This window comes from Cellvibrio sp. (assembly GCF_046347455.1).
GTDB lineage: Bacteria > Pseudomonadota > Gammaproteobacteria > Pseudomonadales > Cellvibrionaceae > Cellvibrio.
In genome coordinates this window covers 807402-865072 of the sequence record NZ_JAXMGC010000001.1, presented here as the reverse complement: position 1 = coordinate 865072, position 57671 = coordinate 807402, and the positions used below count along the sequence as shown (strand labels likewise).

The 57671-nt window shown below is 46.5% G+C and carries 46 protein-coding genes and 2 riboswitches (2 of these 48 cut by a window edge); of the genes, 34 read left to right on the top strand and 12 right to left on the bottom strand.

Annotated features, from left to right (window positions below; all coding sequences use genetic code 11):
- The 5 genes from urtB to atzF all read right to left on the bottom strand — a co-directional run.
- Positions 1-390, bottom strand: the start of a protein-coding gene (gene urtB / locus U1F02_RS03935) for an urea ABC transporter permease subunit UrtB (RefSeq protein ID WP_409989043.1). It extends 1239 nt beyond the left edge of the window; 390 of the gene's 1629 nt are visible here — the first part of the coding sequence; its start codon is at positions 388-390; the stop codon falls past the left edge of the window.
- A gap of 107 nt (positions 391-497) precedes the next feature.
- Complete coding sequence (gene urtA / locus U1F02_RS03930) at positions 498-1790, bottom strand: urea ABC transporter substrate-binding protein (RefSeq protein ID WP_409989042.1); 1293 nt, start codon at positions 1788-1790, stop codon at positions 498-500.
- A 173-nt stretch (positions 1791-1963) separates the two neighbouring features.
- On the bottom strand, positions 1964-2677 hold the full coding sequence (locus U1F02_RS03925; protein WP_409989041.1) for a GntR family transcriptional regulator: 714 nt from the start codon (positions 2675-2677) through the stop codon (positions 1964-1966).
- Between the two features lie 101 nt (positions 2678-2778).
- A complete protein-coding gene (gene uca, locus U1F02_RS03920) occupies positions 2779-6405 on the bottom strand; it encodes an urea carboxylase (protein ID WP_409989040.1) in 3627 nt (1208 codons plus the stop codon).
- A gap of 104 nt (positions 6406-6509) precedes the next feature.
- Positions 6510-8297 (bottom strand): allophanate hydrolase, encoded by a 1788-nt coding sequence (gene atzF / locus U1F02_RS03915; protein WP_409989039.1) that lies wholly within the window; start codon positions 8295-8297, stop codon positions 6510-6512.
- Between the two features lie 298 nt (positions 8298-8595).
- On the opposite strand from atzF, the gene U1F02_RS03910 reads away from it, so the two are divergent.
- From U1F02_RS03910 to waaA, 4 genes are all read left to right on the top strand, one after another.
- Positions 8596-9963 carry a deoxyguanosinetriphosphate triphosphohydrolase gene (locus U1F02_RS03910; protein ID WP_409989038.1) on the top strand — a complete coding sequence of 456 codons (1368 nt, stop codon included), beginning with the start codon at positions 8596-8598 and terminating at the stop codon, positions 9961-9963.
- A 1-nt stretch (position 9964) separates the two neighbouring features.
- Complete coding sequence (locus U1F02_RS03905) at positions 9965-10891, top strand: VanZ family protein (RefSeq protein ID WP_409989037.1); 927 nt, start codon at positions 9965-9967, stop codon at positions 10889-10891.
- 71 nt (positions 10892-10962) lie between these two features.
- The gene (locus tag U1F02_RS03900; protein WP_409989036.1) at positions 10963-12063 is read left to right on the top strand and encodes an SGNH/GDSL hydrolase family protein; all 1101 of its coding nucleotides are present in this window, start codon (positions 10963-10965) and stop codon (positions 12061-12063) included.
- 33 nt (positions 12064-12096) lie between these two features.
- A complete protein-coding gene (gene waaA, locus U1F02_RS03895; RefSeq protein ID WP_409989035.1) occupies positions 12097-13362 on the top strand; it encodes a lipid IV(A) 3-deoxy-D-manno-octulosonic acid transferase in 1266 nt (421 codons plus the stop codon).
- 53 nt (positions 13363-13415) lie between these two features.
- On the opposite strand, the gene U1F02_RS03890 is transcribed toward waaA, so the two are convergent.
- On the bottom strand, positions 13416-14786 hold the full coding sequence (locus U1F02_RS03890) for a TolC family outer membrane protein (protein WP_409989034.1): 1371 nt from the start codon (positions 14784-14786) through the stop codon (positions 13416-13418).
- A gap of 402 nt (positions 14787-15188) precedes the next feature.
- A riboswitch (TPP riboswitch) is annotated at positions 15189-15284 on the top strand.
- 51 nt (positions 15285-15335) lie between these two features.
- Between U1F02_RS03890 and thiD the strand changes: the two genes are divergently transcribed.
- The 4 genes from thiD to U1F02_RS03870 all read left to right on the top strand — a co-directional run bounded on the left by thiD (position 15336) and on the right by U1F02_RS03870 (position 19541).
- Positions 15336-16145, top strand: coding sequence for a bifunctional hydroxymethylpyrimidine kinase/phosphomethylpyrimidine kinase (thiD, locus tag U1F02_RS03885; protein WP_409989033.1), 810 nt, complete (start codon positions 15336-15338; stop codon positions 16143-16145).
- Positions 16146-16292: 147 nt separating this feature from the next.
- A complete protein-coding gene (thiC, locus tag U1F02_RS03880) occupies positions 16293-18203 on the top strand; it encodes a phosphomethylpyrimidine synthase ThiC (protein ID WP_409989032.1) in 1911 nt (636 codons plus the stop codon).
- Positions 18204-18275: 72 nt separating this feature from the next.
- Positions 18276-18899: an NUDIX domain-containing protein gene (locus tag U1F02_RS03875; RefSeq protein ID WP_409989031.1), complete on the top strand. Its 624-nt coding sequence runs from the start codon at positions 18276-18278 to the stop codon at positions 18897-18899.
- Between the two features lie 117 nt (positions 18900-19016).
- Entirely contained in the window at positions 19017-19541 is a 525-nt protein-coding gene (locus U1F02_RS03870) for a DUF1249 domain-containing protein (RefSeq protein ID WP_409989030.1), read from the top strand.
- Between the two features lie 82 nt (positions 19542-19623).
- Here the strand turns inward: U1F02_RS03870 and U1F02_RS03865 are convergent, their stop codons facing one another.
- Complete coding sequence (locus U1F02_RS03865; protein ID WP_409989029.1) at positions 19624-21366, bottom strand: hydrogenase maturation protein; 1743 nt, start codon at positions 21364-21366, stop codon at positions 19624-19626.
- Between the two features lie 49 nt (positions 21367-21415).
- On the bottom strand, positions 21416-22174 hold the full coding sequence (locus tag U1F02_RS03860; protein WP_409989028.1) for an MHYT domain-containing protein: 759 nt from the start codon (positions 22172-22174) through the stop codon (positions 21416-21418).
- A 473-nt stretch (positions 22175-22647) separates the two neighbouring features.
- Between U1F02_RS03860 and U1F02_RS03855 the strand changes: the two genes are divergently transcribed.
- The 10 genes from U1F02_RS03855 (at position 22648) to parE (ending at position 34132) form a co-directional block, all read left to right on the top strand.
- Positions 22648-23565 carry a response regulator gene (locus U1F02_RS03855; RefSeq protein ID WP_409989027.1) on the top strand — a complete coding sequence of 306 codons (918 nt, stop codon included), beginning with the start codon at positions 22648-22650 and terminating at the stop codon, positions 23563-23565.
- A complete protein-coding gene (locus tag U1F02_RS03850; RefSeq protein WP_409989026.1) occupies positions 23565-23927 on the top strand; it encodes a PleD family two-component system response regulator in 363 nt (120 codons plus the stop codon). The genes U1F02_RS03855 and U1F02_RS03850 overlap by 1 nt, the downstream gene beginning before the upstream one ends.
- Positions 23927-24562 (top strand): chemotaxis protein CheW, encoded by a 636-nt coding sequence (locus U1F02_RS03845; RefSeq protein WP_409989025.1) that lies wholly within the window; start codon positions 23927-23929, stop codon positions 24560-24562. Before U1F02_RS03850 ends, U1F02_RS03845 begins: the two co-directional genes overlap by 1 nt.
- 47 nt (positions 24563-24609) lie before the next feature.
- On the top strand, positions 24610-26574 hold the full coding sequence (locus tag U1F02_RS03840; protein WP_409989024.1) for a methyl-accepting chemotaxis protein: 1965 nt from the start codon (positions 24610-24612) through the stop codon (positions 26572-26574).
- 68 nt (positions 26575-26642) lie between these two features.
- Entirely contained in the window at positions 26643-29555 is a 2913-nt protein-coding gene (locus U1F02_RS03835) for a response regulator (protein ID WP_409989023.1), read from the top strand.
- Positions 29552-30130 carry a hypothetical protein gene (locus U1F02_RS03830; protein ID WP_409989022.1) on the top strand — a complete coding sequence of 193 codons (579 nt, stop codon included), beginning with the start codon at positions 29552-29554 and terminating at the stop codon, positions 30128-30130. Before U1F02_RS03835 ends, U1F02_RS03830 begins: the two co-directional genes overlap by 4 nt.
- A complete protein-coding gene (locus U1F02_RS03825) occupies positions 30127-30624 on the top strand; it encodes a chemotaxis protein CheW (RefSeq protein WP_409989021.1) in 498 nt (165 codons plus the stop codon). Before U1F02_RS03830 ends, U1F02_RS03825 begins: the two co-directional genes overlap by 4 nt.
- A 191-nt stretch (positions 30625-30815) precedes the next feature.
- Positions 30816-31622 (top strand): 3',5'-cyclic-AMP phosphodiesterase, encoded by an 807-nt coding sequence (gene cpdA / locus U1F02_RS03820; RefSeq protein WP_409989020.1) that lies wholly within the window; start codon positions 30816-30818, stop codon positions 31620-31622.
- A gap of 6 nt (positions 31623-31628) precedes the next feature.
- Positions 31629-32210: a YqiA/YcfP family alpha/beta fold hydrolase gene (locus U1F02_RS03815; RefSeq protein WP_409989019.1), complete on the top strand. Its 582-nt coding sequence runs from the start codon at positions 31629-31631 to the stop codon at positions 32208-32210.
- A gap of 35 nt (positions 32211-32245) precedes the next feature.
- Positions 32246-34132 (top strand): DNA topoisomerase IV subunit B, encoded by a 1887-nt coding sequence (parE, locus tag U1F02_RS03810; RefSeq protein WP_409989018.1) that lies wholly within the window; start codon positions 32246-32248, stop codon positions 34130-34132.
- A gap of 64 nt (positions 34133-34196) precedes the next feature.
- Here the strand turns inward: parE and U1F02_RS03805 are convergent, their stop codons facing one another.
- Positions 34197-36272, bottom strand: coding sequence for a winged helix-turn-helix domain-containing protein (locus U1F02_RS03805; protein ID WP_409989017.1), 2076 nt, complete (start codon positions 36270-36272; stop codon positions 34197-34199).
- Positions 36273-36418: 146 nt separating this feature from the next.
- On the opposite strand from U1F02_RS03805, the gene U1F02_RS03800 reads away from it, so the two are divergent.
- From U1F02_RS03800 to U1F02_RS03780, 5 genes are all read left to right on the top strand, one after another.
- Positions 36419-37621, top strand: a complete 1203-nt coding sequence (locus U1F02_RS03800; RefSeq protein WP_409989016.1) for an alpha/beta hydrolase — start codon at positions 36419-36421, stop codon at positions 37619-37621.
- A 215-nt stretch (positions 37622-37836) separates the two neighbouring features.
- The gene (locus tag U1F02_RS03795) at positions 37837-38883 is read left to right on the top strand and encodes an XdhC family protein (RefSeq protein WP_409989015.1); all 1047 of its coding nucleotides are present in this window, start codon (positions 37837-37839) and stop codon (positions 38881-38883) included.
- Entirely contained in the window at positions 38880-39461 is a 582-nt protein-coding gene (locus U1F02_RS03790; RefSeq protein WP_409989014.1) for an NTP transferase domain-containing protein, read from the top strand. Before U1F02_RS03795 ends, U1F02_RS03790 begins: the two co-directional genes overlap by 4 nt.
- 20 nt (positions 39462-39481) lie before the next feature.
- Positions 39482-40000, top strand: coding sequence for a (2Fe-2S)-binding protein (locus tag U1F02_RS03785; protein ID WP_409989013.1), 519 nt, complete (start codon positions 39482-39484; stop codon positions 39998-40000).
- Positions 40000-42231 (top strand): molybdopterin cofactor-binding domain-containing protein, encoded by a 2232-nt coding sequence (locus tag U1F02_RS03780; protein ID WP_409989012.1) that lies wholly within the window; start codon positions 40000-40002, stop codon positions 42229-42231. The genes U1F02_RS03785 and U1F02_RS03780 overlap by 1 nt, the downstream gene beginning before the upstream one ends.
- Before the next feature lie 105 nt (positions 42232-42336).
- Here U1F02_RS03780 and U1F02_RS03775 read toward each other — a convergent pair whose 3' ends face one another.
- The gene (locus U1F02_RS03775; protein WP_409989011.1) at positions 42337-43473 is read right to left on the bottom strand and encodes an endo-1,4-beta-xylanase; all 1137 of its coding nucleotides are present in this window, start codon (positions 43471-43473) and stop codon (positions 42337-42339) included.
- Positions 43474-43690: 217 nt separating this feature from the next.
- On the opposite strand from U1F02_RS03775, the gene U1F02_RS03770 reads away from it, so the two are divergent.
- The 3 genes from U1F02_RS03770 (at position 43691) to radA (ending at position 48646) form a co-directional block, all read left to right on the top strand.
- Positions 43691-46039: a hypothetical protein gene (locus U1F02_RS03770; RefSeq protein WP_409989010.1), complete on the top strand. Its 2349-nt coding sequence runs from the start codon at positions 43691-43693 to the stop codon at positions 46037-46039.
- 199 nt (positions 46040-46238) lie between these two features.
- The gene (locus tag U1F02_RS03765; RefSeq protein WP_409989009.1) at positions 46239-47156 is read left to right on the top strand and encodes a hypothetical protein; all 918 of its coding nucleotides are present in this window, start codon (positions 46239-46241) and stop codon (positions 47154-47156) included.
- Between the two features lie 119 nt (positions 47157-47275).
- Complete coding sequence (gene radA / locus U1F02_RS03760) at positions 47276-48646, top strand: DNA repair protein RadA (RefSeq protein WP_409989008.1); 1371 nt, start codon at positions 47276-47278, stop codon at positions 48644-48646.
- Positions 48647-48669: 23 nt separating this feature from the next.
- Here radA and U1F02_RS03755 read toward each other — a convergent pair whose 3' ends face one another.
- Positions 48670-49032: a PilZ domain-containing protein gene (locus U1F02_RS03755; RefSeq protein WP_409989007.1), complete on the bottom strand. Its 363-nt coding sequence runs from the start codon at positions 49030-49032 to the stop codon at positions 48670-48672.
- A gap of 37 nt (positions 49033-49069) precedes the next feature.
- Entirely contained in the window at positions 49070-49444 is a 375-nt protein-coding gene (locus U1F02_RS03750) for a PilZ domain-containing protein (protein WP_409989006.1), read from the bottom strand.
- 159 nt (positions 49445-49603) lie between these two features.
- On the opposite strand from U1F02_RS03750, the gene U1F02_RS03745 reads away from it, so the two are divergent.
- The 8 genes from U1F02_RS03745 to U1F02_RS03710 form a co-directional block, all read left to right on the top strand.
- Positions 49604-50512: an ROK family protein gene (locus U1F02_RS03745; protein ID WP_409989005.1), complete on the top strand. Its 909-nt coding sequence runs from the start codon at positions 49604-49606 to the stop codon at positions 50510-50512.
- 63 nt (positions 50513-50575) lie between these two features.
- Positions 50576-51403 carry an ABC transporter substrate-binding protein gene (locus tag U1F02_RS03740; RefSeq protein WP_409989004.1) on the top strand — a complete coding sequence of 276 codons (828 nt, stop codon included), beginning with the start codon at positions 50576-50578 and terminating at the stop codon, positions 51401-51403.
- Positions 51404-51417: 14 nt separating this feature from the next.
- Positions 51418-52416 carry a FecCD family ABC transporter permease gene (locus tag U1F02_RS03735; RefSeq protein WP_409989003.1) on the top strand — a complete coding sequence of 333 codons (999 nt, stop codon included), beginning with the start codon at positions 51418-51420 and terminating at the stop codon, positions 52414-52416.
- Position 52417: 1 nt separating this feature from the next.
- Complete coding sequence (locus tag U1F02_RS03730; protein WP_409989002.1) at positions 52418-53212, top strand: ABC transporter ATP-binding protein; 795 nt, start codon at positions 52418-52420, stop codon at positions 53210-53212.
- A gap of 13 nt (positions 53213-53225) precedes the next feature.
- On the top strand, positions 53226-53675 hold the full coding sequence (locus U1F02_RS03725; protein WP_409989001.1) for a DUF4442 domain-containing protein: 450 nt from the start codon (positions 53226-53228) through the stop codon (positions 53673-53675).
- A gap of 70 nt (positions 53676-53745) precedes the next feature.
- A riboswitch (cobalamin riboswitch) is annotated at positions 53746-53894 on the top strand.
- 116 nt (positions 53895-54010) lie between these two features.
- Positions 54011-55966: a TonB-dependent receptor gene (locus U1F02_RS03720; RefSeq protein ID WP_409989000.1), complete on the top strand. Its 1956-nt coding sequence runs from the start codon at positions 54011-54013 to the stop codon at positions 55964-55966.
- A 76-nt stretch (positions 55967-56042) separates the two neighbouring features.
- Positions 56043-56663, top strand: coding sequence for a cob(I)yrinic acid a,c-diamide adenosyltransferase (gene cobO, locus U1F02_RS03715; RefSeq protein WP_409988999.1), 621 nt, complete (start codon positions 56043-56045; stop codon positions 56661-56663).
- Positions 56664-57671, top strand: the 5' portion of a protein-coding gene (locus U1F02_RS03710; protein WP_409988998.1) for a cobyric acid synthase. It continues 456 nt past the right edge of the window; 1008 of the gene's 1464 nt are visible here — the first part of the coding sequence; the start codon lies at positions 56664-56666; its stop codon lies beyond the right edge, outside the window.

Sequence of the window (57671 nt, the reverse complement as noted above, 5' to 3'; positions counted from 1 at the left end):
ACTGCGCAACTGGTTGCGGAGGCTGTTGTTCACAGGAATTTTTTTAAAGTTGCTGATGTCGTTGCTAACAGCACTTTGTGAAATAGCATCAAAGTAGTTACCGGTATCATTTTTGATGGCAACTTTATTTAAGGTTGAATCAAAATATAAATTGCCTTGCTCGAGTGCGGCAATAATGGTGGTGCTACGTGGATCTTTTAATGCGGCTAATTTTTTAACCGTTTCGGCGCGCTCAGACAAACTGCCGGTTGCCAGGTATTGCACCAAGCCTGCAAAGTCAGTCGGGGCTTGTACTGGTGCTTCTTCAGTTTGTGCGAAGCTTGCTAGGGCTAGGCACATTAGTGCTGCGGCAGTTATGAATTTATAAAAACGTGAAAGAACAATCATCATGGCGTGCCTAAAAATTTGTGCGTAATTGACTAACAGATAAACGGGGTACTAGTTGTGTATCGTCGTATTCAATGGTCCTCCTCACCGAAGTGAGGAGGACATCGGTTTTACTTAGCGGCAGCACCTAAACATTTTTTGGTTTTGGTGTTGTAGTTACCGCACTTCAAGGTTACCCAGTCAGATTCCAAATCTTTACTGCCTTCCAAGTAGTCAGACCATGCATCGCCTGGAACTAATGGAGTTGAAGATACAGTCAGGAATTGGCCATCTTCTTGGATTTCGCCAATTAATACTGGCTTGGTGATGTGGTGGTTTGGCAACATTTTGCTTACGCCACCAGTCAGGTTTGGTTGTTCCATACCAATGATGGCTTCAGTAACTTTGTTGGTGTCAGTGGTGCCAGCTTTTTGTACTGCTTTAACCCACATATTGAAACCAATGTAAGTTGCTTCCATTGGGTCGTTGGTTACGCGTTTTGGATTTTTGATAAAGGCTTTCCATTTAGCGATGAACTCTTTGTTAGCGGCTGATTCACTGCTCATGAAGTAGTTCCATGCAGCCAAGTGACCAACGAGAGGCTTGGTATCCAAACCAGAAAGTTCTTCTTCACCTACAGAGAATGCAACTACTGGGATATCTGTTGCGCTCACTTTTTGGTTGCCTAATTCGCGATAGAAAGGAACGTTAGCATCACCGTTAATGGTAGAAACCACAGCAGTCTTTTTACCGGCAGAACCAAACTTTTTAATATCAGATACAATGTTTTGCCAATCTGAGTGACCGAATGGTGTGTAGTTGATCATGATGTCTTCTTGTTTAACGCCTTTTGCTTTCAAATAGGCTTCAAGAATTTTGTTGGTGGTGCGTGGGTAAACATAGTCAGTACCTGCAAGTACCCAACGTTTTACCTTGCCTTCTTTCATCAAGTAATCAACCGCTGGAATCGCTTGTTGGTTTGGTGCAGCACCGGTGTAGAACACGTTTTTAGAAGATTCTTCACCTTCGTATTGCACTGGGTAGAAGAGAATGCCGTTGAGTTCTTCTACAACTGGCAGAACTGATTTACGTGATACAGAAGTCCAGCAACCGAAAATTGCTGCCACTTTATCTTTTTCCAAAAGCTCACGGGTTTTTTCCGCAAACAATGGCCAGTTTGACGCTGGGTCAACCACAACAGGCTCCAGTTTCTTGCCAAGCAAACCACCTTTTTTGTTTTGCTCGTCAATCAACATTAACACTGTGTCTTTCAGTGTGGTTTCAGAAATCGCCATAGTGCCTGACAGTGAGTGCAACACACCGACTTTAATGGTGTCTGCAGCGTACGCACTGAATGATGCGATGCTTAAGCCGGCGGCGATACCGAGTGCCCCGACATGTTTTGCTATTGATTTTAGCTTCATGGGTCTATCTCCGATTTATTGCTCAGTAGGTTAGGTTTACAACATATTTTGAGTTAAAGAATCACTCGATTGCTTCCGGTACTGCGGGCGTATGTCGCCAACTATTTGTAAACAACAAAACTTTCTTCCCTGACGGCTTGCACCGCTTTGTTGCTATTTGTTTAAAACAAATTCTATTCATCCGCTTGCATATTTTTGGCTTCGTAAAGCATATGCAGTGTTATTTTGCGAACCTCTGCTTTGCTGGCCTCTATATGCGTTTTTAAATAACTGCGAACATCTTCGGTTCTGCGTTCAATAATGGTTCGCAGAATTTTTGCGTGTTCCTCGTAAGTAGCCTCTATGCGTGGTTTTTGCGTGAAATCAATTCTGCGAACGATGCGTAAGCGCTCGGTAATATCATGGTGTATGCGCGCCATTTCCGTATTACCGGTTGCTTCAACCAGTTGTTCGTGAAAACGTTCATCCAAACCCGAAACGGTTGGGCCGTCCTCTAATCTGTCTTCTGGTTTTACTAGCCAAATACGCTTCAAATCTTCCAGGTTTGGTGCCGGTTCCATTTCGCACAATTTCTTAACGGCTGCCAGTTCCAACACAATCCTTACATCGTAGAGTTGTTCAAATTGGTTAAAGTCAAACGGCTTTACTTGCCAACCGCTGCGAAATGAAACATCCACAAAGCCTTCGCGTTGCAAGCGTGTTAAGGCTTCTCTTACTGGAGTACGGCTCGCTTCAACACGCTCGGCAATTTCGTTTTCGCTGAATCTGTCGCCGGGCAATAACCGAAACGTAAAAATATCCTGCTTTATTTGTTGATAAATTCGCTCCGTTAAATTTGGGCGAGGCTCATCTGCCTTTTTCTTTTTGTCATTTTTAATTAATTTCATAACATCTTCCGAGTAGTGGGACGATTTGAACCGCCCCTTTTGTGAGTCTTACTTTCTCGTCTTCTTCGATGTCTGCTTTTAATTTTTTAAGAGCTAATTATTTAGCTTTCTTCAAGCACTACCAGTAAATCGCCCGCGTTAACCTGCTTGCCGGGTGCGCAGTGAATTGAACTCACTTTCGCTGCACGGTCGGCGTAGACTGAAAACTCCATTTTCATTGCTTCAACAATTAACAAAGGCTGATCGGGTTCTACCAATTGGCCTGGCTCTACGAGTAGCTTCCAAATATTTCCGCTGATATCTGCTGTTACCGCGTGGCCGTCTACATCAATTGGCCCGGTATTGGTTTTAACTTGCAGAGCTGCGTCAACTTGCGCTTGCTCGTCTGCTTGCCACAAGGCAACTTCTTGTGTAAACGCGGCTTGTTGTTTGGTTTTAAATTCCGCAATGCTGGCGGCATTGTCTTGCAGGAATTTTTCGTGCTCGGCTAGGCTGAAGAAACTTTCTTCTATACGAAGGTTTAATTTTCCTTCGCGGAAAGCTTCACGCTGTGCGGTGAGTTCTTCTTCGGTGACTTCGTAATAGCGAACGCGGTCAAAGAATTTGAGTAACCAAGGCTCACCATTTTCAAAATCAGAATTTTTCAGGAATTTGTTCCAAATCGGTAAGGTGCGCCCCACCAGTTGATAGCCGCCGGGTGAATCCATGCCGTAAATGCACATGTAAACACCACCAATGCCTACAGTGCCTTCGGCTGTGTAAGTGCGTGCTGGGTTGTACTTGGATGTTAATAAGCGGTGGCGTGGGTCAACCGGAACCGCACAAGGTGCACCGAGATAAACATCACCCAATCCGAGTACCATGTAACTGGTATCGAAAATGATTTGTTTAACTTGCGCAACAGAATCGAGCCCGTTAATACGACGCATAAATTCTGTATTGCTCGGCAACCAAGGTGCGGTGTCGCGAACGGATTGGCGATAGCGTGACACGGCATCCAGTGTTGCCGAATCTTCAAACGCCATGGGCATATAAACAATGCGGCTGGGTACTTTTACATCGCGTGCATCGGTTAAGGTTTCTTCAATAACCAGTAATTTTGCGATCAAATCTTGTTGGTGAATGACACGGCTGTCATAATTAATTTGAAGCGAACGAACGCCAGGTGATAATTCGATCACGCCTTTAATAGGATTAGCTTTTAATGCTTCCATTAATGCGTACACACGTAAGCGCAAGCTAAGCTCTAAAATGTTATCGCCGTACTCCAGCAAAATATATTTGTCGCCCGCTTGGCGGTAGCTGACGAGTGGGCGATTACCCGATGCCGGCAGCGCTGCCACTATGCATTCAGAAATAGTATTTGCAGGTGCAACTACGGCAGGCAAAACTAATTCTGCTGGCGCGGTTAGCGTTTCGATAGATTTATCAGCCGCTAATTCCAGCGCGAGTGCTGCATCGAAACTTAAACGCTTGAAGCGAATTTTGTCGCCGGGTTTTACTTGGCCAACTTTCCACAATTCTGCTTTTACGATGGTGACAGGGCAAACAAACCCGCCGAGACTTGGGCCATCTTTAGTGAGAATAACGGGCATGTCGCCGGTAAAATTGATGGATCCAATTGCGTATTCAGTGTCGTGAATGTTGGATGGATGCAAACCGGCTTCGCCACCATCGCTACGAGTCCAGGTGGGCTTTGGTCCATTCAAACGAATGCCTAGGCGGTTAGAGTTGTAATGCACTTCCCACGCTGTTGAGAAGAACATGTCGATTGCATCTTGTGTGAAAAAATCGGGCGCGCCATGGGGGCCGTAGAGCACACCAATTTCCCATTCGCCATTTGTGGGGTAGCTTGGAATAAGCGCGGTAGGTGCGGCAGCCGGTGTGAAACTCGGTGCTGGTGTGGTGCATGCAGGAATTTCAGGATTGCTAACCGCAAGCATATCGGTTGCGCGCAGAGTGCGGCCTGCGTGACCACCGAATTGACCTAATGCGAAAGTTGAACGGCTGCCTAAGTAAACAGGAACATCAAAACCATTGCGTACGGCGAGATAACTTCTGCAACCAGATTCTGCTTTGCCCACGTCAAGAATTTGTCCGGCTTTTACGGGAACCGGTGCCCAGAATGGAATTAATTCACCATCTAATTTCGCAGGCGATTTCGCGCCGGTAATCGCAATTACGGCATCGCTATGGAAACGTAGCTTTGGCCCAACCAAGGTAATTTCCAACGCAGCAGCACTTTCATGGTTGCCCACAATGCGGTTTGCCAAACGAAATGCGTAATCATCCATAGGGCCTGAAGGTGGAACGCCCACACTCCAAAGACCTACGCGGCCTGGGTAATCTTGAATGCTGGTGTAAGTACCTGGCTGCAATACTTCAACAACCGGTGCATTGTACTCGAAGCTCGCGAGTTTGTTGGTGGCGACATCGCCATTGCCAAAAAAATCAGATGCAATAATTTGGCGTAAATAATCCAAATTGGTTGCAATGCCAGCCATACGCGTTTCGTTGAGTGCTGCTTGCATTTTTTTAATCGCATCAGCACGATCACTGCCATGCACAATAATTTTTGCGATCATGGGGTCGTAGTAGGGCGATACTTCAGTGCCCGTTGAAACCCAAGTGTCGTTGCGCGCGGAATCTGAAAATAGAACGTCGGTTAATACGCCGGGCGATGGTTGGAAATCGCGCACGGGATCTTCCGCGTACAAGCGCACTTCAATGGCTGCGCCTTTGGGTGTGATATCTATATCAAAAGACGGTGGCATGCCGGCCGCGGTTAAAATCATCCATTCAACCAAATCAACGCCAGTGCAGGCTTCGGTGATGGGGTGTTCTACCTGCAGACGAGTGTTTACTTCTAGAAAATAAAACGCATCGCGCGCAGCATCATAAATATATTCCACTGTACCCGCTGAGCGATATTTAACGGCTTCGCCCAAACTTTGCGATGCAGCTAATAATTTCTCGCGTGTTGCGGCGGGTAAATTAGGTGCGGGTGTCTCTTCAACCACTTTTTGGTTGCGGCGTTGCAAAGAACAATCGCGTTCGCCTAATGCCAATACCTTGCCTAAACCATCACCAAAAATTTGAACTTCTACGTGACGCGCGTTATCCACAAAGCGTTCAAGGAATACACCGCTATCGCTAAAAAAGTTTTGCCCGAGGCGTTTTACGCTTTCATAGGCGTTAACTAATTCTTCTTCGCTGTTGCAGCGTGTTAAACCAATGCCACCGCCACCTGCGGTGCTTTTTAGCATAACGGGGTAACCCAACTTAGCGGCTGCCGCTGTTGCTTCTTCCAACGAATTTAATAAGCCAGTACCGGGTGTTAAAGGCACGCCTGCTTTTTCGGCAATTTCACGTGAGGTATGTTTTAAACCGAATTGACGCATTTGATCCGGAGTAGGACCGCAGAATGCAATACCCTCTGCTTCACATTGCTCCGCAAATTTTGCGTTTTCCGAAAGGAAGCCGTAACCGGGAATAATTGCTTGCGCGCCGGTCTCTTTGGCAGCGGCAAGAATACGATCAGCTTGTAAATAACTTTCTGCTGCTGTGTTTCCACCTAAACAAACGGCGACATCGCACGCGGTAACGTGTGCTGAGTTACGGTCGGCATCAGAATAAATCGCTACCGATTTAACGCCCATTTTCTTTAAGGTTTTGGCGATGCGAACGGCGATTTCGCCACGGTTTGCAATCAATACGGTATGAAACATGTTCTTCTCCGATTTTAATTTTTTTAAACCCCCTCCCAACCTCCCCCTTAAAAAGGGGGAGGAGTTAGCCCCCTCCTCTTTTCAAGGGGAGGGCTGGGGTGGGGTTAATTTTTCTGCAGCGATTTGATGTAAGCGCGCCAGCCGCCCATATGTGTAATATCAGTGGCGCCTTCGACAGCGGCACCTTCGCAAATAAAACCTTTTACTTCGCGACCATCTTTCAAGCTGAGTGTGCCTATACCAAGCGGTGCAGGAATAAGCGCAACAAAACTGCCGAAGTGCTGAAGGGGTACATCCCACAACTCCACAATAATTTCTGCACCGGTTTCACCTGCTTTGGTGCGAATTAATCCGGGCTTGGGTGGTGTGGTATTCGGCAATGCAAAAAGACGATAGGAATCTGCAGTGAAAGTGCTTTCAACAAAAAGCGCTTTGCGTTCTTGCAATTGAATATTCAGCGGCATTCCAGTTAGGTGCGCACCCACAACGGCGAGTCGCACATAACCTGTTGGCGCTGTTGTTGGTGCATTAAATTTCGGTGCGGATTTTTGTGTATTGCCGAGCGGTAATTGAATGAAGTTTTGCCATTGTTTACCAAAAGCGGCGAGCGCTGCGTCTTGCCACGCGGGCGCAATTAAGGTGATACCAAATGGCAAGCCATCCGCCCGCATTACTGCGGGGAGGGCGAGCGCTGAGCAATCTGCAAGGTTTACAAAATTCGTGTAAGTGCCGAGTTGGCTGTTGACTTCAACGGGTGCTGCTTCTACTTCTGCAATGGTTGGGTGACGCGGTGAAGTTGGAACCAAAAGCGCGTCAAATCCGCTCATGAGTGTTTGAATTTCGCGCGCTAAATCTGCGCGACGATACTCACCACGGTAAGCATCAGTTGCGGAAAAACCTTCGGCTTTTTCGATAATGCCGCGTACAACAGAATTCATATCGTCCGCGTGTTCGGCCATAAAATCAGCAACAACCGCGTGGCGTTCTGCTACCCACGCGCCACCGTAAAGAAGCTTGGCGAGTGTGAACATGGGTGTGAAATCAATTTCGATGAGTTCTGCACCCACGGCTTCTAATTGTGTAAGCGATGATTCCCACGCGGCTTGCGATTGTTCGTCGCCGAACCACTCAGGTGATTGGGGAATAGCGAAACGGGGTTTGCTCGGAAAGTAAGTGGCTGGTGCTGGCGCAATGCGTGAGTAGCCATCTTTACTGTCAAATGCGTCGAGAACATTTGCAACGGTTTCTGCATCTGCAACGGTGAGCGAAAAAATAGAAACGCAATCAAGACTGCGGCATGCAGGTACAACGCCGCTAGTACTAAAGCGCCCTTTGGTGGGTTTCAATCCAACAATATTGTTAAAGCCAGCGGGAATGCGGCCTGAGCCTGCGGTATCAGTGCCCAAGCTAAAAGGGACAAGTCCGCGTGCAACGGTCACGCCCGAACCCGAACTTGAGCCACCAGAAACGTAATTGGCCTTAAAAGAGTTGGGCACGGCACCGTAAGGTGACCGCGTGCCCACAAGACCAGTAGCAAATTGATCAAGGTTTGTTTTACCTAGCACAATCGCGCCTGCTGCTTTGAGGCGCGCGATAGTGGTGGCATCTTCACCTGGAATGTAGGTAAATGCAGGGCAAGCAGCTGTGGTTGGAATGCCTGCTACATCAATGTTGTCTTTAACTGCAAAAGGAACACCGTAGAGTGGAAGTTCGCTGGAAGGCAGCGCGTTAATTTGTGCGTCGAGCTCATCGGCAGAGAGAATATAAATCCAGGCGGGATCATTGGAATCCAGTTGATTGCGAAGAGAATGCAAAGCGTCGCGCACATTGATGGTTTGTGAGCGGTAAGCGTCTAACCATTCTGATATTGTCCAGCCCAAAGTGCTTGTCATTATTGTTCCTGCGTAAAAATCTTAAATACCATCTTGAATACAAGATTGCTTTTTTTGGATTTTGCAGTAACTATGCCAAGAAAAATCAGGCTCTAATAAAAGCCGTGTTACAATAAATAAACACAAGAAAAAACAATAAGTTAAATGACTTATAAAAATCTTGTTTTTTTAAAAATACAAGATGGATTTGAGTGCGGTGCGCTTATATTGTGCGAGACGAAATTTAAAAAGAGCTAAACTGGTGCGCCAGTTTGAATTTAATTTGATCAATTGAACCGCGAACAAGGTTGTTACACTTATGGCAATGAATTGGAATCAACTTCTCTGCGCAGAGCGCTTGGGGAAGCGTGTCGCTAAGCACGAAGAGGGGCGTTCACCTTTTCACTCTGATCACGACAAAATTATTTTCTCGGGCGCGTTCCGCCGCCTTGCGCGCAAAACCCAAGTTCATCCTCTCGCGACCAATGATCATATTCACAACCGCATGACTCATAGCTTGGAGGTCGCCTGCGTGGGGCGCACTTTGGGAATTCGCGTTGGGCAAGCCTTGAAAGATGCAGGTGATTTGCCGGATCACATTTGGCCCACTGATATTGGCGATATAGTCCAGGCGACGTGCCTTGCTCACGATATAGGCAACCCTCCCTTTGGCCACACAGGCGAAGATGCAATTCGCAGTTGGTTTCAAAAAGACGGCGCAGTGTTTTTGGAGGATTTGTCGCCCGAGGAGCGCGACGATATTCGTGTCTTTGAAGGTAACGCTCAAGGTCTGCGAGTTTTAACTACATCTGAATATCATCAGTATCACGAAGGCATGCGTCTAACCTACGCGACTCTCGCGTCTTCCATGAAGTACCCCTGGTGCTCTACGGCGACAGTGTTAAATCATCGCCCAAAAAATAATAAATATGGTGTATTTCAATCGGAGCTAGGTTATTTCCATGAAATTGCCGCAAAAACCGGTTTGATTGAAAAAGGAAAGAATTGGTATTGCCGTCATCCGCTTGTGTACTTGATGGAAGCCGCGGACGATTTTTGTTACGGCATTATTGATTTGGAAGATGGCCTTGAAATGGGCATTCTGAATTGGAATGAAATTTATGAACTATTGCGGCCAGTGATTGAAGATTCGCCGCAGCTGGCTGATTTGGAGCGCACACTTAAAAAAGTAAACGATGGCCGCAAACCTGCGTTAGTTCGCGGCAAAGTGATTGACGCATTTATTAATGCCGGCACTGATGCGTTTATCAAGCACCAAGATGCATTTTTGAACGGTAGTGTGGACGGCGATTTAATTTCGTTATGTGATCCTAAAGTAATGACTGCCGTACAAGCGGCCAAAGATTTGGCGAAACGAAAAATTTTTAATCATGCGCGTCGTGTTGAATTAGAAATAGGTGCTTACGCGGTCATAGGTACACTATTAAGCACAATTTGCGGTGCGGTTTACGCATCGCTCGGTGATCCAAAACAGATGACCTACAAAGATAATCGTGTCATGGCATTAATTGGCGACAATAATTTTCATCCCAACGTAAGTAAGCGTGAAAAAAATTACAAATACTTGGCGCTTATGGCGGTGATTGATTTTATCAGTGGTATGACCGACAACTACGCCACCAACCTTGCTAAACAATTTAATGGAATGGGCGATTCGCGCTACTAATATGGGAGCAGTCTACTCATTCTTCAGCACAAAAAAGAGTCTAAGTTTTGTTGTTGCCTTATTGGTTGTATTAGCAGCTTTTCCATTCTTTTTTTTAGGCGGCCCAACACCGGGGTCAACCAAACTTTTTTGCGCTCTGTGGGATTCAGGCCACATTATCTTTTTTGTGGTTTTAGCCTTTGTTTTTAGCAGGATATTTGATGTAAGCCGTTGGCGTATCTGTTTAGCAATGCTGGCCTGTGTATTTATCGGCGGCGGATTAATTGAGATTATCCAGGCGCAGGTTGGCCGGGATGGTAATTGGCAAGATTTGCTCAACGATTTGGCCGGTACCTCTATAGGTTTGTCTTGGTTTCGGCGCGCAAATAAATGGGTGTGGCGCGCACGTATAGTGTCGCTTTCTGCTTGCTTGCCGTTACTGATGTCTATTTCGGGCGAGTTGGCTGTACGAATCAACTCGTTCAATCAGTTTCCGCTGTTAGAGGGATTTGAATCTTCAATTGCAATGTACGGATTAAAAAATGCTCAGAGGTCTAGCGATTACCATAGTCAAGGTAGTTACTCGGCCAAAGTTCGGTTGGGTACAGGTGCTTATGGGGGTATTTCCTTTACTCGCTTGACCCGCGATTGGAGTTCCTACAAAAAATTTAATATTGATATCTATAACCCGGATTCGCTGCAGCTCAACATGATGTTGCGCGTAAATGATGTGCAACATGATACCAGTGGCTGGGTAGATTCAGATCGTTTTAACAAACAGATAAGTCTTGCGTCGGGGTGGAACCACTTACAATTTTCGTTGGATGAAATTAAACAGGGGCCTGCCACTCGATCTATGGATTTAACGCAGGTTTCTGAAGTTATTTTGTACGCAAAACAGTTGCCGCAAGCGCGCGTTATTTATATAGATAATATTCGGTTAGAATAAGGTTCAAAGATATTCAGCTATCTACAAAAATAATGGCTCTCCAAAATATAACAACTGTTAAGGAACATCTTATGAATAACTCCAATCTAATTAAGCAGTGCTTATTAGCGGTTTGCTTTTGTTTATGCGTTACACCAGCGGTTGCTACTACGAAAATATCAGGTGGTGATAAACACTTGCAATACACTGGTCGCGTTGATTTTACATCTCCACAACAACCACAAATATCTTGGCCCGGTACTTCGATTGCCGGAAATTTTACCGGCCAATCTTTGGCTTTTACGCTTGATGATCAGCTTGGCAAAAACTTTTTTAATGTCTTTATTGATGGCGATCTTCAACACCCTATTATCATTCAGGCGGAAAAGGGTGAAAAAACCTATGTGGTAGCGGATAAGTTGGCTGAAGGTAAGCATAGTTTTCTTTTTACCAAGCGCACCGAGGGAGAGGAGGGGGGCACTACAATTAAAGGTATTGAGCTGGCAGATCACGCGAAGTTATTAGCACCGCCGCCACGCTTAAAGCGTAAGATCGAATTTTTTGGCGATTCGATTACAAGCGGTATGGCGAACGAGTCTCCTGATGACGGCCCGGATCATTTGCCGAAAGATAAAAATAATTTTATGGCATACGATGCGATTGCTGCACGCGATCTCAATGCTGAGTTGCACGTAACATCACAAAGCGGCATTGGTGTTATGGTTAGCTGGTTTCCGTTTATTATGCCCCAGTTTTACGATCAGCTCAGCGCGGTGGGGAATAACGATACGCAATGGAATTTCTCCAGTTGGATACCTGATGTGGTCGTTATTAATCTATTTCAAAATGATGCTTGGTTGACAGATCGCGAACATCGTCTGAATCCTAATCCAAACGATGAACAGCGCATTCAAGCCTATATAGATTTTGTAAAAACGATTCGTGGTAAATATCCCAAGGCTTACATTGTTTGCGCACTAGGAAGTATGGATGCAACCAAAGCAGGATCAAAATGGCCGGGGTATGTCACGACAGCCGTCGAGCGCATGAAGCAAGAAAATCCGAGTGAAAATAAAAAAATGGATACGCTGTTTTTTGAATTCACTGGCTATGAAGCTCATCCACGCGTGAAGCAGCACCAGGCTAACGCAGCCAAATTGACAGCTTTGATTAAACAAAAAATGAATTGGTAAGTCACCGCAGTGGCCAGCTAACAAGGTATAGCGATGCGTTTTATTTACACCCTGATTTTTTACTGCTCAATTCCGTTCGTTATGTTGCGCTTATTGTGGCGTGCTATGGCAGCACCTGCGTATGCTAAACGGTGGAGTGAACGCTTCGCTTTTATCAAGCCCCTCGTTACGAACAAAAAAGTAGTTTGGTTTCACACGGTTTCTGTGGGTGAGTTTATCGCCGCTCTGCCACTGATTCGTCAGTTACAAGCGAAGGATGATTTGCAGCTGGTCATCACCACTACAACACCTACGGGTTCTGAACGTGTTCGCGCAAGTTTGGGTGATAGCGTTTATCACGTTTATGCGCCATATGATTTGCCAGATGTGCTTGTGCGTTTTATTCGCCGCATCAAGCCTTCATTGTTACTGATTATGGAAACAGAACTTTGGCCAAATACTATTGCAGCCTGCGCCAAACGCAAGATTCCAACGTTATTGGTAAACGGGCGCATGTCTGAAAAGTCCGCTCGTGGATACGAAAAGTTTTCAGGCCTGACTGCCCCTATGCTGCACGAATTAACTAAAGGTTTGGTTCAGAATAAAACCGATGCGGCACGTTTTCATCGAATTGGATTGCCTACCGGAAATACCGAAGTCACGGGTAACATCAAGTTCGATTTAACCTTGAGCGACGAGTTGCGTCTCAATGCCCAACGGTTAAAAGAAGAATGGTCAGAGCATGGAAAATATGTGGTCTGGATCGCCGCCAGCACCCATCAGGGCGAAGATGAAATTATTTTGGATGCCTTCGGTCGGCTGAAAAAAAATCTCACGGATCAATATGTGCGGTTGGTGCTGGTTCCTCGTCACCCAGAGCGATTCAACACTGTTGCGAGTTTGTGCGGTAACCGTGGTTATATGGTTTCTCGTCGCAGCGAAAAATCCGTTGCTCCCGGAACAGATATCATCCTCGGCGATACCATGGGCGAATTGTTGCTAATGTTTGGCGCTAGCGATATTGCGTTTGTAGGCGGAAGTTTAGTCCCTAACGGCGGCCACAATTTTATTGAACCTGCCGCTTGGGCCTTACCTTTGTTGAGTGGCGCGCATGTGTTTAATTTTGCGGAAGTCGCCGGTTTGTTAGAAACCGCAAATGCGCTGCAATTAGTGCCTGATTCAGAGCTGGCTGCTGCTGTTGAAGTTTTGGTGAAAGATAGTCACGCACGAGCGAACCGAGGTGCAGCTGCTTTACAGGTCGCCAATGAAAATCGCGGTGCTTTGGAAAAAACCTTAAAGATAATTGAACAGTTTTTATAAATGTCGATACGAAAAAAAACCGCGCTTAGCGCGGTTTTTTTATTTCCGAGAGATTACTTCTCGTATTTGGAGCGGAGAACAGGGGCGCCTTCTTGCAACCACTTATCCACTTCTTGTACGTCTGCTGGGGTCAGCATACCGGCAACTTCGCGCAACTTAATGGTATCAATCACGTAGTCGTAAAGCGCGTTCGAGTAATCGCGACGAGCTTGGTACAGCTTGCTTTGCGCTTGCAATACTTCAACTAAGTTGCGGGTACCCACTTCGTAACCCGCTTGGGTCGCTTCCAGCGCACTTTGGTTTGAAATCGTGGCTTGTTTACGTGCGGTTACGCGCGCCACATCTGTTTCCACGGACAAGTGTAATGCGCGGGCATTTTGAATAGTGTTGCGTTGTGTGCTGTTGTATTGCTCTTGCGCTTGCAGGCCCAAAGATACTGCTTGGCGAGCGAGGCTGGACGTACGCAATCCACTGAAAATCGGAATATTTACACCCACGCTAACAGATGAACCTTTGTTCTCGTTTTCGAAAGGATTGTTTTCAAAATCACCGTCAGTATTTCTCTTCGTACGACCCAAGCTGGCGGTAACAGTTGGTAAGAAATCAGCCCGTGCGGAATCTGCGCTGTTTGCAGCGGCTTCAGCGTTAAATTTAGATGCCTTCAGGTTGTAGTTATTTTTCAGCGCAAAATTAACCCACTCGGCGCGGTCAGCAGGAACCGGCGCGACAACTGGGAATTTTTCTGACAAGGGAGCGATTTGATCTTCGGGTTTGCCTGTTAACACTTCCAGAGCTTCGTAGCTAATACTCAAGCTGCCGCGAGCTTCTAGTGTTGCTGCCAGAGCACTGTCATAAGCCGCTTGTGCTTCGTGAACATCAGTAATTGCAACAAGGCCTACATCAAAACGTTGTTTCACTTGATCAAGTTGATGTGCGAACGCATTTTGTTCCGCAATGCTTGTTTCCAATTTATCCACAGAACGCAAAACATTAAAGTAAGCGCTGGCCACGCGAACAATCAGGCTTTGTTGATCGGCGCCAAACAGGGCTTCTGCCTGCTCGCTCAGTTTTTGACCGCGTTTGTAGTCATACCATGCGGACATGTTAAACAGCGGTTGGTCTAAGGTAATACCCCAGTCTTTAGCTTTGGTGTTGGTTTCGCCATTACGGCCCAGGTTGGTGGGTATATCTTTGTAATCACTTTTACCATCGGAGTAGTTGTAGCGAGCATTCACTTGTGGAAGCAGGCCAGCGCGAGCAATAGCTGCGTATTCTTTGCCTGCTTCATAGCTAGCGGTATTGGCTTTCATTTGTGCATCGTTTTTGAGTGCAAGCTCATAAATGTCCAGAAGGGTGTTCGCACTGGCTCCAAAAGGCGCTAACGCAAGTAAACCAATAGCCAGGCAAAGCTTTGACTTTTTCATAGAGAACGACTCTTTCATAAAAAATCCTGAGGGTAAAAGATTCCGAGATAACTTGATAAAAAGTAAGGTAAAAAAATGTACAGCCGTGGCTGCAAAATGTCCGTAAGCCCTAGCTTAGACGCGGCTTCACAGCCTTTGGATTCACCCTTAAATGAGAAAGGCCGAGTTTAGCGGGTTGGCTGTGACCGGTCGAGCTTTGGAACTGAAATCAACAAGTTAAAAAGGGTAAACACTTGTGCCCAACGGGTGTAGTTACAAATGTAAGCGGCTTGCAAGACTAAATTCACAAGGTGGCAGTTTGAAGGCGGCAGCGGTTGAGCATAAGTTTGGGTTGGTCTAAATGACTAGGCTATAAGACGTTGCAATTGCTTTACACCCCCCGCCCAGTTCAATAGACTGCGAGGCTTCTTGTCGGGGTGCTTTTGTCAAATTAAGCTGAGATATACCCGCAGACCTGATCCGGTTAGTACCGGCGTAGGGAACGAGAGCTCCTTTGGCAATGTGCCGCCCTCTCTTTTCCGCGCCATAGATCTTCAAAGCGGAAACCCCATGAATTCGATCCAACCCACGCCCATTGCAATGACTATCGCCGGTAGCGACAGCGGTGGTGGTGCGGGTATTCAGGCGGATCTCAAAACCTTTGCGGCCTTGGGTGTTTACGGTTGTAGCGCAATCAGCTCGCTCACGGCGCAAAATACGCAAGGCGTGCAGGGTGTGTTCCCTGTTCCGCCTGAATTTGTGCAGGCACAGATCAAATCGGTGCTGAGCGATATTAAGGTCGGTGCCATTAAAACCGGCATGTTGGCGACGGCGGATATTATTCAGGCTGTTGCGGAATCCTTGGCAGAGAATCAGATTCCCTTGGTGCTTGATCCTGTGATGGTCGCCACCAGCGGTGACAGACTCTTGGCCGAAGACGCTATTAGCACGCTCATCAATCGATTGATTCCGCGTGCGACAATTCTGACCCCAAATTTATTGGAGGCAGCGGCGCTTTTAGCTGCACCTGTAGCCAGTTCAATCGCTGAAATGGAGCTGCAAGCCCGAAGTCTGTTAGCGATGGGAGCACAAGCCGTTCTAGTCAAAGGTGGGCACGGCAGTGGCTACGATGCAACGGATTTGTTGCTAACCAGTACGGGGGTAGAGCTTTTTAGCGCGCAGCGCATAGACACTAAAAACACCCACGGTACAGGTTGTACCTTGGCCTCAGCCATTGCGGCGGGGTTGGCTAAAAATTTGAGCTCGCGCGATGCAGTCGCGCAAGCTAAAGACTATTTACACAATGCGTTATTGCATTCAAACGAATTAACAATTGGGCAGGGCTCTGGTCCTGTTCATCATTTTTATAAGTTTTATTAGCACCCTCTCCCCAGCCCCTCTCCCGTCAAGGGAGAGGGGAGTTAGTGCATCGCGCGCGAGTTCAAGGCTTGCGAGCCTCTGTTTCCCTCTCCCCTTGCGGGAGAGGGGTAGGGAGAGGGGTAAAATTTTCAACAAAGAGAAACAACCATGAACAGCAGCGTAGAAAAAATTCTGAGCGAAAGTGCACAAGTAGACCAAGCTTCCGTGCAGCCCTTCACCGGCTCACAAAAAATGTATGTGGAAGGCTCTCGCCCAGACATTCGTGTGCCCATGCGTGAAATTACGCTGGCCGACACTCCCACCGATTTTGGCGGCGAAAAAAATCCACCGGTGCGTGTATACGACACCTCTGGTCCATACACCGATCCCAACGTAAAAATCGATTTGCGCACCGGTTTGCCGGATGTTCGCACTGCCTGGATTGAAGAGCGCAATGACACTGAAATATTGGATGAAAGCCATTCCGCATTTACCAACGAACGCTTGAATGATCCGAAACTCGCAGCCTTGCGTTTTAACCTTACGCGCAAGCCACGCCGCGCAAAACTTGGTATGAACGTATCGCAAATGCACTACGCGAAACGCGGCATCATTACTCCCGAAATGGAATACATCGCTATCCGTGAAAACATGGCGCTGGCGCAAGCTCGTGAGCTTGGCATTTTGGATGAACAACACAAAGGCATGAGTTTTGGTGCAAGTATTCCCGACGAAATTACGCCGGAATTTGTGCGCAGTGAAGTAGCGCGCGGTCGTGCGATTATTCCCGCGAATATTAACCACCCCGAAGTTGAGCCGATGATTATTGGCCGTAATTTCCTCGTGAAAATTAACGGCAATATTGGCAATTCCGCGCTCGGTTCTTCCATTGAAGAAGAAGTTGAAAAACTCACGTGGGGCGCGCGTTGGGGTGCAGATACGGTAATGGATTTGTCTACCGGTAAAAACATTCACGAAACCCGCGAGTGGATCATTCGCAATTCACACGTACCTATTGGTACTGTACCTATTTATCAAGCACTCGAAAAAGTTAACGGCATTGCCGAAGATTTAACTTGGGAAATTTTCCGCGATACTTTGATTGAACAAGCAGAGCAGGGCGTTGACTACTTCACTATCCACGCTGGCGTTTTATTGCGTTATGTTCCACTCACAGCCAAACGTGTAACCGGTATTGTTTCGCGCGGTGGTTCGATTATGGCTAAGTGGTGTCTTGCGCATCACAAAGAAAATTTCCTCTACACCCACTTCGAAGAAATTTGTGAAATCATGAAAGCTTACGATGTGAGTTTTTCATTGGGCGATGGTTTGCGTCCGGGTTCAATTGCCGATGCAAACGACGAAGCACAATTCGGTGAATTGGAAACCCTTGGCGAGTTAACAAAAATTGCGTGGAAGCATGATGTACAAGTCATGATTGAAGGCCCCGGCCACGTGCCCATGCATATGATTAAAGAGAACATGGAAAAGCAATTGGAAGTGTGTGATGAAGCACCTTTCTACACGCTTGGCCCATTGACGACCGACATCGCTCCCGGTTACGACCACATTACCTCCGGTATTGGCGCCGCTATGATTGGTTGGTATGGTTGCGCAATGCTCTGCTACGTAACCCCAAAAGAGCATTTAGGTTTGCCAAATAAAGATGATGTGAAAGAAGGCATCATCACCTACAAAATTGCAGCACACGCCGCAGATTTGGCGAAAGGTCACCCAGGTGCGCAGTTGCGTGACAACGCTTTGTCGAAAGCGCGTTTTGAATTCCGTTGGGAAGATCAATTTAATTTGGGGCTCGATCCTGACACGGCGCGTTCATATCACGACGAAACCCTGCCGAAAGAATCCGCCAAGGTTGCGCACTTCTGCTCTATGTGCGGCCCAAAATTCTGCTCCATGAAAATCACCCAAGAGGTGCGCGACTACGCTGCAAAAAATGGTACGGATATTTCTGTTATTGGCGAAAAAGACATTATCAAAATGATAGATGTTGAAGCCGAGATGCAGCAAAAATCTAAAGAATTTTTGGCCAAGGGCTCAGAAATTTATCATAAGGTTTAATCCTAACAACAACCAGTAGCCCGCTATTGAAAGCTACTGGTTGTTGCGAATGTGTAAAGTTGTCGAATAATTATGATTAAAAAACCACAGTTCAATTGCAACGACGTTGAAGTCCTTGGGCGTGAAACGCTCTACGAACGTTTTTTTCGCGTTGAAAAAATTAGCCTTCGCCATAAACTTTTTAAAGGTGGGTGGAGTAAAAACATGAACCGCGAGATTTTTTTGCGCGGTAATGCGGTTGCCGTTGTTCTTTATGACCCTGTTCATGATTTGATTGGGTTGATTGAGCAATTCCGTGTGGGTGCAATGGACGAAGCGAACGGCCCATGGTTGTATGAAGTTGTTGCCGGAATGGTAGAAGAAGGTGAAGAACCCGAAGCGGTTGCACGACGCGAACTTATAGAAGAAGCTAATGTAACTCCCTACCACTTGGAGTTTATTTGCGATTTCCTATCCAGCCCTGGTGGCAGTGATGAAAAGCTTTTCCTTTATTGTGCCTTAAGCGATTTAACCAGCGCTGGCGGTATTCACGGTTTAGCAGATGAAAATGAAGATATTAACTTGCATTGTTTCGCGGCTGACGACGTGTTTGCCGAATTATTAGGTGGAAGCTTCAATAACGCAGCCGCACTTATTTGTTTGCAATGGTTACAAATGAATCGTGAGCGCCTACGTAAAATTCACGGCCAAGAATAAATCCATTTTCTGATTGACTTAACCGCGAGTCTGGCTAACACTTCAGTAAACAACCGATACAGGCGAGTCGATCCGAATTTGCCTGTACGCACTTCTTAACATCAGTTGCCAGAACCTATGTATAGATTGGGCTTTGCTAAATCCTCACCTGCGCCGGTCGCTTATCGTGAGCGCTACAAAGTTGACTTGCCATCGCAAATGGCAGAGTGCGAAGCTAACTACTTTCGTTTGCAAAAACTTCTGGTGCAACATTTTCAAAAGCCTGTTGCGCAACAGCAGGGCGATCAAAACCGTTTTATGGTCAGTAAGGGTGCCCAACAATGGCTGGTTGATTTGAATATTGTTGAACGTTCGCCTTACACCACAACCTTACAAATGGCTCACACGGCTGGTACGACAGCTGTATCAAACTGGCTACACTTGCCGAAACTTACGGTACGCATGTATCACGATGCAAAACTTGCCGAAGTGCTGGCGTGGGAGGGACACAAGCGTCTGCGTCCGCGTTACGACTATCCGAATCAAGCCATGTACCAAAGAGACGAAAAATTGCAAATCAACCATTTTTTAGGAGAACTGCTGACTCGCTGTTTGAGTCATGGTTATGAAATGGATGAGATTATCAATTTCACAAAAATCTAAAGAGCAAAGTAAATAGCCATACCCTTATTCTACGGCTTTAGGGTTAACTTCTTTTAATCAGGCGTAATTAATCAGAGCGCCATCAGGCGCTCTCAGCAACTTTATCCGATTCCATTTTCTCCATTTCCATATCCCTATACACCAGCCGGGCTGGGGTTTGATTACAGCTGATTTTGTAAACAAAATTGTAACGCAAATGGTGATAAGTACTTTGTGGGTTGTCGAAAATGGCCTTCATTTTTTGCAATTCATTATGGCGATAAGATTCCAGAGGCCGTTCGGATTCATCTTGCAAGCGGGTCTGTTGTTTGCGTTCAACCAAGCGGAAAAAATTTTCGTTTGCCGCGAGCGATTCGCATTCTTGTTGCAAGAGTGTGTGATAAACGTTCCATTCTTCACACAATACTTTGTCCACCATGCCGAACTTGTGGGCCTTTACGGCGAGCAACGGCAAGCCACTTTCTGTGAGCTCTTTAGCTTTGGTTGTACCCACTCGTCGCGGAAGTAAATAAGTCCAATATTCAGAGCCAAACAGCCCCATGGTGATGTAATGCGGGTTAAGAACTACCCTATCGCGGGCAAAAACTTTATCGCATGCCAGCGGCATAATGGCGCCACCAGCGCCCGCGTTGTTGCGCAATGCCGCCACCGTTAGTTTGTTGGTCATGTTGATGAGTTCCTGAACCACATCATCAATGGCGTTAATATTTCGCCAAGATTCACGTGCGGGATCTGCAGCGGCTTGAATACAATTCAAATGAATTCCGTTACTCCAAAATTCATCACCGCCCATAAGCGTTATAACCCGAACTTCGGGATTTTCGCGCAGCTCGCGAAGATGTGCGAGTAACTCGTGGCATTGTTCAGTGTTCATTGCGCCGTTGTAAAAATCAAAGGTGATATAGGCCACTCCCCCAAGGATTTGTACCTTTATATCGTTTTGAACAGCTGACGGAATTGCTTTAAGTTCGGAGAATGAGTCGGCATTGTCAAATTGTTGTTTAATGACCTGCATGCTTGCCAGTTTAAAAAAACGTTGTTCTCCTTTTTGAGCCATTTTTAATTGCCGTATCCACACACTACCATCAATTGTTGCACGGCAAATTGCTCCGTCGCGATGCCCAAGGATCTTGCCGGGGGGTGCGTTATGAAATCGAGGCTCAGCCTTGGCTCCGAAAAGATGCACCGCGTTTCCCGCAATGGTGTCCAGTACACCAGGGAAACTATCGGCGGCATTTATTTTTCGCACGATAATTTCTGTTGTGTCCTGCGCCCAATTAATTTGGCGCGAATCCTGCCGCATCAAGGGTAAAAATTGTCCTTTAACGTAAGGGTTATCATAGTCAAGCGGGCGCGGTTTAAAGTGTGAATCCAACAGCGAATGATGAAGTAGGTTTTTAACCATTGAAACAGCCGTTGAAATAACTTCGCGCCTGTATAGGCTAGCTTTGGATGCTTCGCGTAGGTCAAATTGCTGTGTATCCCAAATATCGCCCGCATCCATTTCTGCATCCGCTTGCAGTAGTGTAACCCCCCAAGTCGTCACCTTGCTTTGGATTGCCCAATCAAGTGATGATGGACCGCGGTCGCCTTCAATGCCCGGGTGGATTATTAAACACAGGTGATGCCGCCAGATTCTTTCTGGTACAGCATGTTTTAAAAATGGGCAAAGAATTAACTCCGGTTGAAATTCCTCCACGGCGCGAAGCATTTGATTTTCATTGGAGGAAAGTTCAATGGAAACGCGGTGATTTTCTTCTTCCAGTTCTTTATGCATACGTTGGCACATACCGTTGTATGCGGAAGCAAACAATAAAATTTTCAAAATAATTTCCGCCTGCAGCTAGTGATAAACATTACATTGCCCGCAAGAATCAGGCGGGCTCATCCAGGAGTTCATCTACATTTTTATTGCTGAGCTGGTTGAGAGACATAATCAAACAAATAACCAGTAGCAACATGCTGGCGCAAAAAATAAATAGACCCATCGTCATGGGGCTTAGAGAGTTTTCAATGACTCGTTGGTCGGCGTCGTGGTTGTGAACCATACTCATGGCTGCCATTCCGGTGTAATGCATGCCACACACGGCAATCGCCATAACCACCGCGCTACCTAACATAATGGATGTTCCCTTGAGGTTAACTGCAAGCCAGAGTGCGACGGTTGCGGCAACGATTGCAATTACCAATGAAACACCTACTAGAGTTTTGTCATACACCATATCTGTTCCCGGCATCACCATTGCCTCCATTCCTAAATAATGCATGCCGGCAACTGCGAGCCCGGTAAATAAACCGGCGCCCAATAAGCGAACGGGTGATAAGCGTCCGCTCACCGCGATAAAAACCCCAATGCCCACGGCGACAACGGCAAGTGCAAGCGATGCAAAAGTTGGCCCCGGTAAATAGCCAATGTCCATAGGCGTTTGGTACGCCAGCATGCCAATAAAATGCATGGTCCAAATAGCGCCGCCACCGAGTGATGCGGCCGCTGCAATAATCCAGGTAAGTGAAGGGCCGTTACTTGAAGATTTCATACCGTTAGTAATTTGCAGCCCTGTAAAGGAGCCAAATACGGCAACGAGAAAGGAGAGAGAAACCAGAAACCAGTTGTAGCTTACGTCCATTTCCATAGGAATTACCTCTTTATAGAGCCAAAAAACAGAATTGTCTTGGAAGCACATATAACAACATTTCCATGCTGCTGATGACGATTCTAGATATTTCAGAGGCGCATCAATAGATTAAATTTTCATAAGTTTTTTTTTAACTGCGTTTTAAGTAGTTAAGATTTATGCCTAAAAAGTTTTACAAAAAAATGTGAAATGGATGCGAGAAATCGCCTAAATATCTGTTGTTACAACGATTAAATTTTTTTAAAAAACAAAATATTTTCATCATAAGGCGCTGAACTTTTCTTTTTGGCGTATTAATCATTTTTGTTCGCAAGTTGCTTAAAAAAATTTTTTCTTCCAAAAAAAATCCATTCCCATCTGGTTGATTGCTCACTCCATAAGCTGTTCTACACTCTGTTTGAGCAAGCCGCTGGAAAGGGACGCTGATTCCATAGCGTGCCTTCATTATTATTTATAGGGGAATTGAAATAATGGCAGTTCAGGCATCATCTGCAAAGCAAGTAGGAAAGGTTTTTCAAGTCGCCGTCTTGGGAGTAGGAACCAACGATTTGGAAATATTCTCGCGCATTTTTGCCGTTACGCGTTATAGACCGCGTACCTATCATTTAAAAGTAGTCAGTGAGAATAGTTCGTTAAGTGAGTTGGGTAGTGCGGCCAATGCCGATATTTATGTTGTTAACTTACACAACACTCACGCTGTTCATTGCTGGCACCGCTTGTCGGCGATGATTGCGAAAGACCGCCGTAAGCCCGTTTTGAAAATCTCAAAAATTACGCCCGCAACTGAAGCGGGATCGGAATTTACCATCTCCTGGCCCATTAATCCTGCAAAGCTTTTGCAATCGCTGGATAACTATACGATCAGGCATTTGCATTATTACCCTGAGTTTGAAATCGGTTCTGAAGTAGAACCTTCGGTTGCCATTGTAAAAAATTTCAAGGCGATCAATCTCACCACTCATGCGCAACAAACAACACCGCAGGAAAATAAACTCAGAGTACTGGTTGCCGATGATAGCTTGGCGGTGCGCCGTCAATTAAAAATGGAGTTTGATGCGATGGATGCCAAGCTTAATGTGGTAGCTGATGGCGAGGCTGCAGTGAACGCTGCGGAAAAGGATCAGTACGACGTGATTTTTCTCGACGTGGTCATGCCGGGTATAGATGGTTACGCGGCGTGCAAAAATATAAAACGCAGCAAACTGAATAAACACACGCCAGTAATTATGCTCACGAGTCGATCGTCCAAATTCGACAAGCTTAAAGGCGTACTTGCCGGCTGTGACACCTATCTTACCAAACCAATTAATCACAACGAATTCAAGGAAATAACTCAAAAGCATCTTGATGCATTGAACCTTCGTACTCAAAAACTGGAGAACAAATAATGAAACCTAATCGCATTATGATTGTGGACGATTCACCCGTTGAACTTCAGCACCTCAAAGAAATTGTGTCGGATGCAGGCTACCAGGTCATTACCGCCGTAAATGGACAGGAAGCCTACGATAAAGCAAAAACCTATAAACCGGATGTAATTCTCATGGATGTGGTTATGGAAGGTGTAGATGGATTTGAAGCCTGTCGCAACATTACCGGAGACAAAGATTTGTCATCAATTCCAGTGGTGTTTGTCACTAGCAAAAATCAACGCGCTGATCGCGTATGGGGAGAGCTGCAAGGCGGTAAAGCCATGATTAGTAAACCCTACACCCAAGATCAAATTCTGGACACTATAGCTGCGCTTTAATGGATATGATGAATCAACACGCCGGTAATTCAGAAGATTTGGCACAACAAAACAGCGAGATTTTGCAGCGAAATTTAGTTGCAGCCTTGACGCGTTTAAAGCACGTCGCGAATCAGCAGGATTTTACTGTTGATGCGCACGAGAGTGAAAAAGTTTCAGAATCCTTTTTTAGTTTTGTTATAGGTCAGTATCAGTTCCTGATTGAAGCTACCTGTTTGTGCGAAGTTTTTGCGGACGCCGCTGTAGCTGTCATTCCGAACGCACCTCAATGCGTGCTGGGATTATTTAACTTACGCGGTGCCCTCATTCCGGTGTATCAACTGCATCAAAGTCTGGATGCGCCTTTGCCGAAAAAGAAATGTATTTTTGTTGTAGGAAAGGCAGAGCAGGCTATTGGTCTTCTTATTGATGGCTTGCCAGTCTCTCTATCGCTGCCCCTTGCATCAAGATCTGAATTGCCAGATGGGTCACCCGTTCTTTTTCGGCAGTTGGCTCAAGCTCATTATCTTCATGCCAATAAATCCTGTTGGTTTCTCGAAGGTAAAACCTTGCCCGCTAATTTGTTGGGGCTGGCGCAACAATCTCTTGCTTCAAAACATATTTCGGCGGCGGCGCCTGATTGTGTACCTGTGTAGTTCCGTTTTTGTCTATCCCGTTTATTGCCTGTTCATGGAGTTAGCTGATGAAAAAATTATCCGGCATAAAAATATCCCACAAAATTACGAGTCTGATGATTGGTTTGGTGGTCGGATTTCTGCTGATGGCGGTAGCCTACTACGCACAATATGTTTCGGAAAAAACGATTAGTGAAGCTAACGCAAACTTCAAAACCATTGACCAGTTAATTTCGTCAACGCTGAACTCAGCGGCGGAAATTCGCACGGCAACTCCTGTTTATATTGACACGGGGAATGAAGAATCCCTTAGTTATTATCGTGGAGGTAAAATGCAAATCAATGAATCTTTAAATCTGTTAGGTTCCTTGAATGCACGTTTTGTGAACAAAAATGCGCTCGCCACCGCTAAAGACTCAGTAAAAAAATTGGACGTTGCGTTTAACAGCCTTATTGAGCAACAAACAGCGGCTTTAAAGGATGCGGAAAAAAAAGAAGCTTTGAAAGATTCGCTGAATAGCGCAGTAGTGGCGATGACGAGTAGTTTGCAAGATTACCGCCGCATCATAGATGTGAACGTAAAACGTCGCGTAAGTCAGGCTGAAGCAGAATTAAATATTGCGCGCACTATGTTCGCGGCTGTGTTGTTCCTAACTGCAGTGGGAACTACCTTGGGATTGTTTTTAATCTATCGCAGTATTGTTTTACCGCTGTGGCACATGCAGCGAGTAATTGCACAACAAAACAGCGGGAACGATAAAACACGTGTACGTGTTAGTGCGAATGATGAGTTGGGTGACTTAGGGCGAGCATTTAACCGCTTGCTCGATGAGCGTATTAAAGTGTTAGCAGAGCAATCACAGGAAAACGAAACGCTTAACACATCCATCATTGGTCTTATTCGCAGCTTGGGTGCGATTGCGAAAAAGGACTTGTCCATCAAAGTGCCCGTATCAACTGACGTTACCGGCACCATTTCAGACGCGGTTAATTTACTGACATCTGAAACTGCTCGCACCTTGCATCAGGTAAAAGGTGTTTCTGAGCAAATCAATTTTATTTCTGACCAACTGCAAGCCCAATCAGCGGTGGTATTACAGGTGGCGGAAGAAGAACGTACGCAGGTGTCAGATACTGTTAGTGCGCTCGATCAATCCGCAAAAACCATGACGGATATTGCCAAGGAAGCGCGCACGGCAAACAGCATTGCTACTTCCGCCATTGATTACACGCAGAAGGCACAGTTGTCGGTAATTCAAACGGTAGAAGGTATTCAAACTATTCGCGGCACCATTTCTGAAACAGAAAAACGTATCAAGCGTTTGGGCGATCGCTCTCAGGAAATTACATCTATCGTTAACCTGATTAACACTATCGCAGAACGGACACATATTCTTGCACTGAATGCCAGTATGCATGCTGCATCGGCGGGTGAAGCGGGTAAAGGTTTTGCGGTGGTGGCAGAAGAGGTTCAGCGTCTGGCAGAAAACGCGCGCGGTGCAACATCCGAAATTTCTGCAATGGTGAACAACATTCGTGTTGAAACCTCTGACACAGTAAATATTATGAACAAACTTATTACCCAAGTGGCAGAGGGTACCAAACTTGCTGAAGATTCTGGCCGCCGTATGCACGAAACAGAAGCTGCAACGCGTCAATTGGTAAACCACGTAAAATCCATTGCTGTAAACTCCATGAATCAGGCCAATATGGCGAACCGCGTACGCGATCGCGCACTGTTAATTACAGAATCTACGGAGAAAACACACAGCAAACTGGAAGAGCAGCGTGTGCAAACGGATGAATTAAAAAATTACGCGCACTCTTTGGTGGAGCGTGTGAATGTATTCACCTTGCCAGAGTTCCGCACCGAACAACGCGCCGCGAATGTAATAGCCGCTGCGGTTGTTCAGCCTGCGTCTGCATCGAACCAATCACCCCTCGCTCAGCCTACCGCCAACCAGTTGCATCTGGAGCAAATCGCTATGGCGCAAATCCCGCCTGAACATATTCAGCAGGCGAAGCTGGCTTAGGTATAGGAGCATGCCCGACTCTTGTTCTTAAGTAGCCGGGCTTCTGTTGGGTTGAATGGGTAAGACCTATGGCAACAACTACGTTTACCTCGGAGCAACATGAACTGCTTTCCATGCTGGTGGATGAGCTGCAGTCACTGTTGGAAGCTTCCTTATCGACGGATGATCCGGTCGAACGACTTCAGGACTTGGTAGATTTTTTAGAAAATTTTGCCGGAGCAGCAGAATTAATTGGGCTGAATGGATTAGCATTTGCGTGGCGACATTTACGTGAAAATTTTTTAGCGCTCGCTAAATCAGACCAGCAGATGACAAGCGCGCAGCGCGTTTTGGTTGATTCCTGGATTATTTATTTTCTGGAATTTTTGCACGCAATGATTGCGGGCAATGTCACCGAAGAATCTGTTCTGCCGATAAAAAATTTTCTTGCGCAACCCGATTGGCCGCGCCCCCTTGAACCAGAGCAACAGGCTCATTTATCGCAAAGTTTGCAAACAGCTCAAGTGGTTTTGCACGAGCAGGATGTGGTGCGTTTGCCCGATAGGGCTACACCGGACATGTTATCCATGGTTGTGGGTGAGGATATCAACCCGGATTTATTTGAAGGCTTAATGATTGAACTGCCTGCACAGGTTGCACAATTTACGGATCAGCTCAACGAGTTTGCACAGGCACACCAAATGCAATCGCTCGCCAGCGCACAGCGCATTGCACATACGCTCAAGGGGTCGGCCAACGTAGTGGGTATTAGCGGCCTGGCCAACTTCATGCATTTCAGCGAAGACCTTCTTGAAGAAATCTCCCGTCATCAAGAACCGCTCACGCCCGCGTTAAAAAATTTATTGCTTGATATGAGCGATACGCTTGCCACCATGTTGGATAGCCTCACCTCCGGTGAGCGCGGTGGCGCCGATATGGGTGACCATGAATTAAATATTATGCAGCAAGTGCTCGATGCCTATCACGCCATTCGCGCAGAGGGTTTCGCTGGTTTTAATCCTCAGTCGTTCAACGCCGAAATGTCATCGGCGAGTTCTGCTGATGTACAGAATGCGGATTCGTTAGCGAGTGAGCATGCGGATAATGCGGCGCAGCAGGATGTTCAACCAGATGCTCAGGCACAAGCCTCGGCTCAAACGCCAGATAGTTTTGCGACTTATTTGCGCATCAAAGAAGAAACTGCACAGGATTTGTTGCGCCTTGCCGGTGAGAGCGCAATTGCAACCAACCGTTTACAAACGCAGGTGACGGATTTAAAAAATCAGGTTCATCAAATCAGCGCACTGCACAATAAGTTAACGCAACTGACAGAGGAGTTCGGTCAATTAATTGAAGTGCGCGAACTTTTTAACACACGCAACAAACACAGCGCGAGCAGTGAGCTTGATCCCCTTGAATTGGATAATTACAACGAGCTGCATAGCTTTTTTCATCAGTTACAGGAATTTGCGATTGACACGCGCGACGCAATTTACCAAACGCAGGGGCAGCTTCGCGGTTTGGAAGATCTCACCTTTGATCAGCAGCTCACAAACCGTTCAAGTCAGAATCATTTGCTTGAAATGCGAATGATCCCCGCGAGTCACTTTGAAGCGCGTTTTCAGCGCTGTGTTCGCCAGGCTTGCCGTTTAACGGGCAAGCAAGCGCGCTTTCAATTGCACGGTGGCGAAACCATGATTGATAGCCACATCTTGCACGAACTGGTGGATCCCCTCATGCATTTGTTGCGCAACGCTGTGGATCACGGCATTGAATTTTCCAGCGCACGTACGCAGGCCGGCAAACCGGGTGAAGGTAAAATTGATTTGTATTTTGGCGTGCAAGGCCAATCAATTCTTGTTCGTGTGGTGGATGATGGCGTGGGTTTACAATTAGAACGCATCGCCCAAAAAGCACGTGAACTGGCGATAGAACCGCCCGCAAGTTCCAGTGCAGACGTCTCTGAATTGTGGTTAAAGCAAATTATTTTTGCGGCGGGATTTTCCACGCGCGAGCAGGTGAGTCAAACCTCGGGACGCGGTATAGGTTTAGACATGGTCGCCGATCGCGTTAATGCCTTAAAAGGGCGCGTCACTGTGAATAGCTTTCCTGATCAGGGCTGTGAGTTCTCAATCCGTTTACCCATGCCGATGATTGCCGAACAAGGTTTGTTAGTTACCAGCGGTATTCACAACTTAGCCATATCTTCACGTGGTGTGGAGCAATTGCTTTTTTTGGATCCTAGCGATATTAAAAATCGCGGCCCGCGTTTGACTTATTTATTTAATCAACAAGAGATCGATGTTTTTCATTTGTCGCAGTTGGCGCAGTTGCCAGATCTTCACATGGTTAATGTCACCGACGCGCGCGCATTACTAATTGTTGAAGCGCTTCCCGGGCAACACATTGGCGTATTGATTGAACGTGTACTCGCGAGCCGTGAAATGGTTATCAAACCCTTAACGCCCTTCACGCCGGTCATTTCTGGTGTTGTAGGTGCAACTGTTTTAGGTGATGGTGCAATTGCGCCGGTATTGGATATTCAGCAATTAGTGGTCAACCAATTGCAGGCGGGTGTTGCCTCTGCTGAGTGGATAATGCAAAACCTATCGGGCACGCAACAGCTCGTTGCCAATCGACCTATGGCATTGATTGTGGACGATTCATTGAGCACACGCCGCTCGTTAGCGCAATTTGTTGGTGATATGGGAATGGATGTGCGTACCGCAAAAGATGGTTTTGAGGCGATTGAAATTCTGCAACAGGAAAGCCCCCACATTTTGTTGGTGGACATGGAGATGCCGAGAATGAACGGGTTGGAATTAACGGCTCATGTTCGCGCCAATGAATCCACCAAAGATATACCGGTCATCATGATTACCTCGCGCAACACGGAAAAGCATAGGAATCTCGCGGTTGCCGCGGGTGTGGACACCTACCTCAACAAACCCTTTTCTGAAGAAGAATTGTTGCACCACATACAGGAAAATATGCACGCATGAGTGAGATCCCTAGTGAAACTGTTTTGTTGGATTCTGCCGGTGAGGCTTTCGGGCATGGTGCACAACCGAGAGGTTTGCGTGGATTAGAGCCGCCGGTTACGACGGATGAGTCTCTCGTGTTCTTGAATGTTGGTGATTTTGGTTTGCTCACACCCGGCACTGAAATATACACCCTAATGCCAGCTCAAAAAATCCAGGTTCTGGACTCCGGTGTTGGAAGTGTATTGGTTGACGAGTACCAGGTTCCAGTATTTGGCCTTAATAAAGGGCTGCAAATATTGCCTCAGCTTCCTGCGACGCATATGACTGTCGTTGTATTTCGCCACGACATGCGATTGTTTGCGTTTGGCTGCGCACGCATTCAAAAGCTCGATCGGCGGGACGTTTGTATTTATCCCGTGCCTATCAGCATGAGCAGTCGCAAGCAGCCATTTTCGAATTTCGCGATTATCGATCAATGTGCTGCCGGTTTAATAAATGCGAAAAGTCTTTGGCAACTTTTGGTGGAACGAAAATTCAATCACTTGGTGGGGCTCGCAGTTGAGCCGGTATTAGTTCAAGGAGGTCGGAAATGAATACACAAGGTCAGGTAGAAGAAACTCCCGAGGCTCAATTATCCGCATGGATACTTCCTATCAGTTCATCGGAAGTTGTTGCCGTAGGCCAATATGAGCTGAAGCACATTGAATCGGTGAGCTCATTAGTTAGTCTGCCGGGCTTGCCAGCATTTTGTGAGCAGGGCTTTGTATGGCGAGACCGTTTTATTCCAGCGCTCGACTTGTGGAGTTTGGTGACACGTAAGCGACCTGTATCGGCGAAGGAAGGCTTGGCCGCTATCATTGCCTACGAAAGCACCGAAGGTGAGCTCGCGATGGGTGCCATATTGCTTAGCGGTGTGCCTAAGTTGTTGCCTGTCTCGGCCAGCCAAAGCGTTGCTATTACGGAATTGGCATCGCATTGGCAAATGTTGGTGCAGGCGGCTTTCAAAACCGATGCGAATGTGTTTCCGGTACTGGATTTAGGTCGTTTGTTTGGTAAAACCCCGGCAGATCTTTTGTCACTACATTGAGTTTTTAATAATCCACAACTCTCTCACACTTCTATCATCAACCTTTATTAAAAAACAATTAAAGCTGGCCTCAGGGTGGAATAAATCGCATTTAACGTATATCGTTGCAGCTGATCGAACACTTTTTCTCTTAAGTCTTCTTTCTTAATAACCAGAATTAAGAAAGTGCAAACCGCGAGATAGATGCAACAGTGGCTAAACCCGGCGCAAATTCCAAGCGATTCATTCAGATCAGTGATTGCCATTTAGGGCCGCTGACCAGCGAGGCATTGCTCGGTTTAAACACGGACGAAAGCTTGCACGATGTTCTCGCCCTTATCGCCGAAAAAGAACCGGATTTTGACTACATGGTATGCACGGGCGATATCGCCAGCGCAGGCCATGATGCTTGCTACAAGCGCTTTGTCTCTATCGTTCGCCAATACTTTTCCCAACCTTTAGCCTGGTTGCCGGGCAACCATGATTCTGCAGAACTTATGGCTGAGGTTGACTTACCGCAGATACCAGAAGCGCGATCTGTGGAGCTTGGGAATTGGTTGATCTTGCTTCTTAATTCCGTGGTACCGTTCAAGGTACATGGCAACTTTGAGCAAGCTGAGTTGGATTACCTCGAGCGCATGTTGAGTGAACATCCAGAAAAGCATGTCATGGTTATGCTTCATCATCAGCCCGTACCTGTGGGTAGCAAGTGGATTGATCAGTACATTCTGCGCAATTCCGATGCGTTCTTTGCGGTTACGGATCGCTATTCCAATGTAAAAGCTATCGTTTGGGGGCATGTTCACCAAGACTTCGCCTCGGCACGCCAAGGCGTTCATTTGATCGCAACACCCTCAACATGTGTGCAGTTCAAACCTCAATGCGATGACTTCACTGTTGATACGCAAATGCCCGGTTACCGCTGGTTTAACCTTTATGATGACGGAAGCTTGGAGACGGGCGTTGATCGTGTCACCGGCAAGGAATATGTTATTGATTACAAATCTGCCGGCTACTAATTCCCTATGGCCGCATTGTTGTACATCCACGGTTTTCTGAGTTCTCCCTTATCTTTCAAAGCGCAACAAACCCAAGCCTGGCTTGCGGCCAATCACCCCGAAATAGACTATCATTGCCCCCAACTCTCACCTTACCCAAATGAAACCCAAAAAGGTTTGGAGGAGTTGGTAGAATCCCTGTTGCCGCAACCGATTTATCTGATGGGAAGCTCCCTCGGTGGTTTTTGGGCGACTTGGCTGGCAGAAAAATATAACTTGCGCGCGTTGTTGGTGAACCCTGCGGTGAATCCACAGAGTTTTATGCCCAAATACTTGGGGATGGAACTAAAGAGCTACCATACGGATGACACTTATCTGTTACAGCCGCACCACATCGACGAGATTGTTGAGGTAGATATTCAACCCAAGCGCTTAGCCAACTATTGGCTATTGGTTCAAACCGGCGATGAAACTCTGGATTATCGCAACGCCGTCGAAAAATACGCGGGTTGTAAACAAACAATTGAAGAGGGTGGCGATCACGCGTTCCAAGGCTTTGAACGCTACCTCGAAAGTGGGCTGGCTTTTTTAAGCGCTGCCACAAAGTAACTCTAGTTAACCGAAAAGAAGAACATTAAACGACTATGGCAAATTATTCCGCAGAAGATATTGAAGTACTCACGGGATTAGACCCCGTTAAAAAGCGCCCCGGTATGTATACCGAAACCACGCGCCCCAATCACCTTGCACAAGAAATTATTGATAACTCGGTCGATGAAGCGCTGGCAGGTCACGCGAAAACGATCGACGTGATTCTGCATAAAGATCAATCGCTCAGTGTTGTAGACGATGGTCGCGGTATGCCGGTGGATATTCACCCCGAGCAAGGCAAACCCGGTGTGGAAGTTATTCTCTGTACGCTTCACGCGGGCGGAAAATTCTCCAATAAAAATTACCAATTTTCGGGCGGCTTGCACGGTGTGGGCGTTTCTGTTGTAAACGCGCTTTCCGATAAATTGGAAGTTACTGTTAAGCGCGACGGCAATGTCTACCGTATGGGTTTTTCCAACGGCGATAAAGCAACTGATTTAGAAATTATCGATACCTGCCCAAAACGCCAAACGGGCACAACCGTTAAGTTTTTGCCCAATCCAATTTATTTCGATTCGCCAAAATTTTCTGTGAGCCGCTTACGCCACGTGCTGCGTGCAAAAGCAGTTTTGTGCCCCGGTTTAACTGTAACTTTTTTAGATGAGCAAACCGGCGAAAAAGATGTTTGGTATTACGAAGACGGTTTGAAAGATTATTTAACAGGCGCAACCCAAGGCTGGGAAACCTTACCCGCCTCACCATTTGTAGGCGATTTCGCGGCAACTAACGATGCAGTGAGCTGGGCAGTGCAATGGTTGCCTGAAGGTGGCGAATTAATTCAAGAAAGTTACGTTAACCTAATTCCCACTGCGCAAGGCGGAACTCATACAAACGGCTTGCGTACCGGCTTGTTAGATGCGATTCGCGATTACTGCGAATTCCGCAATTTAATTCCGCGCGGTATCAAACTCGCTCCCGAAGATATTTGGGCGAATTGCTGCTTTGTGTTGAGTTACAAAAATCACGATCCACAATTTTCTGGCCAAACCAAAGAGCGCTTAACCTCGCGTGAAGCGGCGGCCTTTGTGTCCGGTATCGCAAAAGATGCCTTCGCTATTTGGTTAAACCAACACACAGAAGAGGGCGATAAACTCGCCGATTTTTGTATTAACAACGCGCAGAAGCGTGTGCGTTCCAGCAAAAAAGTGGCGCGTAAAAAAGTTACTCAAGGCCCTGCCTTGCCCGGCAAACTGGCCGACTGCTCAAGTGGCGAACCTGCATTGAGTGAATTGTTTTTAGTGGAAGGTGATTCGGCGGGCGGCTCGGCAAAACAAGCGCGCGACCGTGAATATCAAGCCATCATGCCGCTGCGTGGAAAAATCTTAAATACTTGGGAAGTGGATTCATCTGAAATTTTGGCGAGTCAGGAAGTTCACGATATTTCAGTTGCCATTGGAATGGACCCGGGCAGTGAAGATCTTTCCGAATTGCGCTACCACAAAATTTGTATTCTCGCGGATGCGGACTCAGACGGTCTTCACATCGCCACTCTGCTTTGTGCGTTATTTATAAAACATTTCCCTGTGTTAGTGCGCAACGGTTTTGTTTACGTTGCAATGCCACCACTCTACCGTATCGATTTAGGTAAAGAGGTTTATTACGCGTTAGACGAAAGCGAGAAGAATGGCATCCTCAATCGCTTATCTGCGGAAAATAAAAAAGGCAAACCCAACGTGCAACGTTTTAAAGGCTTGGGTGAAATGAACCCCATGCAGTTGCGCGAAACAACCATGGCCCGCGACACCCGCCGTTTGGTGCAGTTAACCATCGAGGAAGGCGATGGCACAGATCAAGTTATGGATATGATGCTCGCCAAAAAACGCGCAGGCGATAGAAAGAATTGGCTGGAAGAAAAAGGCAATTTGGCGGAAGTTGTCTGAGCAGCAATCAACTAACTTAGTTCGCGAAGCAACGTTGCCTTGCGAACTAAGTGATGCAAAATATTCATCGCGCAAGTTCAATCTTCAGCATATCACCGTCTACAGAAACTACTTTGCTCGTAAATAGTTTGCTTCCTGAATTATTTATATAGGTGGGCGAGCCAGCATCTAGAGGTAGCTTAAACAGAGTTGATGGAGTTTTATCTTTAGTAGCATTAAAAGGATATTCCATAAGTTGATAAGATGATGAGTCCCGGTGAGTGGCGAAAAGCGAATTTTCAGTGGGACTAACACGTAGCATATGGTAGTCCAGTTGATCGATTGCCACATCGCTGGAAAGAAAGTTGTCCTCTCCATTTTTAAGATTTCTCTTAACAAAGCCTTTTTTGTCCAAGTCGAAAAAGATCAGTGATTCGCCATTGTTAATATCCTCGGCATGTAGGCCTGCATTATGTTGTATTTTGCTGGCGACCATGGTGCGGCTATCCAGTCGCAGCAATATTTGCTCTTTATTTTTTATTTCTGAAACATAAATGCTTTGATCGTCATAACTCCAGCTTAATGGGATAAATTTTGAGTTGCTTTTGCTTAATAGTTCACCTGTAAATGTTGAAAAAATGCCTGTGACAAGTTGGTTTTTCTCCATGTAGACAGCCGCAATGCGCTGGCCATTGTGCGAGACAGAAAGATGTTCGATTAATGCTGATTTAATTTGAGTAAGTGGTCTATCTTGTTTATTGATCAAATCGTATCGCCAGATTTCAGTGAATCCACTTCGATTGGAAATAAAATAAACAAATTGGTCATCCTGCGAGAGTACAGCACCCAAATCTAGCCCAGTAGAATTGAAATTCGGCAGATCCTTGGTGATATCTATACCATTATCGAAAATAAGATTATCAAAATTTAAACGTACTGTTTGGCAATATATCGTGGGTTCATTTGGGTCAGCCAGAGCCCTAACATAAAGCTCACCATTTGTCGCGCGAAGAAAAAGTTTTGGTTCTCCACCATCGGGATTGAGAAACCACAAACCTGACGTGGAGTTGATATTGCCAGCAACCATAAGTTCCTGCTTGTGATTGAAGGAAATACTGTGCAGCTCATCGAATTGTTCGGAAATAGTGTTAATTGCCCCACTTGTCAAATCCAAAGACATCAACTTAATTTGTTCTGCTTTGTAAACAAAATATAGCGTTTTACCATTCTTGGAAAATTGAGGGTGGGAAATATGGTAGGGTAGATTGGCGTAGCGATTTCGCAAAGGCTCATATTTACCTGTGCGAGTATCAAAGATTCCAAAATCCTCTTTGCTGGACTCATTAAAAAACAGCTCATTCTGGAAATCTGGTCTGACTAATACTTCGACAATTCCTGTATCTGACTCATAAAGAACACTCGGTGGTTCACGTAATTTCTGCCTAACAATTTGGCATTGGCTGCTGAATTTGCAACGCGAATACAGCAAGGTGTCGTCACTTAACCACACAGGCTGAGGTGCGATAAACCAGTCATTCTGAGTGATGGCTTCTTGAATCCCGGTCTTCAAGTCCTTCAAATAAAGAATGTTGCCCTTAATGCTAGAACTAATAAAAACCATCTGATGTTTGTTGTTAATTGCCATATCACCTTCCACACCTTCCATTTTAGTAGCCGGCAATATATTAATGATTTTGTTATCGGAAGTTTTTTGAAGTGCTATCCAGCCAATTATTGCAAGGCTAACAAGTCCCGCGATTGTTGAAATCGCTAGAGAAAAAAGCTTTCGTTTTGATAATGCCTTAAGCGTGGTTTCCGCTACTGCTTCTGGTGAAAAAGGTTTGGCTTCGAGTAAAAATCTGTACCCCTTTTTCGGGATGGTCTCAATAAACTTTGGCTGTTTCGCGTTATCACCGAGCAAATTGCGCAATGCAAAAATTGCTTGTGTAACGGATTCGTCTCCCACAATGACGTTGGGCCAAACTGCCTCTGTAATTTGCTGACGAGTAATTACTCTATTTGAGTGTTGAGCTAAATAAACCAATAAGGTGATAAGTTTAGGTTCGGCCCGCTTTTCTTTGCCAGCTACCACTAATAGGTTTGCGGTGGAATCGACAATTACATCGCCAATGTAAAATTTTTGATCTGCCAAGCCGCTCATGCAATTCCCTAACTTATTGATATAGAAGCCAATAATAAATTAATTTTTTCTTGATGGATACCTGATGGTTATTGCATGCCTTAATCCGCTCAATGGAGCGGCTAACCTAACGGCCATAAAATTAATCAGATTAAGGATTCAAAACTATGACTAAAAAGTGCCACATTAAGCGAGGGTTACTTCCATATGCGTTTACCATGCTGCCATTATTGTCCGGTTGCGGAGGGGGTGGAGGCGGTTCATCCATTGCAAATGAACCCCCGGTTATGAGTTCCGCGAGCTCTGCTGCAAGTAGTCAATCGAGCTCTTCTTCAATTAGTAGTTCATCAACATCGAGCGCGCTCGCACAATCCACCTACAAAGTGATAAAGATTCCAGCCCCGTCGCTATCATCCAACATAATTAATGAAACAGCTCAGCGAGATATTGCGGTTTATCTTCCAAAAGAATATTCCACTTCAGATGCGCTTCTACCGGTTGTTTATTATTTACCCGGGTTCGGCGATTCAACTATGATCAACATGGCTTTACCGAATGATTTGGATTTAGCTGTATCGTCCTCAGCTCCGATGATCATTGTTATTATTTCTGGTGTGAACCGATTCGGCGGAAGCTTTTTCGTTAATTCAAGTGTGACGGGTAATTGGTCTGACTTTGTTGCTAAGGATGTTGTGAATTATGTGGATACCCATTATCGCACCATACCTAAAAGCTCGGGGAGAGGGATAAGCGGACATTCTATGGGTGGGTTTGGCGCATTAAACATCGCAATGCGTAACCCGGATGTTTTCGGAGCTGTTTTCTCAATTTCACCTGGTTTGGTTGGTGCTAAAGGAATAGAAGATACACAAATATTTGATTCAACTTCACATATTAAATCGTTTATTACCATTATTGATCCATTCAAGAATGTGAATGACTCTGCGGCGTTAAACGCACTAGATTCTTATAGTCAATCGTTTGATATAGGTTTTGATATCGCCTATGGAATGGCTTTTGCGCCGGCTAAGACGCCACCTTATTTTGAATACCCCTACAAACTTGTTAATAGCTCGCTTGTTCGTGATGACGTCATCATGGCGAAATGGGAGGCAGGTTTCGGTAATATCCACAACGAAGTTGCGGAGTTCAGCGCTAATTTAGGTTCGCTTAAAGCAATTGGGCTTGATTGCGGATTGAACGACGAGTATCAATGGATACTTCGCGGATGCGACTATTACAACACTGAACTAAAAGCTGCTGGAATCAACCTTGCTTATACTACGCACTCCGGTATGCATCAGGACAAAATTCGGCAGCGTATTATTGATGTCATGCTGCCGTTTTTTTCAAAAAATCTAAATAATTAATGAATCTAAATATTTATTAAAAGGGAGCTTTGCTCCCTTTTTTTATTTTTTCTTACTTTAATCGCACAGGTTGTTCAAAAATCGTAGGGAATAAGGGGGCTTCGCAAAGAATTGCTAAGCCCATCGTTTTTCGGGAATTGCGGCTGGTTCTATGAAAGTTAAATGTTTATGCTAAGTTAAAATTTGTAACCGCTTTTTCTGGAAGATAGGTTTCAATGGCACAACATTTACAGCACATCTTATCGCAATGGCACCCGGCTAGAGATCAATGCCGTTGGGTGCTTGGCACGGTTATTGATGTCCAGGGATCAAATTACCGTAAAGCGGGAGCGATGATATTGGTCAATGAATTTGGGCAATATCATGGGTTAATCAGTGGCGGCTGTTTAGAAAAAAACCTGCTCAATGAAGTTAAAAAGGTGCTGAGTTATGACCGGCCCTCGCAAGTTGTTTACGACTCGAGTGAGCAGGGTGATGCGCCTTGGGCAATGGCTCTAGGTTGCGGTGGGCGAGTAACCATTTTGTTGCAGCCTGTTACTTCGGCCAATCATTATCACCAGCTTGATCTTCTTTTTCTCGCTTTACAGAAACGCGAACCTGTTAGTTACGCTATTCATGTGGGTGAGTCCTTCGCAGTTGCGAAAAATATACTTTTATCTATTCGGGATGTTCAATCTTTAGGTGCGGATATTACCCAGACCGGCATTCATACTAATTGTCAAGGTGAGGCATTATTAGTCGTTGCTGTTAAGGCGCAAGTTCATCTGTTAGTTTTTGGTGGCGGTCTTGATGCTATTCCACTGGTAAATATGGCCAATATTTTGGGTTGGAAAATCACGGTGGTTGACTCCCGTTATGGTTATGCGCTTGCAGATAATTTTCCGCATGCGCAAATTTTTCGGTTTGCGGCTGACTCAATCGAGTTGCGTGAAATCTTGCATTGCATTGATGCAGCAATCCTAATGACCCACAACCTGGATACGGATGCAGCCGCGCTAAAATCCCTTCAACATTCAAGTGCCCGCTATATTGGATTGCTCGGGCCTGTGCATCGAAAACAAAAAGTGTTTAAAAAGGCGAATTTGGACCAGGTGAGTGCGCCAGTGTTTGGGCCCATGGGGCTTGATATTGGCGGTGATTTACCGGAGTCGATTGCATTGGCTACTCTCGCAGAATGTCATCAAGTGTTGAACGCGCGTGCGCTAAATACGAATGCGTATATTACGTTTAATTCCAACGCGAATTTGAGAGTTGCCACGTGAGTTTACATGCATTGATCTTGGCTGCTGGCGGTAGCAGTCGTTTTGGTGCAGAGCCAAAACAGTTGGCGAAGATTAATGGCCAAACAATGTTGGAGCGTGCTGTTGAATCGGCCTTATCGATAAGTGATACCAGTGTTGTTTTGGGGTGTGAGCACCAGCGATTAATGCCTGTTGTGCAAATGGCAGGAGTGATTATTCATTCAGAGTGGCAAGAAGGTATTGGAAGCTCAATTGCTTGTGGCGTTGCATCCTTACCGAATAATGTCTCCGCGGTGATGGTATTACTTTGCGATCAAGTAGCAGTTACTGCGGAAGATTTAAAGTTACTGGTTAAGTGTTATAACAATTCGCTGCGCAATGAATCAGCTGGGCAAATTACTTGTGCAACTTATGCGGGGCGTTTGGGGGTGCCTGCGATTTTCCCTCGGCGCTATTTCCCGCAATTAATATCCTTAAAGGGTGATGTTGGCGCAAAAAAAATACTGGAAGCCAATGCAGTTTTAACGGTGCCTTTGGAGCGCGCCGCTATAGATATAGATACACCGGAAAATCTGAATCATTTTATTCAACGAAGTTAACTCCCACGGAGGAAATATTCATGAGTCGTATAAAAATTAACGGTGTTGAGCACCAAATTGAAGCTGACGCCGATATGCCTTTGTTGTGGGTGCTACGTGATTTGTTGAGTATGACCGGTACAAAATTCGGTTGCGGTAAGGGTCTATGTGGTGCTTGTACGATTCATTTAAATGGCGCGCCCGTGCGTTCATGCTTAACTCCTTTTTCTGCGGCAGTTGGTGCGGAGATTACGACTATTGAAGGATTATCAAAAGATGGTGATCATCCTTTGCAAAAAGCCTGGGTCGCGCACAATGTACCGCAATGCGGCTACTGCCAATCGGGGCAATTGATGAGTGCCGCTGCTTTATTAAAAAGCAATCCAAAACCGAGCGATGCACAAATTCGAGCGGCCATGTCGGGCAATATCTGTCGTTGCGGAACCTATCCTCGTATTGAAGCGGCCATTAAATCGGTTGCGGGTGTGCAAGTTTATCAACCGGCAAATGCGTCGTCAGAACATCTGGGTTCAGCTACAACTGAACAAGGAGTTGCATAATGACTCACTTAACAAAATTGGATCGTCGCTCTTTCTTAAAATTAACTGGAGTAGGTACAGCTGGATTGGCTCTACACGCAACGCTTAATACGGCGTCTGCTGCATCTGGAAACCCAATGGGTAAAGCTTTATTGCTTAATGTATTCGTACAGATTGGAACAAACAATCGCGTGACTATTGTTGCGCACAGATCTGAAATGGGGCAGGGGATTCGCACAAGTTTGCCGCAAGTGGTTGCAGATGAATTGGATGCAGACTGGGATAAGGTTGATGTGCTGCAAGCGGAAGGCGATAAAAAATACGGTGACCAGGAAACTGACGGTTCACACAGTGTTCGCGATTTTTACCAAATCATGCGAGAGATGGGTGCATCAGCAAAATTAATGTTGGTTCAAGCAGCGGCTGCGCAATGGAAGGTGCCGGTTGAAACTTGTGTAGCAAAAGATCATCGCGTAACCCATGCTGCAAGTGGAAAGTCCCTGAGCTATGGTGAATTGGCCGAGGCCGCCGCCAAGCAACCTGTTCCCGATGTAAAAACATTAAGCTTTAAATCACCCAGTGAATTTAAATATATCGGCAAGCCGGTCGCGTCAGTTGATTTGAACGATATTGTTCGCGGTTCTACAACTTACGGCATTGATACACAAATTGACGGTATGGTTTACGCCAGTATTGAACGCTGCCCGGTATTGGGTGGAAAGGTGAAATCCTTCGATGCGACGAAAGCAAAGCAGGTTAAAGGCGTTTTAGATGTTATAAAAATTGATGGTGGCATTGAGCCACCAGCCTTCAATGCCTTGGCTGGCGTAGCGGTCATTGCCACAAATACTTGGGCGGCGTTGCAAGGGCGCAAGCAGTTGCAAATCGTGTGGGAATCGAGCGCACATGAAAGCTACGATTCCCGCAAAGATATTACAGCGCATGCAGCAGCTATTGCATCTGATGCGCAGGTCGTGAGAAAGCGCGGTGATGTTGATGCTGCATTTGCAGACGCCGCAAAAAACCATGAAGCCGTTTATACCTTGCCGCATTTAGAACACGCTACCATGGAGCCGCTTGCGGCGACTGCAAAAATTACCGGAGATACTTGTGAAATTTGGGCGTGTACCCAAAGCCCACAAGGTGTACGCGAACATATTGCGGGCTTACTGGGTTTTAAACTGGAAAACGTAAAGGTTAACGTCACCTTGTTGGGCAGTGCTTTTGGTCGTAAAGCAAAATCCGATTTTGTGGCAGAAGCCGCTTTGCTCGCTAAGGCTACCGGCAAGCCTGTAAAAGTCACGTGGACGCGAGAAGATACAACTCGCTCCGGTTATTACCACGCCTATAGCGTTCAACATTTCAAAGGGGCGCTAGATAAAAATCATAAGATTACGGCATTGGATGCGACCGTTGCTTCACCTTCTATCAGTTCGACTTTTCAGCCTAATGTAAAAACCTTGCAAGGCTTTGAATTAGGGCAAGGCTTTGCAACAGCACCTTTGAATGCACCTAATTTGCGTTTTCGATGCGCTCCCGCTGTAGCGCACACGCGTATTGGGTGGATGCGTTCTGTATACAACATTAACCATGCATTTACTTACAATAGTTTTATTGATGAGCTGGCTAGAATCAGTAAGCGCGATTCCCTTGAGTTTCAATTAGAAGCGATTGGCGAAGATCGGGAAATTAAAACTGAGTCGGAAGGTTTTAAAAATGGAACTCCACCGGGACATCCATTTAACACGGCGCGATTGAAAAATGCGCTGAAAGTTGTGCAAAAATCCTGTGGTTGGCCTGCATCGGTTAAATCGGGCGAAGGTTGGGGCATTGCAGCGCATTTTAGTTTTTTGAGTTATGTGGCTGTGGCAACCAAAGTTAGCATCGTGAAAAAAGAATTGCGCGTACTTGAAGTACATATTGCGCTTGATTGCGGGCTGATCGTTAATCCAGACCGTGTCCGTTCGCAATTGGAGGGGTCGGTAATATTTGGTTTGTCCGCTGCGCTCCTTGGCGAAATTACGTTTAAAAATGGCGCGGTCGAACAGAGCAGCTTTGACGATTATCCGCTGTTGCGAATAAATCAGACGCCCAAAATAGTGGTTACCCTAATTAATAGTAACGAGCCGCACGCGGGTGTTGGTGAGCCCGGTGTTCCTCCAATTGCGGCGAGCGTCACTAACGCAATCGCTGCGGCAGGTGGACCACGTATTCGCGATTTGCCTGTTAAAAAACATTTGACGGTGTCGTGATCGATCTCTGATTGTTAAAAACACTATCAAATTCTTTTGGTGTTTTTCAAAAAATAAAAAAGGCGCAGCATATTTAGTGCTGCGCCTTTTTTTACAACAGAAATGTTACTTCTTCAAATCCAACAAGCGGAAGTAAGCGGCTTTTGGTTTTGATTCGCGGTCAAATAACAGCGGATAATTAGTGCGGCCTTTGATAGGGAAACCGTTTAACCATGATTCTTTGTCAGTGGTGCCCCAGAAGGTTACGCGGTCAATATTGTCGCGGTGTTTCAAATAGACTTTGAAAATATCTTCGTAACGTTTGGCGAGTTTTTCTTCAATTTCTTTCGGCAAACCCTTGGTGTAGGGGTCGCGTGCTGGTGTGTAATCAAAACGGGTTGATACTTCAGCGGTTGGTAAATTCCACACTGACGGCAACACATCAATATCCAATTCGGTGATATGTGCGCGCACGCCAATTTCTTTGAGCATGGTTAATGTCTTATCAATTTCTGCAACGTCGGGGCCATCAATGCTCACGTGCTCTTGCATGCCTACGCCTTGAATGGGCACGCCTTTTTTCTTGAAGTTTTTAACCATGTTAACAATGAAATCGCGCTTCACTGGAGTTTCAGTGTTGTAGTCGTTGTAAATGAGGTGTGCTTTTGGGTCGACTTCGTGAGCGAAGTGGAATGCTTTGGCAATAAAATCTTCACCCATGATGTTGTACCAAGGTGATTTGCGCCATGAACCGTCGTCTTCTACAGCTTCGTTAACAACGTCCCACGCTTGCAAACGGCCTTTGTAACGGCCGGCTTTGGTGGCAATGTGATCTTGCATTTTTTTGGTGAGGCCTTCTTTGCTAATCACACCGCCAGTTTCATTTTGGAAAACTTCTTTCGGACACTGGCTGTGCCATACCAAGTTGTGACCAACGATGTACATTTTGTTCTTTTCACCGAACTCTACGAACTTATCAGCAGCGGTCCAATCCCATTCTTTATCGTTGGGGCGAATTGGTTCCCACTTCATGCAGTTTTCCGCAGTGATTGCATTGAATTCGCGTGCAACCAATGAAAGTAGTGGGGTGTCATTGTTTAGGAGTGCTTCAGTGCTGAGGATGGTGCCAATATGAAAATCGTCTTTGTAGAAATCTTTGATGCCAGTGCGCTCTACGGCTTTGGCTAAGGCATTACTTTTGATGTTGAGAAGCGCGGTAGCAACGGCGGCGTTGCGCAGAAACACGCGGCGTGAAATGGACATTTTCTAACTCCGTTAATTATGGTTAAGGTGACTTTAAGCCTAGCAATTCGCGGTTACGAGTCAACTAAACAGACACTAATTTACAAAGTAGTCGAACAGTCAATGATTGGCCAATTCTTGACTATACTTAAACCACCGAGTGTCCGCTGGGGCTGTCGCGATTCCAGACTAGCCTTCGGGTGCTGCTTTTGAGCCTTTCGCAAATCAGGAAATTACTATGAAGAATAAGATGAATACCGCGCTTCCCATCTTGGCTCTTTCAATTGTAGCTGCGTTTTTAAGCAGTTGCGGCGGCGGTGGCAAAGATGCCAAAGCACCGGAACCTACACCGGCAGAGGCCTTTGTCGCGGGGACTCATCCACGTTTTGACCCGGTAATTTCTGATCTGCCGTTTAATACGGATTTAATCTTCGCCAAGGCTGCCACCACCGATGGCACCGCCGACGTGGGCACTCCCTCAGACACAGTGCGAGCAACATTGAATGGTTTGGATGGATTTTCCACCTCAGCGTTTTTTGACGTGATGATTGAGGGCAGTGTGGATGCTGCGACAGTGCAGCCTATGAAAACAGTATTCTTGCTTGAGTTGAATACGGGCGGAAAAGACGCGCTCAACCCCGCCAACGTTACTGGAATTACTGGGCCCGCCAGTTTCGATACAAAAGTGGTGTCGCTGGATGGAGGCACTAACAACGTGATTCGTATTCGCCCTGTTTTGCCGCTTAAAGCCAAGTCCAAATACCTGGTGTTTATGACCAACGACATTAAAGATTCCAGTGGTAAACCATTAACTCGTTCGTGGACCTACAACGCGCTGCATGATTCGAGCTACTCGATTTTGGACAGTCTTGTGCCTGTGCGTACCGCTATTACTGGTTGGGAAACCTTGGCGTCAGGATTTTTAGCAGCGACCACTGGCGCGGCTCCTGCGGCGGCGGTTGATAAACTTGTTATCACCTACACCTTCACTACAACAGATCCACAAGCTCCGCTCATGGCGATGGCTGCACCGCGCGCTGCTTTGGCCTCCAGCCAAATTGCCGCTGGTGTTGCACCAGCAACGGCTGTTGCCAGCGTATCCGCATTGGAGGCGGGTGGCCTGTTGTCTACACCCAAACAACGTCCGCTCAAGGTGTCGGCTCTTACTGGAGTGGATATGGGGGTGCTTAGCAAAGGCGCGCTTGCGGGAAATGTGGGTAAGCTTTACACCGGCTATATCAAGCTACCTTATTACCAGACTGCCCCGGGTACTTTGCCGTTCGGTGCATTCCTGACGCGCGCTTGGACTCCAGATTTGACCTTAGCGGCGGCAATCAAAGCCACCGTACCGGCAGATGTGGATAAATCCTACAACCTGACCTATCGCTTCCCCTTCGCGGCAAAAACCACCGATGAGTCTGTGCCATTGCAAGTTACCTTGCCAGAGAAAACTTGGGTGCCCGGCTATGCGGCTTCCTTAAACTGTGGGCAAATTTACGCGGCGAGTGGCTATCCGGTGGTCATCTATGTGCACGGGATTACGAGTGACCGTACGTCCGGTTTGGCTTTAGCGCACACCTTAGCGAGCCGTTGTATTGCAACTGTCGCTATAGATTTACCTTTGCACGGCGTAGCGGCGAACAGTGCTTTTGTTAGTGTGCTGAATGTTGAGAAGAGCCAAATGATTCCTTTTGCAACGCTTTACGGGGCTGATGCCCCACACGAGCGCCACTTCAATGTAGCGGGCCCTGGCGGCGCGCCCGCGCCTATGAATTTTGCAGCACCTACCGCCAACGATGGTTCAGGAGCGCAATTCACTAACTTGGGTTACTTGCTCAACACGCGCGATAACAACCGCGAAGGTGTGGTCGATTTGCTTAACCTCAACGCGAGCTTGAAAGGCTTGGATACTGATTTTGTTCAAGCGCAAGGCGCCAAGTTAAACTTGAGCAATGTTAACGTGGTAGGGCATTCGCTAGGCGGTATCCTCGGTACTGTGTTTACGGCGGTTAACCAAGCTGCAATCGCTAACGAAGCCAAACTGGGGCTCGCCTCCAACCTCAACCCTGTTCGCAGTTTGGTGGCGTCGGTAGCGGGTACTCAGGTCGCGCAAGTGTTGGTTAACTCAGCCACCTTCTCCTCTGTAATCAATGCAGGCTTAGCCAAGGCGGGCGTGAACCCTGGAACAAGCAATTACGAGAAGTTTATGTACGCGGCCCAAAGTGCGGTTGATTCGGGTGACCCGGTTAACTTCTCGCAATTGGTGGCGACCTTGGGCGTGCCTGTGCTCTTACAACAAGTGAAAGATGACCAAGTGATTCCCAACGGTGCCGATAGCGCTCCGCTTACAGGCACCAGTGCAATGGCGCGTTTGTTGGGCACCAGTGTGCTGGGATTGGGCGAAACCCAATTGGGTAGAGGCTATGTGAAACTCACCGCAGGTGACCATGCATCCTTGTTGCGCCCATCTGCCGCCGCGCCGCAAATCACGGCGGAGATGCAAGCCCAAGTTGTTAGTTTTGTTTTGGGTGCGGGCAAAGTCGCCGTGGGATCCTATGCGCCGCAGAATATAGACTCGGCAAATTAAGTGTTAATGGATAAAAAGCCCGCTAAGTACAGCGGGCTTTTTTTTGAGCAGTTGAAAATGGCACGCACTTTGACGGTTTTTTGTGGAGAGTTTTTTGCAGAAAGTTTTAGGAAGTTGCACTCATCGCAAATCAGCTTGTGTATTATTGCGACCAGTTAAAAATTCAAATGGACACTACTGTAATTTTTGAGAACGTCTTATGACACCACGCAACTACCTGTACCTCTTACGCAAATACGAAGATTACCAGCCGCAGATCGATCGTCTGCTGGATTCAATTGTCACCGCGCTGATGCCGCGCAAATTAGAATCTGACGAAGCCGCCCTTCAAAAAACCGTAGAGCGTTTGCACAAATCTTATCCATTTGTGGAGCTGCTGTATTGTCTTGATGAACACGGCATGCAAACAACCATTTCTGCCGCCGCGCCCGATATTGATGATTCAAAGCGCAGCGAACCCGGCATGTGTTCAGATCGTAGTAATCGCGCCTACTACACCAAAGCGGTTAAGAACGAAAAAGTTTCTACCGTAACCTCTCCTTATTTATCTAACGCGACCCATCAGCTCGCTATTTCTGCAGTGCAGCGTTACACCACTGCCGAAAATAAAACGGGTTATTTGGTCATTAATTTTAATTTGGAAAAATTAATTACCTTTTTAAACGGTGACGAAATTCGCCGCCGTGTTCATCCGTTTTTCCAAACCGTATATGCGATTATTGGTGTGATGCTGGTAATTATTGCAAGCTTGCTGTTGTACTACGGCGGTAAGGATATGTACGGCGTTGTGCATAATCATATCGACGAACCTATTAAAATATTCGGTGCAGTTATTCTCGTCACTTTGGGTTTAGCGATCTTCGATTTGGGTAAAACCATTTTGGAAGAAGAAGTGTTTCTCCATAAGGATATTCACCATGAAGGTTCCATGCGCCGTACCATCAGCCGTTTTATGGCGGCAATTGTCATTGCGGTTTCTATCGAATCTTTATTGTTGATGTTTAAATCCTTATTGGGTGGTGAAGATCATTTGAATTCCGCGGTGCTTATGTTGTTTGCGGCTGTGGCCATGCTGATTGGTTTAGGGATTTACTTGAAGCTTACAGACGAAAAGTAATTGTTGTATCGCGCTTATAATATTGTTTGATTGAAAAGGCTTGATGCACATCAGGCCTTTTTTGTTTTAAAGCCTGATGTTAACTTAGGCTCATCTTGAATGTGGCAAAAGAGAATCCTGTGAGTACAAAACAAAAAAGTGCGTTTGTCTGCAACGAATGCGGTGCGGATTTTAAAAAATGGCAAGGCCAATGCCCCGAGTGCGGCGCGTGGAATTCTATTGTTGAAGTGCGCTTAGGGCCAACGCCTAGCAATCGCTCCGCAAAATTTGAAGGTTATGCGGGCGGCGCTACCGGTAATAATGTGCAAACACTCGCTGAAATTTCCTTAGGTGATCTGCCACGCTTTTCCAGCGGCACCAGCGAATTTGACCGCGTCTTAGGCGGCGGTTTTGTTCCCGGTTCTGTCGTACTGATTGGCGGCAACCCCGGCGCCGGTAAAAGTACCTTGTTGCTTCAAACCTTGTGTTTTTTAGCGCGCAATATGTCTGCACTTTACGTAACGGGCGAGGAATCACTTCAACAAGTTGCCATGCGCGCACAACGCTTAGGTTTGCCGACGGACAAGTTGCAAATGCTGAGCGAGACCAACGTAGAAACTATTTGCGCTACAGCGCAACACGTTGCACCTAAAGTGATGGTGGTGGACTCCATTCAAGTGGTGCACATGGAAGATATTTCATCTGCACCGGGTTCCGTTTCACAAGTGCGCGAGAGCGCTGCCTACCTCACGCGCTTTGCAAAACAAACAGGCACTGTTGTTATCTTGGTTGGCCATGTAACAAAAGATGGTTCGCTTGCCGGCCCCAAGGTTTTAGAGCACATGATCGACTGTTCCATTTTATTAGAGGGCGATAACGATTCACGCTTTCGCACTTTGCGCGGTAACAAAAACCGTTTCGGTGCAGTAAACGAATTGGGTGTGTTTGCCATGACCGAGCAGGGCATGCGCGAAGTAAATAATCCTTCAGCGATTTTTTTGCAGCGCGCGGAAGACCCCGCGCCCGGTTCTGTGGTGATGGTGATGTGGGAAGGAACCCGCCCGCTGTTGATAGAAATTCAAGCCTTGGTGGACGATAGTCACCTGGGGAATCCGCGTCGCGTTGCGGTGGGCATGGATCAAAATCGTTTGTCCATGTTGCTCGCGGTTTTGCATCGCCACGGCGGAATTATGGTGGGCGACCAAGATGTTTTTGTAAACGTAGTGGGCGGTGTGCGCGTGATGGAAACCAGCGCAGACTTGGCGGTGTTATTAGCGATTGTCTCCAGCTTCCGCGATAAAATTTTGCCGCAAGATTTAATGGTGTTTGGTGAAGTGGGTTTGTCGGGTGAGATTCGCCCCGTACCCAGTGGGCAGGAGCGTTTGCGAGAAGCGGCAAAGCACGGTTTCAAAAAAGCCATAGTGCCAATCGGTAATGCACCGCGTGAAAAGAACTTGGGTATTGAAGTTGTTGCCGTTAAAAACTTACAAGAGGCGTTAAACGCTCTGTAAAAACGTTTATTCGCAAACTTGATTTAAGAATGACCTGAATCAGAATGAGTTTGGTTAAGATTGGTGAGAATTTGCTTTAACAATTTCTCGTCCGTTTCACTAACGGGTTCATATTGAATACCCAGCATGTGCTCCTGTTGGTGAACCAGTGTTCCCTGCAGGTGAAGATAGGGCAGCATACCTTCAGGAACCTGCATTTCCGGAATTTCTAAACGCAAGCGCACAGGGTCACCCGCACACAGGTTGTACTCGTCCAGCAAGGCAATACGCGCACCGTAGTAGGAAATATCCAACACATGGGCGGCCCACTCTTTATCGGAGCTACCCAGTTCAGCGAAAGCGCGTAGCGGGTAACGCGGTGTCGCCCTGCGGTCATCATGGTTCATGGGATTCTCACCTCAAGCAAATAATTGGCATCGGGTATCAGCGTTGCTCCTCAGCGCTGGCGATTAATTCGGTTAGCTCACGTTCCGCAGCCGCCGCATCACCCATATTAAGTTCAATCAGTCTTCGTAAATGGCTAATGCTGTCGATATCAATAGTGATACATGCCAAATGCAGTTGATCAACCCGTTGGTGCACAACCTGTGCTGACATAGCGATACTGGTTTGGTCAGACAAAATAATTTTTACGAGCAGCGGTGCGTCTGGCTCTAATTGATAAGGGCCGAGCTTGGCAAGTAAAACACCTTTGAGAGAGATGTCCAATAATTGGGCTTGCCAATTTTTATCTCCCTGAGCGATCTCCACACGGGCGTCAAAATCAATTCGGCTAAAACGGCGGCGTTCCTGAGTCATAGATCTACATCTTGTCGTTATCTGGGCTTCCTATGAGTGTAGACCACTTGAACTAAATGGCCATATCACTGCAAAAGCGGCGTAGTGAAAAGAGGTTATTTGCCATCTTTGATAGCCTCCACCTATAATCGCGACACTCAATGTAACGGGTTTCACAAGATGACAGAGTTTCGAATTGGCATAGACCTCGGCGGCACAAAGACTGAGGTGGTTTTATTAAATGGCGATAGCCAAGAGCTGTTCCGCACGCGCATTCCCACGGTGCGCGACGATTACTCAGCAACCCTGCGCGATATCGCGAGCCTTGTCGCTCAAGCCGAGTCTGTAGCGGGGCAGGGGAATATTCCCGTCGGCATCGGTATTCCCGGTACTATTTCGCGCAAAACGGGCTTTGTGAAAAATGCGAACTCCACCTGGTTGAACGGTAGGCCTTTTCAAAAGGATCTCTCTGCACAGCTTGGGCGCAATGTAAAAGTTACTAACGATGCCAATTGCCTGGCCGTTTCTGAGGCGACGGACGGCGCTGGTCGCGGCTATGATTTGGTATTTGCCGGCATTTTAGGAACGGGTTGCGGTGCAGGCGTCGCCTACAAAGGCTTGCCTATTGTTGGGCCAAACGGTGTGGCGGGCGAGTGGGGTCATAACCCATTGCCTTGGACCCGTGACGCAGAATTGGAAGCTCGCCCCTGCTATTGCGGAAAATCGGGCTGCCAGGAAACCTTCTTGTCGGGCACAGGCTTATGCAGATCTTACGAAATGCTGACTGGCTTGGCATTGAAGGGCCATGAAATTGCCGAGCGCGCGGGTAACGGAGAGTTTCACGCGCGGCAGGTGTTGGATGCCTACTTCGACCAAATCGCCCGTGGTTTGGCGGCGGTCATCAATATCATGGACCCCGACATTATTGTGCTGGGTGGTGGTGCTTCTAACATTTCAGAAATCTACACGGCGGTGCCGCAGCTGCTCAGCCACTATGTATTCGGCTTTGAGTGCGATACGCCCATTGTGCAAGCCGTACACGGTGACTCCAGCGGTGTGCGCGGCGCAGCCTGGTTGAATCCGCTATAATCTGCGCTCCGTGAGTGAGGGCTGACCAAGCCTTCACTGTTCCAACAATCTCAAAGTCTTTTTATGCGCAGATTATTATTCGTTCTTTTTATAGCTGCGTGTTCGTCTATCAGTGTTGCGGGCGAATCGATTAAGCCGCAACGCATTGCCTCGCTCAATTTATGTTTGGACGCGCTCTTACTCAAGTTAGTTGAACCTGCGCGCATTAATTCTTTAACTTATCTTTCCGGCAATCCACAATTTTCGCCCTTTGCTCAACAAGCGCAGCACTATTATTTGAATCGCGGTCTTGCCGAAGATTTGGTGCCGCGTAATCCAGATTTGGTTTTGGCGGGTGATTTCGGCGCAGGTGACACTAAAGTCTTGTTAAGTCAGTTAGGTTTTAGCGTTGAAACTCTGTCCTTGCCGCGCACCTTGGCTGATATTAGCGAGCATCTTCATCGCTTCGGCGAGCTAACGGGCAGTGAAATCGCTGCTGAAAAAATGGTGCGCGAATTGGAAATGCAGCTCACGCGTTTGGATGCAGATTCAAGCAAACCCATTCCCGCATTTTGGTACGCCTCAAACAGTTACGTGGTGGGTGCGGATACCTTGGAGAACGAGCTGATGACACGTGCTGGGTTCCACAATTTAGCTCTGGATAAACACCTCAGTGGTTTTGCGCGATTGGATTTGGAAGACTTAATACTGGCGCAACCTCAAGTCATTATCGTAGAGTCGTCTGACGTGCAGGCTTTTTCGCTTGCGCAAGAATATGTTCAGCATCCCGCCTTACGTAAAAATAATATGCGGATTATAAAATTACCGGCGACGCTTTCAGTCTGTATTGCACCCATTGCAGCTGAAGTTATCGAAAATCTTATTCAGCAAAAAAAATCGCTTGTTAATTAGCGTCAAGGATTCTTGTGCAAAAAATTTCATTCTCTTTATTGATTTCTATTTTAGGTGTCGGCGTGCTGATCGCATTTTTATGTTCGCTCAGTATGGGAAACTCCTCCATTTCCATTATTCAAGCCGTCAAAGATTTAATGAGTCACAACTCATCTCTGCATCAAACTGTGGTTTGGGAGATTCGCTTACCCCGCGTTTTGCTCGCAGTTTTGGTTGGCGCAACGCTAGGCCTTGCGGGTGCAACCATGCAGGGTTTTTTACGTAACCCCTTAGCAGAGCCGGGTATTTTAGGTGTTTCCAGTGGAGCTGCTTTAGGCGCGGTTATCGTTTTGTATTTTGGTTTTGCAGCGGTGGCTTGGTATTGGTTGCCGGTGGCCGCTATTGCTGGCGCTTTCATTGCGTTATTGCTCGTGTATTTATTGGCGGGTTTTCGCAGTAGCGTTCTCTCCTTAATTTTGGCGGGCGTGGCCATAAATGCTATCGCGGGCGCATTGATTTCAGTCGCGCTTAATTTTGCCCCGAGTTATTTTGCGCTTCAGGAAATTGTATTTTGGTTAATGGGTTCATTGGCCAACCGCAATATGCATCATGTTTATATAGCGGCACCTTTTATTGGTTTGGGCTGGGTTTTGCTATTAAGCAGATTCCGATTTTTGAATGCCTTGAGTTTGGGTGAAGAGACGGCTACATCTTTAGGCTTTAACCCGGTACGTGAACGCAATTTTATACTCATAGGTTTAGCCTTGTGTGTTGGCTCTGCCGTTGCGGTAAGTGGCAGCATAGGTTTTGTTGGTTTGGTGGTGCCACACCTTTTGCGTCCTCTGGTAGGGCACCAACCCGGTAGACTATTAGTTGCTAGCGCTTTAGGTGGCGCACTGCTTGTGTTAGGGGCAGATATTCTAGTGAGATTATTGGATGTGGCGCGGGAGCTAAAACTGGGGGTGGTTACATCGCTCTTGGGCGGGCCGTTCTTTTTAATGCTGATTTTAAAAACGCGTTCGCGCTGGATTTAATATGACTCTCTTAAAAGCAGAAAACTTATCTCTAAGCCTTGGCAATACAATCGTTGTCGATGGCGTGAGCATTCATATTCATGAAGGGGAGTTCGTGGGCTTAATTGGTCCAAATGGCGCAGGCAAAAGTTCTTTGTTACGAATGCTTGCGGCGCTAAGTCTACCGAATAAGGGTGAGATTGATATTGCTGCTGAAAATTCACTGGCTTCCATTAAAAAAATATCTGCACCCATGCGTGCGCGTTTTATGGCATATCTTGCACAGCATGAATCACCGGCCTGGCCGCTCAGTGTAAAAAATTTGGTGGCATTGGGGCGTTCACCGTGGAATTCGACGGTTAACACATCCGCTGATGACGAAGTCGCAATTGCGGCGGCATTGGAGATGACAGACGTAAAATCTTTGGCTGAACGTCCTGTCACGGAATTATCCGGTGGTGAGTTACAGCGGGTTTTATTGGCTCGGGTGTTCGCGGGAAAACCGCAGTTAATCATTGCTGACGAACCTATAGCTGCGCTCGATGTTTACCATCAATTGCATATCATGGAGTTGCTGCAAGCACATTCGCAACAAGGCGGTGCCGTTATAGCCGCATTACATGATTTAAGTTTGGCTGCACGTTTTTGTTCGCGTTTGGTGCTTATGCATCACGGAAAACTGGTGGCAGTGGGAGAGCCAGTGCAAGTGCTAACTCCAGAAAATCTTGCGCAAGTTTACGGTGTTAAGGCCTATGTTGATTGTCGTGATGACGGCGTGGTGATCATCCCCACACATAGAATGGTACAAACTCTATGAGAACGAAAATTCTATGAGAGCGAAAATCCTAAGACGCGTTATAAACCTCTGGCCACCTTTATTTTTTAATGCCATTAAAGTTACGCATATTAGCGATGATTTTCGCGAAATTGATGTCACCCTAAAATTGCGTTGGTACAACCGCAACAACGTGCGCGTACAATTTGGCGGAAACCTGTTTGCCATGACTGACCCATGGTACATGCTGATGCTCATGGAAAATCTGGGGCGCGATTATTATGTATGGGATAAAAAGGCGACTATTGATTTTGTCTCGCCCGGTCGTAGCCACGTAAGTGCACGATTTATTCTTACCCAGGAAAAGCTCGATGAAATTCGAGCGGCTACTGCCCAAGGTGAAAAGTATTTACCTGATTTTGAAATTGATATTGTCGATACGGATAATAAACTCGTCGCTCGTATTCATCGCACTGTTTATGTAAAGCGAAAGCCTCAGAAGTAACATTTTCGCTTGACTCTCTTTTCTCAACCCCATACCCTGCGCGCCGAGGTGTTTGACGTGCCCTAATGCTGTAAACAGCAAGTGCAAGGGTCAAATTAAATGGGAAGTTTGGTGCGCCTGCTTTTTTATTAAAAGTGCAAAGCCAACACTGCCCCCGCAACGGTAAGTAGTCTGCATAAGACTATAAGTCCGATACCAGCCTCAAAACCTATATTCACGATGTCGCGGAGGGCAACATCGGTGGAAATTCTGTGTTTTACGAGGCCGATTTTTTCGGCCGCGCGCATTATTCCCGCTTCCCCTCCCTCATCCCATATTTTTGGATTGAGGAATTTATGTCTATTAAATCTTTCGCGTTAACTCCCCTCAGCGTGGCAGTTCTGTCAGCTGGTTTAGCGTCATCTGCATTTGCAGCAGAAGACAAAATAGAAACACTCATTATCAGCGCCACACGCAGCGAAGGCCCAGCAATGCCTGTTGCAACACAAATTAAAGTGGTGGATGCCGAACAAATTCGCATTAGCGGAGCAACCACAATTACCGAAGTCTTACGCACGCAAGCAGGTATTCAAATTCAAGATACCGATGGCAGTGGTGGGCGCAACGTCACCGCATCTATGCGTGGTTTTTCTGGCAACGCCGCTAACAATACCTTGGTGTTGGTTGATGGACGTAAACTCAATAACCCGACCCTCGCAGGTCCCGCACTTAATACAGTGGCCATCAAAGACGTAGAGCGTATTGAAATTGTGCAAGGTAGTGCGGGTGTTCTTTATGGAGATCAAGCTGTTGGTGGTGTGATTAACATTATTACGCGCGCAGCAAAGTCAGGTGAATTTAAAGGTGTCATCAGCGCTGAGGCAGGTACTTACGATTTAGCGAATTATACCGCGAGCCTGAGCCAAGGTTTTGAAAACGGTTTAAGTTATAACTTGAGCGCGCAAAAGCGCGAAACAGATAACTACCGTGAGAATAACCGTTCAGAAGTGACCAATGTGTTGGGTAAAATCGCCTACGCATTTGATGCGGGTAAAGTGTTTGTTGAAAAGCAAAAAATTGAAGACGACTTGGGCTTGCCCGGTAATCTACTGGTAACTGATGCGCAAAAAGATCCTCGTCACAGCAACACCCCTCGGGATTATTCAAAGCAGGATACAGATCTTCAGCGCGTTGGTGGACAAGTTAAGTTTTTGGAAAACTGGTCTTTGCTCGGCGAGTATTCCGATCGCGATGAAACCGGTAGTTACTTGTACGATGACTACGATAAATCCAACGGCTATTTTCCGTTTGACAGCGCTTACGAAATGCGTGTTAAAAACTTCACGCCTCGCGTGGTGGGGGATTTTGCAACGGCAAACGGCAGTGCAGTTGTCACTTTAGGCTACGATAAAGTTGATGCAGATTACGAAACAGGTGATGGCTATACCAATATTACTCAGCAGCAACAGGATATTTATGCGCAGGTTATTTATCCTGTAACCAAAGCCGTAATTCTGAATGCAGGTGTGCGTCACGCAAGTGTGGATGACAAAAATAAAGTTGTATCCAATAAGCACACTGACTCCCTAAATATCGGCGAGCTAGGAATCAATTATCAAATTGATGCCAATTGGCGTGCTTTTGGTCGTTTGGCTGATGGCTTCCGTTTTGCCAACGCGGATGAAAATGGTTACGTTGCACCGGGCATTGATTTCCTGAAAGCCCAGACCAGCAAATCACAAGAGCTGGGTTTTGCGTGGGCAGATAAGGATGCGAGCGTTAAATACAGCTTGTTCCATATGATTGTTGATAACGAAATTATGTATGACCCGCTTTCAGGTACTTACGGTGCTAACATCAATTTACCCGAGTCTGAGCGCCAAGGCTTATTGTTTGATGGTGATGTACAGTTAAACGAGTTTATAGTCCTTCATGGTAACTATACTTACACGCACGCTGAATTAACTTCAGGTAATTTCAAAGATAAAGCAGTTCCGTTTGTTGCCAAAAATGACGCTAACGCCGGTGTTGTATTTACCTTTATCAAAAATCTCAATATTAGTGTAGATGCGAACTATATCGGCAGCCGTTACCTTGTTGGCGATAACGCTAATACGCAGCCGAAGGTAGATCCAGTGACGATTTTTAACGTAAATGTTGTCTGGAATTTTGATGCATTGGAGTTGGGTTTGCGCGTTAAGAATCTAACGGGTGAAACCTATTCAGACTACGAAGGTACAAGCTGGAAGGGCACTTACGTGTATCCTCAACCTAAGCAAACCTACAGTGGTCACGTGACTTACAGATTTTAAAAAGTAGTAAACAGAAAGGCGCCTTACAGCGCCTTTTCTATAAACCTATTCGGATTGCATTTTCGGAGCCTTGTTTATGACAGACGAAAAAGCGCAGCGCCATAAAGAGCGTATGCAGCAGCGTAAAGAAATTGTGGATGCAAAAATAGCGCGCGCAACAGAAGATCGCGGTGTGCTTATTGTATTAACGGGCGATGGCAAAGGTAAAAGCAGTTCAGGTTTTGGAACCGCATTACGCTGTTTGGGGCACGGATACAAAGTTGCCATAGTGCAGTTCATTAAAGGCACGTGGGAATGTGGTGAAAAGAATTTTCTAACCGAAAGTATTTTTCGTGGCGAAAACGCTAGGCTGGAATATTTTACGATGGATACCGGGTTTACCTGGGAGACCCAAAATGCGGAAAAAGATCGCGAAGCCGCAGAGAAAGTGTGGGCTGAATGTGAGCATGTATTCAGCGACCCAGAAATTCATTTGGTTTTGCTGGACGAACTAACCTACATGCTCAACTACAAATATCTGGATAAAGAAAAAGTTCTCAAGGCCATACAAAATCGACCCATAACACAAAACGTGATTATTACTGGGCGCGGCGCAAAAAAATATTTGGAAGACCTGGCTGATACTTTCAGTGAAGTAAAAGCCATTAAGCACGCCTTTAATAATGGCATTAAAGCGCAAAAAGGAATTGAGTGGTAAATGTCAAAAACAATCATGGTGCAAGGTACAACGTCAGATGCGGGTAAAACCACGCTAGTTGCCGCGTTGTGCCGTATTTTTAGTAACCGTGGTGTTTCAGTTGTACCGTTCAAACCGCAGAACATGGCATTAAATTCTGCCGTGACGGTGGACGGTGGTGAAATAGGGCGTGCACAAGCCTTGCAGGCACAAGCCGCGCGAATAGAGCCTCATACGGATATGAACCCCATTCTTATTAAACCCACCAGTGATACCAAAGCCCAAATTATTATTCACGGTAAAGCGGTGAGCGATATGGATGCGGCGGTTTATCACGATTATAAATTGCACGCGATGAACGCCGTGCTCGAGTCTTACCGTCGTTTGCAACAGCAATATGATCTTATCGTGGTGGAGGGAGCGGGTAGCCCAGCGGAAATTAATTTGCGTGATCGCGATATTGCAAATATGGGCTTTGCCGAAGCGGTAGATTGCCCGGTGGTTATTATTGCCGATATTGATCGCGGTGGCGTCTTCGCGCATTTGGTTGGAACCTTAGCGTTACTCAGTGAATCTGAGCAAACACGTGTGATAGGTTTTGTCATCAATCGCTTTCGCGGCGACATAAATTTATTAAAGCCGGGCTTGGATTGGCTGGAACAAAAAACCGGAAAACCGGTGCTTGGTGTTATTCCTTACCTAAACGGATTGCACTTGGACGCGGAAGATGCGCTGGAGCGCACACAGCCGAAAAAGCAAAATACAAAAATTCGTGTAGCTGTCTTGGTATACCCCAGAATTTCCAATCATAACGATTTTGATGTTTTACGTTTGCATCCGGATGTGGAATTTTTTTGGGTGGGCCCTGAGCAAACTATTCCGTCTGTTGATCTCATCATTCTGCCCGGCAGTAAAAATGTGCGCGACGATTTGCAATTCCTGCGCAGGCAAAATTGGGATAAGACCATTGCAAAACATTTACGCTACGGGGGAAAAGTAATTGGTATTTGCGGCGGTATGCAAATGCTA

Bases quoted from the DNA above. Each gene is read 5' to 3' on its own strand.
- uca (WP_409989040.1), bottom strand. From the start codon at position 6,405: ATGTTTCATACCGTATTGATTGCAAACCGTGGCGAAATCGCCGTTCGC.
- U1F02_RS03875 (WP_409989031.1), top strand. From the start codon at position 18,276: ATGATTAAAAAACCACAGTTCAATTGCAACGACGTTGAAGTCCTTGGG.
- waaA (WP_409989035.1), top strand. From the start codon at position 12,097: ATGCGTTTTATTTACACCCTGATTTTTTACTGCTCAATTCCGTTCGTT.
- urtA (WP_409989042.1), bottom strand. From the start codon at position 1,790: ATGAAGCTAAAATCAATAGCAAAACATGTCGGGGCACTCGGTATCGCC.
- U1F02_RS03840 (WP_409989024.1), top strand. From the start codon at position 24,610: ATGAAAAAATTATCCGGCATAAAAATATCCCACAAAATTACGAGTCTG.
- U1F02_RS03855 (WP_409989027.1), top strand. From the start codon at position 22,648: ATGGCAGTTCAGGCATCATCTGCAAAGCAAGTAGGAAAGGTTTTTCAA.
- thiC (WP_409989032.1), top strand. From the start codon at position 16,293: ATGAACAGCAGCGTAGAAAAAATTCTGAGCGAAAGTGCACAAGTAGAC.
- U1F02_RS03780 (WP_409989012.1), top strand. From the start codon at position 40,000: ATGACTCACTTAACAAAATTGGATCGTCGCTCTTTCTTAAAATTAACT.
- U1F02_RS03845 (WP_409989025.1), top strand. From the start codon at position 23,927: ATGGATATGATGAATCAACACGCCGGTAATTCAGAAGATTTGGCACAA.
- U1F02_RS03850 (WP_409989026.1), top strand. From the start codon at position 23,565: ATGAAACCTAATCGCATTATGATTGTGGACGATTCACCCGTTGAACTT.
- U1F02_RS03890 (WP_409989034.1), bottom strand. From the start codon at position 14,786: ATGAAAAAGTCAAAGCTTTGCCTGGCTATTGGTTTACTTGCGTTAGCG.
- U1F02_RS03755 (WP_409989007.1), bottom strand. From the start codon at position 49,032: ATGAACCATGATGACCGCAGGGCGACACCGCGTTACCCGCTACGCGCT.
- U1F02_RS03800 (WP_409989016.1), top strand. From the start codon at position 36,419: ATGACTAAAAAGTGCCACATTAAGCGAGGGTTACTTCCATATGCGTTT.
- U1F02_RS03720 (WP_409989000.1), top strand. From the start codon at position 54,011: ATGTCTATTAAATCTTTCGCGTTAACTCCCCTCAGCGTGGCAGTTCTG.
- U1F02_RS03725 (WP_409989001.1), top strand. From the start codon at position 53,226: ATGAGAGCGAAAATCCTAAGACGCGTTATAAACCTCTGGCCACCTTTA.
- parE (WP_409989018.1), top strand. From the start codon at position 32,246: ATGGCAAATTATTCCGCAGAAGATATTGAAGTACTCACGGGATTAGAC.
- U1F02_RS03740 (WP_409989004.1), top strand. From the start codon at position 50,576: ATGCGCAGATTATTATTCGTTCTTTTTATAGCTGCGTGTTCGTCTATC.
- atzF (WP_409989039.1), bottom strand. From the start codon at position 8,297: ATGACAAGCACTTTGGGCTGGACAATATCAGAATGGTTAGACGCTTAC.
- U1F02_RS03750 (WP_409989006.1), bottom strand. From the start codon at position 49,444: ATGACTCAGGAACGCCGCCGTTTTAGCCGAATTGATTTTGACGCCCGT.
- U1F02_RS03730 (WP_409989002.1), top strand. From the start codon at position 52,418: ATGACTCTCTTAAAAGCAGAAAACTTATCTCTAAGCCTTGGCAATACA.
- thiD (WP_409989033.1), top strand. From the start codon at position 15,336: ATGAATTCGATCCAACCCACGCCCATTGCAATGACTATCGCCGGTAGC.
- U1F02_RS03770 (WP_409989010.1), top strand. From the start codon at position 43,691: ATGAAGAATAAGATGAATACCGCGCTTCCCATCTTGGCTCTTTCAATT.
- U1F02_RS03825 (WP_409989021.1), top strand. From the start codon at position 30,127: ATGAATACACAAGGTCAGGTAGAAGAAACTCCCGAGGCTCAATTATCC.
- U1F02_RS03745 (WP_409989005.1), top strand. From the start codon at position 49,604: ATGACAGAGTTTCGAATTGGCATAGACCTCGGCGGCACAAAGACTGAG.
- U1F02_RS03905 (WP_409989037.1), top strand. From the start codon at position 9,965: ATGGGAGCAGTCTACTCATTCTTCAGCACAAAAAAGAGTCTAAGTTTT.
- U1F02_RS03815 (WP_409989019.1), top strand. From the start codon at position 31,629: ATGGCCGCATTGTTGTACATCCACGGTTTTCTGAGTTCTCCCTTATCT.
- U1F02_RS03860 (WP_409989028.1), bottom strand. From the start codon at position 22,174: ATGGAAATGGACGTAAGCTACAACTGGTTTCTGGTTTCTCTCTCCTTT.
- U1F02_RS03775 (WP_409989011.1), bottom strand. From the start codon at position 43,473: ATGTCCATTTCACGCCGCGTGTTTCTGCGCAACGCCGCCGTTGCTACC.
- U1F02_RS03785 (WP_409989013.1), top strand. From the start codon at position 39,482: ATGAGTCGTATAAAAATTAACGGTGTTGAGCACCAAATTGAAGCTGAC.
- U1F02_RS03925 (WP_409989041.1), bottom strand. From the start codon at position 2,677: ATGAAATTAATTAAAAATGACAAAAAGAAAAAGGCAGATGAGCCTCGC.
- U1F02_RS03900 (WP_409989036.1), top strand. From the start codon at position 10,963: ATGAATAACTCCAATCTAATTAAGCAGTGCTTATTAGCGGTTTGCTTT.
- U1F02_RS03795 (WP_409989015.1), top strand. From the start codon at position 37,837: ATGGCACAACATTTACAGCACATCTTATCGCAATGGCACCCGGCTAGA.
- U1F02_RS03805 (WP_409989017.1), bottom strand. From the start codon at position 36,272: ATGAGCGGCTTGGCAGATCAAAAATTTTACATTGGCGATGTAATTGTC.
- cobO (WP_409988999.1), top strand. From the start codon at position 56,043: ATGACAGACGAAAAAGCGCAGCGCCATAAAGAGCGTATGCAGCAGCGT.
- U1F02_RS03870 (WP_409989030.1), top strand. From the start codon at position 19,017: ATGTATAGATTGGGCTTTGCTAAATCCTCACCTGCGCCGGTCGCTTAT.
- U1F02_RS03765 (WP_409989009.1), top strand. From the start codon at position 46,239: ATGACACCACGCAACTACCTGTACCTCTTACGCAAATACGAAGATTAC.
- U1F02_RS03830 (WP_409989022.1), top strand. From the start codon at position 29,552: ATGAGTGAGATCCCTAGTGAAACTGTTTTGTTGGATTCTGCCGGTGAG.
- U1F02_RS03835 (WP_409989023.1), top strand. From the start codon at position 26,643: ATGGCAACAACTACGTTTACCTCGGAGCAACATGAACTGCTTTCCATG.
- U1F02_RS03910 (WP_409989038.1), top strand. From the start codon at position 8,596: ATGGCAATGAATTGGAATCAACTTCTCTGCGCAGAGCGCTTGGGGAAG.